The organism is Polluticoccus soli, from assembly GCF_029269745.1.
GTDB classification, from domain to species: domain Bacteria; phylum Bacteroidota; class Bacteroidia; order Chitinophagales; family Chitinophagaceae; genus Polluticoccus; species Polluticoccus soli.
On sequence record NZ_JARJHT010000001.1, the window covers coordinates 342,028 to 399,698 of the forward strand.

General features: G+C 46.0%; 46 protein-coding genes (2 of these 46 only partly in view). 15 read left to right on the forward strand and 31 right to left on the reverse strand.

Features of this window, described 5'->3' with window-relative positions:
• The 4 genes from P2W83_RS01750 to recQ all read left to right on the forward strand — a co-directional run.
• Window positions 1-1,760: the final stretch of an Ig-like domain-containing protein gene (locus tag P2W83_RS01750; protein WP_276131958.1), read on the forward strand. 2,632 nt of this gene lie to the left of the window's left edge; only the last 1,760 of its 4,392 coding nucleotides appear in the window; its start codon lies off the left edge, out of view; the stop codon is at window positions 1,758-1,760.
• Window positions 1,761-1,817: 57 nt separating this feature from the next.
• Complete coding sequence (locus tag P2W83_RS01755; protein ID WP_276131959.1) at window positions 1,818-2,240, forward strand: hypothetical protein; 423 nt, start codon at window positions 1,818-1,820, stop codon at window positions 2,238-2,240.
• A 67-nt stretch (window positions 2,241-2,307) separates the two neighbouring features.
• On the forward strand, window positions 2,308-2,745 hold the full coding sequence (locus tag P2W83_RS01760; RefSeq protein ID WP_276131960.1) for an META domain-containing protein: 438 nt from the start codon (window positions 2,308-2,310) through the stop codon (window positions 2,743-2,745).
• A gap of 20 nt (window positions 2,746-2,765) precedes the next feature.
• Window positions 2,766-4,952 carry a DNA helicase RecQ gene (recQ, locus tag P2W83_RS01765; RefSeq protein ID WP_276131961.1) on the forward strand — a complete coding sequence of 729 codons (2,187 nt, stop codon included), beginning with the start codon at window positions 2,766-2,768 and terminating at the stop codon, window positions 4,950-4,952.
• A gap of 6 nt (window positions 4,953-4,958) precedes the next feature.
• Here recQ and P2W83_RS01770 read toward each other — a convergent pair whose 3' ends face one another.
• Together P2W83_RS01770 and amaB are read right to left on the reverse strand one after the other, a co-directional pair.
• Window positions 4,959-5,879, reverse strand: coding sequence for a T9SS type A sorting domain-containing protein (locus P2W83_RS01770; protein ID WP_276131962.1), 921 nt, complete (start codon window positions 5,877-5,879; stop codon window positions 4,959-4,961).
• 190 nt (window positions 5,880-6,069) lie between these two features.
• Window positions 6,070-7,602 carry an L-piperidine-6-carboxylate dehydrogenase gene (gene amaB, locus P2W83_RS01775; RefSeq protein ID WP_276131963.1) on the reverse strand — a complete coding sequence of 511 codons (1,533 nt, stop codon included), beginning with the start codon at window positions 7,600-7,602 and terminating at the stop codon, window positions 6,070-6,072.
• Between the two features lie 170 nt (window positions 7,603-7,772).
• Here amaB and P2W83_RS01780 point away from each other — a divergent pair, with 170 nt between their 5' ends.
• Entirely contained in the window at window positions 7,773-8,951 is a 1,179-nt protein-coding gene (locus P2W83_RS01780) for a T9SS type A sorting domain-containing protein (RefSeq protein ID WP_276131964.1), read from the forward strand.
• A gap of 54 nt (window positions 8,952-9,005) precedes the next feature.
• Here P2W83_RS01780 and rfbC read toward each other — a convergent pair whose 3' ends face one another.
• From rfbC to P2W83_RS01830, 10 genes are all read right to left on the reverse strand, one after another.
• A complete protein-coding gene (gene rfbC, locus P2W83_RS01785; protein ID WP_276131965.1) occupies window positions 9,006-9,551 on the reverse strand; it encodes a dTDP-4-dehydrorhamnose 3,5-epimerase in 546 nt (181 codons plus the stop codon).
• Window positions 9,552-9,555: 4 nt separating this feature from the next.
• Window positions 9,556-10,635 carry a CDP-glucose 4,6-dehydratase gene (rfbG, locus tag P2W83_RS01790; RefSeq protein ID WP_276133701.1) on the reverse strand — a complete coding sequence of 360 codons (1,080 nt, stop codon included), beginning with the start codon at window positions 10,633-10,635 and terminating at the stop codon, window positions 9,556-9,558.
• Entirely contained in the window at window positions 10,629-11,402 is a 774-nt protein-coding gene (gene rfbF, locus P2W83_RS01795; RefSeq protein ID WP_276131966.1) for a glucose-1-phosphate cytidylyltransferase, read from the reverse strand. The genes rfbG and rfbF overlap by 7 nt, the downstream gene beginning before the upstream one ends.
• A gap of 116 nt (window positions 11,403-11,518) precedes the next feature.
• On the reverse strand, window positions 11,519-12,409 hold the full coding sequence (gene lolB1, locus P2W83_RS01800; protein ID WP_276131967.1) for a lipoprotein insertase outer membrane protein LolB1: 891 nt from the start codon (window positions 12,407-12,409) through the stop codon (window positions 11,519-11,521).
• A complete protein-coding gene (locus P2W83_RS01805; RefSeq protein WP_276131968.1) occupies window positions 12,402-14,138 on the reverse strand; it encodes a tetratricopeptide repeat protein in 1,737 nt (578 codons plus the stop codon). Before P2W83_RS01805 ends, lolB1 begins: the two co-directional genes overlap by 8 nt.
• Complete coding sequence (locus P2W83_RS01810) at window positions 14,135-15,142, reverse strand: sugar nucleotidyltransferase (RefSeq protein ID WP_276131969.1); 1,008 nt, start codon at window positions 15,140-15,142, stop codon at window positions 14,135-14,137. The genes P2W83_RS01805 and P2W83_RS01810 overlap by 4 nt, the downstream gene beginning before the upstream one ends.
• A gap of 35 nt (window positions 15,143-15,177) precedes the next feature.
• A complete protein-coding gene (dut, locus tag P2W83_RS01815) occupies window positions 15,178-15,615 on the reverse strand; it encodes a dUTP diphosphatase (RefSeq protein ID WP_276131970.1) in 438 nt (145 codons plus the stop codon).
• 514 nt (window positions 15,616-16,129) lie between these two features.
• Window positions 16,130-18,289, reverse strand: a complete 2,160-nt coding sequence (locus tag P2W83_RS01820) for a T9SS type B sorting domain-containing protein (protein WP_276131971.1) — start codon at window positions 18,287-18,289, stop codon at window positions 16,130-16,132.
• Window positions 18,290-18,379: 90 nt separating this feature from the next.
• Window positions 18,380-20,056 carry an ABC transporter ATP-binding protein gene (locus tag P2W83_RS01825; RefSeq protein WP_276131972.1) on the reverse strand — a complete coding sequence of 559 codons (1,677 nt, stop codon included), beginning with the start codon at window positions 20,054-20,056 and terminating at the stop codon, window positions 18,380-18,382.
• Window positions 20,056-20,826, reverse strand: coding sequence for an AMP nucleosidase (locus P2W83_RS01830; RefSeq protein WP_276131973.1), 771 nt, complete (start codon window positions 20,824-20,826; stop codon window positions 20,056-20,058). Before P2W83_RS01830 ends, P2W83_RS01825 begins: the two co-directional genes overlap by 1 nt.
• Window positions 20,827-20,907: 81 nt before the next feature.
• On the opposite strand from P2W83_RS01830, the gene P2W83_RS01835 reads away from it, so the two are divergent.
• Window positions 20,908-21,351, forward strand: a complete 444-nt coding sequence (locus P2W83_RS01835; protein WP_276131974.1) for a type I restriction enzyme HsdR N-terminal domain-containing protein — start codon at window positions 20,908-20,910, stop codon at window positions 21,349-21,351.
• On the opposite strand, the gene P2W83_RS01840 is transcribed toward P2W83_RS01835, so the two are convergent.
• Complete coding sequence (locus P2W83_RS01840; protein ID WP_276131975.1) at window positions 21,331-22,938, reverse strand: S41 family peptidase; 1,608 nt, start codon at window positions 22,936-22,938, stop codon at window positions 21,331-21,333. The two genes, P2W83_RS01835 and P2W83_RS01840, sit on opposite strands and share 21 nt — an antisense overlap.
• 191 nt (window positions 22,939-23,129) lie before the next feature.
• Between P2W83_RS01840 and P2W83_RS01845 the strand changes: the two genes are divergently transcribed.
• Entirely contained in the window at window positions 23,130-23,978 is an 849-nt protein-coding gene (locus P2W83_RS01845) for an N-acetylglucosamine kinase (RefSeq protein WP_276131976.1), read from the forward strand.
• 80 nt (window positions 23,979-24,058) lie between these two features.
• Here the strand turns inward: P2W83_RS01845 and P2W83_RS01850 are convergent, their stop codons facing one another.
• Window positions 24,059-25,753: an OmpA family protein gene (locus P2W83_RS01850; RefSeq protein ID WP_276131977.1), complete on the reverse strand. Its 1,695-nt coding sequence runs from the start codon at window positions 25,751-25,753 to the stop codon at window positions 24,059-24,061.
• A gap of 201 nt (window positions 25,754-25,954) precedes the next feature.
• Between P2W83_RS01850 and P2W83_RS01855 the strand changes: the two genes are divergently transcribed.
• Both P2W83_RS01855 and uvrA read left to right on the forward strand, forming a co-directional pair.
• Window positions 25,955-26,917 (forward strand): polyprenyl synthetase family protein, encoded by a 963-nt coding sequence (locus tag P2W83_RS01855; RefSeq protein ID WP_276131978.1) that lies wholly within the window; start codon window positions 25,955-25,957, stop codon window positions 26,915-26,917.
• A 57-nt stretch (window positions 26,918-26,974) separates the two neighbouring features.
• A complete protein-coding gene (uvrA, locus tag P2W83_RS01860) occupies window positions 26,975-29,830 on the forward strand; it encodes an excinuclease ABC subunit UvrA (RefSeq protein WP_276131979.1) in 2,856 nt (951 codons plus the stop codon).
• On the opposite strand, the gene P2W83_RS01865 is transcribed toward uvrA, so the two are convergent.
• From P2W83_RS01865 to P2W83_RS01875, 3 genes are all read right to left on the reverse strand, one after another.
• Window positions 29,827-32,052 (reverse strand): reprolysin-like metallopeptidase, encoded by a 2,226-nt coding sequence (locus P2W83_RS01865; protein WP_276131980.1) that lies wholly within the window; start codon window positions 32,050-32,052, stop codon window positions 29,827-29,829. The genes uvrA and P2W83_RS01865 overlap by 4 nt on opposite strands.
• Window positions 32,053-32,072: 20 nt before the next feature.
• Entirely contained in the window at window positions 32,073-32,591 is a 519-nt protein-coding gene (locus tag P2W83_RS01870) for a hypothetical protein (RefSeq protein WP_276131981.1), read from the reverse strand.
• A gap of 93 nt (window positions 32,592-32,684) precedes the next feature.
• Complete coding sequence (locus P2W83_RS01875) at window positions 32,685-34,808, reverse strand: heavy metal translocating P-type ATPase (protein WP_276131982.1); 2,124 nt, start codon at window positions 34,806-34,808, stop codon at window positions 32,685-32,687.
• 36 nt (window positions 34,809-34,844) lie between these two features.
• On the opposite strand from P2W83_RS01875, the gene tsaE reads away from it, so the two are divergent.
• The 4 genes from tsaE (at window position 34,845) to P2W83_RS01895 (ending at window position 38,246) form a co-directional block, all read left to right on the forward strand.
• Window positions 34,845-35,291, forward strand: a complete 447-nt coding sequence (gene tsaE / locus P2W83_RS01880; RefSeq protein WP_276131983.1) for a tRNA (adenosine(37)-N6)-threonylcarbamoyltransferase complex ATPase subunit type 1 TsaE — start codon at window positions 34,845-34,847, stop codon at window positions 35,289-35,291.
• Window positions 35,292-35,373: 82 nt separating this feature from the next.
• On the forward strand, window positions 35,374-36,075 hold the full coding sequence (locus P2W83_RS01885) for a LysE family translocator (RefSeq protein ID WP_276131984.1): 702 nt from the start codon (window positions 35,374-35,376) through the stop codon (window positions 36,073-36,075).
• 15 nt (window positions 36,076-36,090) lie between these two features.
• Window positions 36,091-37,932, forward strand: coding sequence for an amidophosphoribosyltransferase (locus P2W83_RS01890; RefSeq protein WP_276131985.1), 1,842 nt, complete (start codon window positions 36,091-36,093; stop codon window positions 37,930-37,932).
• A gap of 116 nt (window positions 37,933-38,048) precedes the next feature.
• On the forward strand, window positions 38,049-38,246 hold the full coding sequence (locus P2W83_RS01895) for a T9SS type A sorting domain-containing protein (protein ID WP_276131986.1): 198 nt from the start codon (window positions 38,049-38,051) through the stop codon (window positions 38,244-38,246).
• Window positions 38,247-38,302: 56 nt separating this feature from the next.
• On the opposite strand, the gene P2W83_RS01900 is transcribed toward P2W83_RS01895, so the two are convergent.
• The 4 genes from P2W83_RS01900 to P2W83_RS01915 all read right to left on the reverse strand — a co-directional run bounded on the left by P2W83_RS01900 (window position 38,303) and on the right by P2W83_RS01915 (window position 44,569).
• Window positions 38,303-41,563, reverse strand: coding sequence for a M1 family metallopeptidase (locus P2W83_RS01900; protein ID WP_276131987.1), 3,261 nt, complete (start codon window positions 41,561-41,563; stop codon window positions 38,303-38,305).
• Window positions 41,564-42,144: 581 nt separating this feature from the next.
• Window positions 42,145-42,774 carry a SanA/YdcF family protein gene (locus P2W83_RS01905; RefSeq protein ID WP_276131988.1) on the reverse strand — a complete coding sequence of 210 codons (630 nt, stop codon included), beginning with the start codon at window positions 42,772-42,774 and terminating at the stop codon, window positions 42,145-42,147.
• Window positions 42,775-42,851: 77 nt separating this feature from the next.
• Complete coding sequence (locus tag P2W83_RS01910) at window positions 42,852-44,006, reverse strand: tetratricopeptide repeat protein (RefSeq protein WP_276131989.1); 1,155 nt, start codon at window positions 44,004-44,006, stop codon at window positions 42,852-42,854.
• Window positions 44,003-44,569, reverse strand: a complete 567-nt coding sequence (locus P2W83_RS01915) for an RNA polymerase sigma factor (RefSeq protein ID WP_276131990.1) — start codon at window positions 44,567-44,569, stop codon at window positions 44,003-44,005. The genes P2W83_RS01910 and P2W83_RS01915 overlap by 4 nt, the downstream gene beginning before the upstream one ends.
• 175 nt (window positions 44,570-44,744) lie before the next feature.
• On the opposite strand from P2W83_RS01915, the gene P2W83_RS01920 reads away from it, so the two are divergent.
• Window positions 44,745-46,949 carry a sodium-translocating pyrophosphatase gene (locus P2W83_RS01920; RefSeq protein ID WP_276131991.1) on the forward strand — a complete coding sequence of 735 codons (2,205 nt, stop codon included), beginning with the start codon at window positions 44,745-44,747 and terminating at the stop codon, window positions 46,947-46,949.
• 67 nt (window positions 46,950-47,016) lie between these two features.
• Here the strand turns inward: P2W83_RS01920 and P2W83_RS01925 are convergent, their stop codons facing one another.
• From P2W83_RS01925 to P2W83_RS01935, 3 genes are read right to left on the reverse strand one after another with little or no spacing between them, the layout of a single operon-like run.
• Entirely contained in the window at window positions 47,017-47,769 is a 753-nt protein-coding gene (locus P2W83_RS01925; protein ID WP_276131992.1) for a glycosyltransferase family 2 protein, read from the reverse strand.
• 19 nt (window positions 47,770-47,788) lie between these two features.
• On the reverse strand, window positions 47,789-48,271 hold the full coding sequence (locus tag P2W83_RS01930) for a PaaI family thioesterase (protein ID WP_276131993.1): 483 nt from the start codon (window positions 48,269-48,271) through the stop codon (window positions 47,789-47,791).
• Window position 48,272: 1 nt separating this feature from the next.
• The gene (locus P2W83_RS01935) at window positions 48,273-48,923 is read right to left on the reverse strand and encodes a YdeI/OmpD-associated family protein (RefSeq protein WP_276131994.1); all 651 of its coding nucleotides are present in this window, start codon (window positions 48,921-48,923) and stop codon (window positions 48,273-48,275) included.
• A 167-nt stretch (window positions 48,924-49,090) separates the two neighbouring features.
• Here P2W83_RS01935 and P2W83_RS01940 point away from each other — a divergent pair, with 167 nt between their 5' ends.
• A complete protein-coding gene (locus tag P2W83_RS01940) occupies window positions 49,091-50,053 on the forward strand; it encodes a hydrogen peroxide-inducible genes activator (protein WP_276131995.1) in 963 nt (320 codons plus the stop codon).
• Here P2W83_RS01940 and P2W83_RS01945 read toward each other — a convergent pair.
• From P2W83_RS01945 to P2W83_RS01975, 7 genes are all read right to left on the reverse strand, one after another.
• Window positions 50,037-50,606 carry a polyamine aminopropyltransferase gene (locus tag P2W83_RS01945; protein WP_276131996.1) on the reverse strand — a complete coding sequence of 190 codons (570 nt, stop codon included), beginning with the start codon at window positions 50,604-50,606 and terminating at the stop codon, window positions 50,037-50,039. The two genes, P2W83_RS01940 and P2W83_RS01945, sit on opposite strands and share 17 nt — an antisense overlap.
• A gap of 86 nt (window positions 50,607-50,692) precedes the next feature.
• Entirely contained in the window at window positions 50,693-51,496 is an 804-nt protein-coding gene (locus tag P2W83_RS01950; protein WP_276131997.1) for a M48 family metallopeptidase, read from the reverse strand.
• Between the two features lie 59 nt (window positions 51,497-51,555).
• Window positions 51,556-52,197, reverse strand: a complete 642-nt coding sequence (gene plsY, locus P2W83_RS01955; protein WP_276131998.1) for a glycerol-3-phosphate 1-O-acyltransferase PlsY — start codon at window positions 52,195-52,197, stop codon at window positions 51,556-51,558.
• A gap of 117 nt (window positions 52,198-52,314) precedes the next feature.
• Complete coding sequence (gene prmA, locus P2W83_RS01960; protein WP_276131999.1) at window positions 52,315-53,130, reverse strand: 50S ribosomal protein L11 methyltransferase; 816 nt, start codon at window positions 53,128-53,130, stop codon at window positions 52,315-52,317.
• A gap of 69 nt (window positions 53,131-53,199) precedes the next feature.
• The gene (locus P2W83_RS01965; RefSeq protein WP_276132000.1) at window positions 53,200-55,383 is read right to left on the reverse strand and encodes an OmpA family protein; all 2,184 of its coding nucleotides are present in this window, start codon (window positions 55,381-55,383) and stop codon (window positions 53,200-53,202) included.
• A gap of 104 nt (window positions 55,384-55,487) precedes the next feature.
• Window positions 55,488-56,534 carry a PorP/SprF family type IX secretion system membrane protein gene (locus P2W83_RS01970; RefSeq protein WP_276132001.1) on the reverse strand — a complete coding sequence of 349 codons (1,047 nt, stop codon included), beginning with the start codon at window positions 56,532-56,534 and terminating at the stop codon, window positions 55,488-55,490.
• A gap of 22 nt (window positions 56,535-56,556) precedes the next feature.
• A protein-coding gene (locus P2W83_RS01975) for a choice-of-anchor L domain-containing protein (RefSeq protein WP_276132002.1) crosses the window boundary here: on the reverse strand, window positions 56,557-57,671 show its final stretch. Its footprint extends 1,765 nt past the window's final position; the window shows 1,115 of its 2,880 coding nt (coding positions 1,766-2,880); its start codon lies off the right edge, out of view; the stop codon is at window positions 56,557-56,559.

Sequence of the window (57,671 nt, forward strand, 5' to 3'; positions counted from 1 at the left end):
AGCGTGTGCCCATCAATGCAATTGTGCATCCAAAACCCCTGCTGCCCGTGCCAACCAGCGTAGTATATTGCCAATTCGATATAGCCAATCCCCTTGTAGCTGTAGGAACCAATTTGCTATGGTATACGACGCCAACAGGCGGTACAGGGTCCGCAACAACGCCAATCCCATCCACTAATACGGCAGGTACCTTCAACTGGTATGTAAGCCAGACCGCTAACGGATGCGAAAGCGACCGCGCTCAAGTTGTGGTTACCGTTAAACCACAACCGGCACCACCACTTGTTGCCAGCAATATAGACTATTGCCAGTTTGATATACCTGCTGCGATACTGGCTACAGGTCAAAACGTTGTTTGGTATGCCACTGCCACAGGCGGTACAGCCAATACCACAGTACCAACGCCAACGACAGGCGCCCCTGGCGTTACCACTTACTACTTCACGCAAACAGTAAATGGTTGTGAAAGCAACCGAAAGGCTGCAGTAGTCATAGTAAAAGCTAAACCAGTTCCACCGGTGGTGGTTTCACCAATAGAGTTATGCTACAAAACAACACCTCCACCACTAACTGCCACCGGTGCTAACCTTGAATGGTTCAGCGCAGCCACTGGTGGAACACAGTTCCCTACGGCCCCGGTTCCGTCCACTGCCGCGATCGGAACTTCCAGTTACTACGTATCGCAAATGGTAGATGGTTGCCGTAGCGATCGTTCGGAGATCATAGTAAAAGTTGATTCGGTTGTTGGCGCTACGCTTGCATTAAGTAAAGAGCCTTTATGCCAGTACGATTCACTGGAGGCAACATATAGCGGCGTTATTGCTCCAGTCGATGGCAATTTCACCTGGTCGTTTGATGGAGGTAAGGTGCTTTCAGGTAAACACGCAGGCCCGTATAAAATTTCGTGGAATGAAGCCGGCAAAAAGACTGTAATGGTTATTGCAACAATACCGGGCTGCCGCGGGGTTGGAATTAAGGAGCTGACTGTACTGCCGGCACCGCCTGCTACTTTTAACTTGCCTGCCGAATTTTGTGTAGGACAGGAATTCCAGCTGGAGGCTACAGACAGCAAGCTAGCGACGTACACCTGGCAATTGGCGCCAGCTGAAACTATAAGTGGTAAAGACGGAAGGCTGGTAGTGAAATGGAATGTACCGGGCAGGTACGTAGTAGGCCTCAATACCGTATCACAAGATGGCTGCGCTTCTTTGCCCGTGAATGACACCATTGTGATCAGGGAACAGCCGATAGCCGAGATCGTACAGGTTAGCAGCAACAACATTTGTGTTGGAGATACGGTCTCTCTCACCGGCCGACATATTGAAAGCTATACTTACAAATGGACACCGGCAGAATTATTTGACAACAGCGAAACCATTCGTTCGACAGCCACGCTGCATAAGAGCGCCATGCTTGTATTGACGGTTACCGACACAATTGGCTGCCGTGCCAATGACAGTGCTTACATCAACGCCCAGCTATGCTGCGACTTGTATATGCCTAATGCCTTCTCTCCTAACGGCGACGGCAAAAACGATGTATTCAGGGTACTAACGCCAGGACATAACGAGCTGGTAACATTTTTGATCAAAAACAGGTTTGGTGAGACCGTGTTTTTTACCAGCGACGTAAACAAAGGATGGGATGGTATCTATATGGGCGAACCTCAGGATGTAGGTACCTATTTTTATTACCTGCAATACAAATGTGCAGATGCAAGCATACACGATAAAAAAGGAGACGTTGTACTGGTAAGGTAAATAAAGCACAGCCCGGCTGGCATCATTCTTATAGGAATGTATATGTATCATAGCGTTATGAGATTTATAAAACGCCTTATATATATACTGGCATTATTTACACCACGATTGGTCACCGCACAGGAAGATTGTCGTTGTATCGAGATAAGTCTTAAATCAGTTCAGAAGGAGACAGGCTCAGTAACCTTTCACGTTAAGAATACTTGCATGCGTCGCATCTGGTTTTCTACTAAAGGTTTCTGGGTCAGTATGTCAGACCGAACCCACACCAGTACAGAAACCAAACTTCAAAAGCTTACGAATACGGACAAGCATTTTGTCCTGTTTAGATGGAATGATGAAAAGGATATGACATTTCATAATGACAACCTGAAAAACAATTACGACAAGACCCATTTTTCCTACTCCAACACCACTGATCCACAGCCCAAAAGCCTGTTTGGCACCAGGACATATCTGTGCGAGCTTGATATTAAGTAACTGATTGCTTATCGGGGGTTTAATGCGTATCTTGGTGGAAATTTTTCACACACCAAAACTAACTATCATGCGCGCCCTTGCATTCCTGTTATTTTTAAGCCTTGCTTTGCCGTTTTCATCACATGCTGATATAAAAGGCAAAAAGAAACCGGCACCAGAAAAGAAAAAGGCTACGATAATGAATACTTACTGGCGTCTTTCGGAGATGGATGGTAAACCTGTGGCCGATGGTTCACAAAACAACACTCCATACATCTACCTGCAGGATAAAAAAAGCCAACTGCTGGGACATACTGGTTGTAACAACATTGGCGGTGAATTTGCCATCGGTAAATACAACTACATAGGCTTTGAGCCCGTGTATACAGAAATGGCATGTGAGGGGGTGACAACTGAAGGATACATCCTTACCGCACTTAAAGGCGCTAACAGGTATGCAATAAACGGTAAAAACCTGCTGCTCTATAACGACAACCTGCTGCTGGCAGTATTTGAAGCTAAGTAAGTTTTGGACATCACCATGTCATGGGGAAGGTAGACAGCGCACGGTTAAAGCAGGCACTCAAACATTTTTTCGGTTACGACAATTTCAGGCTCAACCAACAGCCTATTATTGAGACTGTGTTGAGCGGAGAGGATGTGATGGCCATTATGCCTACGGGCGGTGGTAAGTCTATTTGCTACCAGCTACCTGCAATGTTGCTGGATGGGCTTACTGTTGTGATCTCTCCGCTTATTGCCTTGATGAAAGACCAGGTTGATACGCTAGTAGCCAATGGCATCAGGGCAGCCTACCTCAACTCCACGCAAACCACCGACGAACAAAACCGCATTATTGCACAAGCAAAACGGGGTGAAATCAAACTGCTCTATTTTGCACCGGAAAGACTATTCAACAACCAACAGCAACTAAGCAGCTTTCTATCGTCGCTTAACTGCTCGCTGTTTGCCATTGATGAAGCGCACTGTATCTCGGCATGGGGACATGATTTCCGGCCGGAATACCTACAGCTGGCTGCTCTTAAAAGGCATTTTCCTGCTACACCTGTTATTGCACTTACTGCAAGTGCTGATACAATTACGCAGCAGGATATCGTTGAAAAACTAGGGCTGCATCGTCCGGAAGTTTTCATATCGAGCTTCAACAGGGCGAATATCAACTATTACATACAGCCGAAGCGTCGTGCGCTGGAACAGATAGCAAGGTATCTCGACAAACATAAAGACGACAGCGGCATCATCTATGCACTCTCTAGAAAGAGCACAGAAGATATTTCAGCCAGCTTAAAAAGCATGGGCTATGCTGCGGCACACTACCACGCAGGAATGAGCAGCGAAGAACGTAGCCGCGTGCAGGAAGCCTTTCAACGCGATGAGAAAAAGATCATCGTAGCAACCATAGCCTTCGGTATGGGTATCGATAAATCGAACGTGCGGTTTGTATTTCATTACGACGTTCCTAAGAACATGGAAGGTTATTACCAGGAGACCGGCCGCGCGGGACGCGATGGATTGCATAGCGACGCTATCCTACTCTACTCTTCAGGCGATGTGATGAAGCTGCTTCGTTTCATAGAGATCGACGAGAACCCACAGCAGACGGCGGTGATGAAAAAGAAACTCTTCCAAATGAAAGAGTTTGCCGAGAGCGAAAGCTGCAGGCGTCAATACATATTAAATTACTTCGGCGAAAAAGCGCCGGCCTATTGCGGCAGCTGTGACTACTGCCTGAGCAATCTTGAGCAACGCGATGCTACGATCGAAGCACAAAAGTTCCTTTCAGCCGTTGTACGGACAGGTGAACGCTTTGGCGCCGATTACCTGATAGATTTTCTTCGCGGCTCTCAAAGCGCAAAGATCGTTGAGGAGCACAAAAGCATTAAAACCTACGGCATAGGCAAAGACCTGAAGAAAGAAGAATGGCAGACGGTAGCACGGCAGCTAATACAACAACGACTGTTGGATCAAACTGACGGCATCTATCCTACCCTTAGACTAAACGAGGCCAGCAGGCGGATATTGAAAGGAGAACAGCAAGTGACGCTTGTATTGAAGAAGCCACAGGAAGAAACAACCGTTACTGCTGCACCTGAATACTCACCACAGCTATTGAAAGAACTGAAAGCGATACGCCAGGATATTGCCGAGCAGGAGAACGTACCAGCCTACATCATTGTATCGGATAGTACACTGGTAGAGATGGCAACCTTCCTTCCGCAAACCTTTGAAGAGTTGCGCCGCATATCCGGCTTTGGTGATTATAAAGTAAGTAAATACGGTGGAAGCCTGCTGAAACCGGTATTGGCTTTTGCAAAGGGAAACAATCTGGAAAGCAAGATCCACTTAAAAAATCCCAAACGCGAGCGTCGCGAGAAAAGAGAAAGGCCAGAAAAACCTATAGCGAACAATACACAACGTGCATCGCTGCAAATGTTTAAAGAAGGTTATGACATGGCCGATATCGCCACTCAACGGAGGTTGTCTCTATCTACCATAGAAGGGCACCTGGCAGTATTTGTTGAATCGGGAGAACTGCAGGCTACAGATATTGTTAAACGAGAGAAGCTGGATAAGATCGTTGCACTCATCCGCCAGACAGGCGAAACACGTGCAACCAAGCCGCTCAAAGACCTGCTCCCCGACGATTATACTTATGGTGAGATCAAAATAGCGATGTCATATTATTTAGCTATAGCCGGCAATGGCGAATAGCTTTTGTTATTGCTTCACCAGTTTTCTGTTTGTTTTAGTTCCGTCTTCAAACTGGATATTTATAAAGTAAATGCCCGGTTCAAGAAAAACATGGAGGCTGTGGTTACCACGGGAAAGTTTCTTCCCGCTATACTTTATTCTGCCGCTGATATCTGTTATGCTTAACAATGCTATGTCAGCCGGACTTTTTACCTGCAACTCGTCACCAGCCATTGGATTGGGATACAAAACCAGTTCATCCCTGGTACTATTTATTTGTTGAATAGCTGTGGGGAAGCAGACATAAGCATAATTATTGGGATTGGGATTAAAGACGACCATATCATCGTAGTGATAGGATATGTTTCTGACAGGATACATTATACCTGGCATATATAACCCTAGGTTGCTTCCGGGGCCTCTAAGCCAGTATTCTGGATAGGATGTATCCTTGCCGAAATAAAACCTTTTTACGAATACCCCATTGGTTGCCTGTACGGAATCAATTTCAATAACTTTTTTATTAGCACCACTTTTCCATTCCAGGCTGTCTCCTATCTGCAAATTGAAATCATACAACAATGTATCGGTATGCCATGGCAGCATGTCCCATATACTTTTGTGAAAGTGAGCAAAACCAGGACCATCCAATGTATCGAGTTTATGAAAATAAACTTTGGAGGTATCCACTCTCAAACCACCAATGAGTTTTGGATTCACAACGTAACCGTTATCACACCATAGCGAATGGTAGTTTAAACCATTGATCAGCGTATCGTTTCCAGTATACAGAACTGCCTGAAAGTAAATAATGTTGCCAAAGCCGGTGCCATGCCACGAATATTCGCACCAGGTCGCACCTTTCCGGTAGAAGCTATCTAAAGACAACTGAGCCTTTGCCGGAAACAAAAGAGTTGATAAAATAAGGATAAGGAATAGCTTTTTCATAGGGTGGTTGTTACACTAGAAACATAAAGCACAAATCTGATACCAAATTGGAGCATTCCTAAATCTCATTGTCACAAATAAGTCAATACAATATCATATGACATGTTACGGAGATAGATGCCGTTTGGTATTATAAACTAATAAAAAAAGCGGGCAATGCCCGCTTCTAATAGTATAGTATTTAACGTCATTATACATGGAATTTAATACCCTGTGCCAGCGGCAACTGGTCGCTCCAGTTGATGGTATTGGTTTGACGGCGCATGTAAGCTTTCCAGCTATCAGAACCGCTTTCACGACCACCACCTGTTTCTTTCTCACCTCCAAATGCGCCACCTATTTCCGCACCACTGGTACCGATGTTTACGTTAGCGATACCGCAGTCGCTCCCTTTGTGAGAGAGGAATTGCTCTGCCTCACGCATATTCAGCGTCATGATAGATGACGACAAGCCCTGAGGCACATCATTCTGCATAGCGATCGCTTCATCAAGTGTTTTATACTTCATGATGTACAATATGGGCGCGAAGGTCTCGTGCTGCACAATAGGCAGGTTATTCGTCACCTCGTAAATGCAAGGTTTTACATAACAGCCACCTTTATAATCTTTACCTTCCAGTACACCACCTACCACAACGGCTTTACCACCCTGCTTTTTGATCTCACCCAGTGCATGGAGATAGTTTCCAACAGCATCTTGATCGATCAGCGGGCCAACGTGATTGCGCTCATCCAGCGGATTACCTATGCTCAGTTGCTTGTAAGCAGCCACGAGCTTTTTCTTGAAGGTATCGTACACTTTCTCGTGAATGATGAGACGGCGCGTAGTAGTGCAACGTTGTCCTGCAGTACCTACGGCACCAAACAAGCAGGCGCGCAGAGCGATGTTCAGATCTGCCTGCTCTGTAATGATGATTGAGTTGTTACCTCCTAATTCGAGCAAAGAACGACCAAGCCTTGCACCTACGGCGGCACCAACAGCTTTACCCATACGGGTAGAACCTGTAGCTGATACCAGAGGAACGCGTGCATCGGTGCTCATCAGCTCACCTACTTCACGACCACCGATCACCAGCCCGCAAACGCCTTCAGGTACTTTATTAGCCTTGAAAACTTCGGCAATGATATTTTGACAAGCTATTGCTGTGAGCGGCGTTTTTTCTGATGGCTTCCAAACGCAGGTATTACCACACACCCAGGCAAGGAAGCTATTCCAGCTCCATACTGCCACAGGGAAGTTGAATGCGCTGATGATACCAACCACACCCAGCGGATGCCACTGCTCATACATGCGGTGCATAGGGCGTTCGCTGTGCATGGTAAGACCATAAAGTTGGCGCGACAGGCCAACAGCAAAGTCTGCAATGTCTATCATCTCCTGTACTTCACCCCAGCCTTCCTGCAGGCTCTTGCCCATTTCATAAGACACCAGTCTGCCCAGCGGATCTTTGAACTTGCGCAGAGCTTCTCCCACCTGACGCACTATCTCACCACGGCGCGGAGCAGGCCACATGCGCCATTCTTCGAAAGCTGCCTGCGCTTGGGCTACTACCTGGTCGTATTCTTTAGCTGATGCGCTCTTTACAGATGCCATCAGGCTGCCATCTACCGGAGTGTATGAATCGATTTTTGTATCGCCTGTCTTAAGCCATTTGGTGCCTGTAGATGCACCCTGGCTCAGCTGGCCAATACCGAGAGTTTCAAGAACCTTGTTGAGTTTCATAAGGAATTAGAATTGCGGCAAAGCTAATACAATTTGAGTGCCAGCTAAAAACCACTCGTAGGGATGATCCTGACCAGGTTATTTCACGAAAAGCCATACGCAACTTATTGCTATTCAACATATTTATCGTTATCTTGTTAATCGGTTGTTAACACAAAACCTGGTGCCGTATGGGAAAACATTTACTTATAGTGCTGGCAATGATCACTCAATTTGCAACGAACGCTCAATCCTACAAAGGGTTATATGTCGATAACCTGGCGAAGATCATTAAGAACAAAAAGTCAACAGATAGTTTACTGAACTACGCGCAGAAGAACAATTACACCACATTGTCTCTTTACGATCTCTACCCTATCCATCAACAAAACAACCTAACATCTGTTGCTGGCTCAAAAGTGCTGGCCAATTTTATCAAGCTGGCAAAGACCAAGTACGGCATACAACAAGTGGCTGCCGTTGGCGAAAACTTCTGGTTCTTCAACACTATCATTCACGCCTATAACCAGTTGCACAATTTCAGTACCGAAAGGATAGACGTGTATAACCTGGAGTTTGAATTTTGGAATACCAGCCCTGCAATGGCTAGCTATATATGCAACAATTATTTGACACCTAATAATCTTCCTTGCACAGTGCAGGGAGCCTATACTTTTTACATAAGTGAGCTACAGAAGATACATGCACTGGCACAAACTGATGGCTGTGTTACGGAAACCTATATTGGCTGGCCTGACTCCATGCAGGCTGTGGGAATTATACCCCATGTTGACAGAGTGTTTGTACATGCGTATGTAAACAATCCTGCAAACACCTTCAGTTATACACAAGGCCGACTGGAAGATTTTGGAAGCACGGACAAAACTGTACAGATCATACCGCTGTTCTCGTCAGAACAAAGCTTTCTTGGCCCATGGCTGGCCAACAATGCAGAGACCGCGGTATTCAGCCAATACATCAGCGCTTATAACAGCACATCAGGAAGCTGGAAAGCACACATAAACATTGGCGGATACCAATGGTTCAAATACACTACAATGCCTTACAAATGGCCAGCCCAGTTTGCACACAAAGGAGATGCAGCTACTGGCATTGAGACAATTGACGAAAACGAATTCCGCATAGGGGTGGGTAATGGTACACTGAACATCTTTACAACAGCGACACAACCTGCAGCAATAGCCATCTATGACCTGTCGGGGAGGCTGATGCAGAACAGTGCACTACAACTATCGGACGGCATGGCACAGCTGACACTTGCCAACAACACCCCGGGCATGTATGTAGTTATGATTGCCGATGCAAACACAGGCAGCTTATTGCACAGAGGCAGGATAGTAATACAATAAGTTTACTTATATAAGAAGAAAGGCAAGCCGTATAGCTTGCCTTTTTATTTTGAGTTAGATATTGAATGGTGTTTGAAACTCCTGCAGTGTCACAAAGGACTGGTCTCTGCGCGAGATAACAGGGTTAGCGACGCCCCAGTCAAAACCAATGCTATCGTGACGTATCCCTGTATCATGTTCCTGACTGTATTCCGAAGAAACAAGATAGTAGGTGATCGCATCATCAGTCAGTGCTTTGAAGCCATGCGCAAAGCCCTCGGGTATATAATAGGCTTTGTTATTAGCGGCCGATAATTCTTCGGCGTGGTAACGACCGTATGTAGGTGAGCCTTTACGCAGATCGACAATCACGTCAAGGATAGCACCCTGGGGACAGAAAACGATCTTCGAGTGATGATGCGGAGGCAATTGGAAATGCATGCCGCGAATCACGTCTTTTTTCGACAACGAAAAATAGCTTTCGCGCAGTTTGAACTCTAAACCTTTATGCAATAGCGCACTTTTATGAAAGGTCTTAATGAATGTACCGCGATCGTCGCCAAAAGCAGGCATGTCGATCACGTAAGCTCCATGTAATTCAAGTGGGTGAAAATGCCACATAAGTTTATCCCTCCGTGAAATATTGTTTTATTTGCTGAAGACATTTTGTGTTTGCATCCTCTCTGCTGGCATACCAATTGGCGGTCCATTCGATAGCCGTTTGGGCATCCAGCTTAGGTTGCCAGCCCAGCGAATCATGCGCTTTGCTGCTATCCAGAAGAAGCAACTTAGCCTCGTGCGGGGCCTTTACATTCATTGCCATTTTGTATGTACCCTTACCGAAACGAGTCAGGAATATCTTAACGAGTTCTTCCACCCTTAGCATATCACTCTCATTGGGACCGAAATTGAACGCAGTGCTCAATTCCACAGGTTGCTCCGTCATGCGGGCCGCCAATAGCAAATAAGCGCCTAATGGCTCGAGAACATGCTGCCAGGGACGAATAGAGTTGGGATTGCGCACACCAACCGATTCATCAAACTCCAGCGCACGAACTATGTCTGGTATAATGCGATCGTCTGAATAGTCGCCACCACCTATTACATTGCCTGCGCGTACTGATGCGATGGCTTTACGATGTTCATTGTAGTTGTCGGGATGGAAGAACGAACGGCGGTAAGAATCGATCACGATCTCTGCCGCAGCTTTGCTGGCAGCATAAGGATCATAACCACCAAGCTTATCATCCTCTTTAAATGCTAGTCCACGCTCCGGATTCTCATACACCTTATCGGTAGTGATCATCAGCGCAACACAAGGTTTAGGTAGTGAACGGATAGCTTCCAGTACATGTACCGTGCCCTGTGTATTTACCATAAAGGTATCTACAGGTTGATCATAGCTACGGCGTACCAGCGACTGGGCTGCCAAATGGAAAACAAAATCAGGTTCAAAACGTACCAGCTCGCCTTGCAACAGGTGCAGATCACGCAGGTCGCCAATAATGGAGTTATAACAAAGCTCATCTCCATCAATTTGGTTGTAGAGATCGTTTGTCTTTTCAGGCGCCAGCGAGTAGCCTTTTACATCTGCTCCCAGCCAATGCAGTATCTGTATCAGCCAGGCACCTTTAAATCCTGTATGACCTGTTACAAAAACACGCTTGTTAGCAAATATTGACCGTAGGTATTGTTCGTTTACCATTTCTTCCAAAGTGGTTGGGTTTCCCAAAGATGTTCCAGTTCTTCTTTATCGCGCAGGGTATCCATACACTTCCAGAAGTCGTGGTGTTTGTATGCGTTGATCTGGCGATCGCGCGCCAAATCGTCCATTGGCTTACGCTCCCACATCATATCTTCCATGTTACCATCGAGGTATTTAGCGATCTCAGGCTCTAATACAAAGAAACCACCGTTGATCCAGGTACCTGAATCAGCTGGTTTTTCTTCAAAACTTTCGATTGTACCATCATCCTCCATCTTAATGACACCAAAACGGCTCGTTGCCTGGATGGCGGTCATCGTACATATCTTGCCGCTGGCTTTATGGTATCTAACCAGTTCGTCCAGATTCACGTTACAAACGCCATCACCATAGGTAAGCATGAATGGTTCGTTACCAACATAAGGCAATACACGTTTCAGCCTGCCGGCAGTCATGGTATCCAAACCGGTATCGATCAGCGATACCTTGAACGGCTCGGCAAAATTGTTATGCACCTGCAACGAGTTATTCGACAGGTCGACAGTAATATCTGTATTATGCAGAAAATAGTTAGCGAAGTATTCTTTGATGATCCATCCCTTATAACCCAGGCAAATAATAAACTCAGTGTGGCCGTAAGCGGCATAGATCTTCATGATATGCCAAAGAATAGGTTTACCGCCTATCTCTATCATAGGCTTAGGTTTCAGCGACGTTTCTTCGGAAATACGGGTTCCGCGACCGCCGGCAAATATCACAACCTTCATCCAAGAGTATGTTTTATGTCAACAAAATAAAGCAAAGAAATTAATCCCGCGCTCAAATGTAAAGCACTGGCAGGCAAACTACACAACAAAAGCCATTATTATGACTCCCTTAACTTCTATTTGAGCGTGTAGTTTTTGGGGATGGTAAACGGGAAATCGGTAGGGAGGTCAAATTCCGCTGTATTGAAATTCATGTCCAGGTAATATGGTTCACCATTGTTGCTCAGGTTAATTGCCCTGCTGGTGGCAAATCTGTGGCCTGATACCATGTCGTAGTTACCATACTGGATCATGCCTTCAGTCTGATTATCCCTGGTACGCATCTGTAGCGAGCGCATGGTGCTATCCGTCTTATTATAACTCAGTAATTGCCTGATACCACCATCTTCAGTCTCGATACTCAGAGTACCTCCAAAATCGCTTGCGTCCAGCGGCTGGCCGGCCTGGGTGAGCGCGTCGCCCAATATCAGGTTTTGCATGATGCGGAAGTTGACCGGCGCGGGCAACAGCTTATTAGCCTGGCTAATGTGCATCTTGTAGGCTTCGCGCTGCAAGTAATTGATCAGGAAAATGCTGTCGGGCGTAATGTACACACGGGCTACGTTCACTATACCACCCAGCGCCGTCACGTTTACCCAGATGATCTTATCCTTTTGTATACGAATGTTGGCTGTAAACTCCTGCTTTTGGCCGGTACCGGCATAGTGCATCTTTGCCTTGCCACTAAAAGTGCTAAACGAAGTTGATTTTTGCCAAAGTGGACTAAGTGTATTAATAAGCGTTTGTTTTTCTGTGGATACACCAGACTCTGGGGTAGGACTCTTAATCACAACCTCCGGCTTTACTGCAGGCTTTGCACCCGGCGTATCAACGGTAACCAGGCCATAGCGCTTCATTTTTGAGGAATCGATGATCTTTACCTGCCTGCGCACCGGCTGCTTTCCCACCTTACACGATGCGAACAACGCTAGTATTGGCAATAACATCCACAACGTGGACTTACTCATATATCTTCCGGTCTTGTATTTTTTTATTGAGCTGTTCATTTTCGCTTCCCTTTTCCTTTGCTTTTTTCCATAGGTCGAGGGCTTTTTCCTGGTTGCCAATCTTAAATTCAACATCTCCCAAGTGATCAAAAAGGGTACCGTCGGCATTTTGCGGATCCGCGTCTATAGCTTTTTGCAAATATTCCTTTGCGGGGCCAAATTTACCTTGTTTATACAGTATCCATCCATAAGTATCCATGAATGTTGCCTGCTCCGGCGACAGTTCGAGGGATTTTTTCGACATCTTCTCGGCAGCATCTAAGCGCTGACCTCTTACTGACAAATAGTATGCATAGTTATTAAGCACGGTCGGATTTTCGGGCACCAATTTCAACGCAGTTTCAAACGCGCTATCTGATTCTGAATACTGCCGGGCGCTGTTATAAGCATCGCCCAGGTACATGTAAATCTCCGCCAGTTGCTGCTTGTCTTCTTCAGGCTGCATATCAGCAGCCCTGTTGAAAGACGTTACTGCTTTTGTGTAGTCTTTCTTATTAGTGTAACCAATGCCGTTCAGCATATGCAGCACTGCCTGGTTAGGAAACAACTTCAATGCTTTTTCGCTATACACGATAAGCGAGTCAGCGTATTTACGTTCTGAGTAGTTAAAGAGGAAATTTCGCCAAACGGGAAAACGTGAAGGATCGATAGCCAGCGATCGTTTATACTGCTCCTGCGCTTTTTCGCGCTCATTATTCATAGACAACAGATCTCCATAAACACCTAATACTTCGGGTTTGTCTTTGTAGTTATCGGCTATGTGTTTAGCTATATCAAGCGCTTCTTTGCGTTGTGCAGCATCGTTGCCGATCTCCTGCATGTAGTTGACCAATAAAACGAGCTGTGTTTCTGCATCGAACGCCTTATTTAAAAGCGCCTTGCGCACGTAAATCTTGTAGTTTGCCGTATCATTTTTCTTCTTGTAATGATCGGCAATGCCCAACTGTACCGCGGGATCGTCGGGGAACAACTGCTCCCCTTTCTTCAGAACCTCAGTGGCCTTTTCCGGTTGTTTATTGTTGTCATAAATATCGGCCAGCAATGAGTAAAACTTACCTTCTGAAGGATTCATGTCAATAAGCTCCTGCACCACTTTAGCAGCGCCTTCCACATCGTTCATTTTCAGATACAGCTGATATTTCTGCATCATCATCTCTTCATCGCGGTCGGTTTTTTCTATCAGCTTGTCAATGGCAGCCAGTGACTTTTTATAATCGCCGGCACGCTGATGCAACAACGATGATTTCAGGAGATAATCCTCATTAAATTTCTCTTCAGCAGCAAGTTTGTCGTATATCTCAGCCGACTGGGTATACTCGTTTTTGAATGCAAGTATCTCAGCATACTGAGCCCTGTACCATTTATTGTCTTGCTCCAGTGCAAGTGCTCGCCTTATGTTATCAACTGCTTTATCCGGACGGGCGGGCAGGTTTAAACGTGCCAGGTCGTAATATGCCCCGGCTGCATCAGGCTTTATTTTGATCACCTGTTCCAGCAGTCGTTCAGCTTCTGCGTTATCGCCTTTGATGCGTGCTTTTACCGCATCAAAATAGAGCGCGTCTGCTTCAACGCCTTTCAACCCGGCAACCGAGGGTGTTTCACCCGGTTCCTGGGCAGAAAGATTACCCGCGACCAGTAGATTAATTATTGCAAAAAGACAAACCTGTCTCCAGTGGCGAAATCCGATCATATTTGAGTTGAAAAGTCGCCCAGACTTAGTTCACGGGGCTTTTCACTGTAATTTACGCTTTTCCCCAACATAGAATTTTGCAGCTGCATATTTTTAACAATACTCTCCTGCCCTACTATGCTGTCGGTTATTCTTGAGTCTTCAACAACTGCTCCTTTTTCGAGAGAAACATAAGGTCCCACTACCGAATTTTTAATCACCACGTTTTCACCAATGTAGCACGGTGCTATGATCACAGAATTTTCCAGCCTGGCAGAGGCTGCTATCAATTGCTCGCTGTCTTTCTTAATGTCGAGTATACGACGGTTGGTATAAACTGTAGCGTCTTTGTTGCCACAGTCAAGCCATTCTTCAACCTGATCAGTATAGAACTTCATGCCTTTTTTCAGCATGTGGTCCATTGCGTCTGTAATCTGGTATTCACCTTTCAGCTTGATGTCCTCATCAATAAGACGTTGCAGCTCTTTTTTCAGGTTCTCACCATCTTTAAAATAGTATACGCCGATGATGGCCAGGTCTGAGACGAACTCCTTTGGTTTCTCTACAAATGCTTCGATCTCTCCGACATCGTTGAGCTTTACAACACCAAAAGCTGAAGGATCGTGTACCTTCTGTGTCCAAATGATGGCATCTTTATTGGTGTCGATGCTAAACGTGGCTTTGAACAGAGTATCTGCAAAGGCAATAAACACGTTGCCTTTCAGGCTGTCAGCTGCGCAGAGGATAGCATGTGCAGTTCCCTGTGGCTCGTGCTGATAGCATATTTTCCCTGTGGCGCCGAGACTTTGGGCTACAGACAACAAGTGCTTTTCAACATCAGGACCAAAGCTGGGACCAATGATGAAGGCGATCTCGTCTACTTTTTCATTGCTGGTAGCCAGGATGTCCTCCACCAATCGCTGCACGATAGCTTTACCGGCTATTGGGAGCAATGGTTTTGCTGTAGTAAGTGTATGTGGCCTCATTCGTTTGCCCATACCCGCCATTGGAATAATTATGTTCATCTTTTAAGAAGTATTCTAAATGCTGTTTAATTAGGTTATACAGTACCGGAGCTACCAAAGCCACCTGCTCCCCTAACGGTTTCTTCAAGTCCGTCAACAAGGTCCCATGAGGCATGCTCATAACGCGCAATAACCATTTGGGCTATGCGTTCGCCATCAGTTATAACCTGGGGCTCGCGCGATAAATTGATCATCGGTACCATGATCTCGCCGCGGTAGTCACTGTCGATAGTACCAGGCGTGTTTACAAGCGACAGGCCTCGCTTGATGGCGAGACCACTTCGCGGTCGGATCTGCGCCTCATAACCATGTGGCAACGCCATGTAAAGTCCTGTGGGAATAAGCCTGCGCTCCATAGGTTGAAGCGTTACCTGTTGAGGTAACCAAGCCCTGATATCCATACCCGCGCTGCCGGTTGTTTGATATTCCGGTAGCTCATGCGGCGATTTATTAACTATCTGCACCTTTATCACGGGCGCAAAGGTAATTTAAAAGCAGTATTGCTCAAACCGGAATATGTTATTGCAGTAATATGAATTGACTGCTGTTGTAGTAGCGTCCAGCGTAGGATAATAAGACATCGCTGCCTTCAAAAAAAATAAAGTCGGAATTGCTGAGCCGTTTCAGATGACGTCTAACCTCAGTCTTCGACACACCGGTTTCCCGGACAATTAGATTCACGTTTATCGGCATTTGCTGGTCACGACTGCTGATCAAGCGGATAGTCCCTAGAATTTCCCAAGGTGTTGCATTACATTTTGCCGACCATCTCATTTTTAGAAACGCCTGCAGCTTACTAATTACCGATATGAACCAATGTACCATGACAAAAACCAAAGAATAATAAATTGAAATCGCCTTATATGTTATTAATGGATGAGCTTACTATTTCTCATTCAATAAGTTACATAGAAAAGACTATGCCAGCCCGTAACAAAAGAGAAGGGCAGCCATGGCCGCCCTTCTCTTTTGTTATCAAGATGTTTTCTACCTGATAAGGTGGAAACTTCCTTTTTTCTTTCTTATTTCCTGGTCTTCGCACATATATTCAATAAAATACATGTAAGTTCCAGCATCTTGCATAACGCCGTTATATCTTCCGTCCCAGCTAGCCCCGTTCGATTCGGCTTTATAAACTACCTGTCCACGGCGATTAGCCACCATAAACGACAATACCCTTTGTTTGCCTGGTGTAATCAACCTGAACAGATCGTTATGACCATCTGAGTTCGGAGTGAATGCATCCGGCATCATCACATCACAGCATTCTTTTGGATTGGCATATACACTATCCATCGACGAACACTTGTTCAGCCACCTATCAGTAACCCGAAGTGTAACATAGCCCGGCTCGGGTATCTCTGCCTCTACTTCATTGGTACTGTTGTTCAGGAAGTATAATACAGGGCGCCAGTCATAGATATAGTCCGGATGCGCTTTAGCAGCCAGCTGCGAAACACCTCCTATACAGAAATCGTTCTTCAGTGAGATGGTGGCATCGGGATATGCCCGCACGAACACCGATCGCGTAAACTCTTTAACCGGACAAAGTCTATCACTCTGTATGCCGAGTTTTATTTGTTTTTCGCCGCCGCTGCTCCATGCAAGCTTAAGTGGACTTACATAGGTTGTATCAGTCACATCCTTTTCATCAACTTTCCAATAGTAGAATGCATTTTCTTTAGTGATATTCAGAGATACCGTATCACCAACACAGGCGTAAACCGACGAGGCCTGGAAGAAAGGTAAAGGGGCATTGCGCACAAAAACATAATCAGAATCTTCGGTCTTACAACCATATGCTTCTGCAACCACTTTTATCTTCTTCAACCCAGGATAATCCCAAATGGCTGTTATGCTGTCTGTGAGTTTGCCCTTCGTAATGCTGCCACCGGCATCAAGATCCCAATAGCAAAGCATGTTATTACCACCTGTTGTGTGCGTCTGGATGACTTCGGCTGTATTCTGACAAATTGTATCAGGCGCAGCGATGTGCGTTTCCATGAACGGAATAACCTTAATATTCACGGTATCATAGTCATAACAGCCCACGGTATCCGTTATCTTCAGATAGTAGTTAACACTACCTGAAAATGTCGCCGTAGGTGTAGCACAAGTGGTACAGCTAAGTCCTGCGGCAGGAGACCATTCATAAGTAAAAGGTCCGTTATTACCTGTAACCTTCGGATTTATCAGCATGCTACCAGTGCCATTGCAAAGCACGGTGTCGGGTGCATTACTTTTAATAATAGACGACCTAACTTCTGCATACAAGGTATCAGCACAACCATAACCCGGATAAGGAGTCAACACTACCGGATAAATACTGCTTGTAGCAGCATTCGAAACCGTGATAGTCTGAGTGGTGCCAACAATTGAAGCAAAACCTGGCGCATACCAGGTATAGGCCTGGAAACCTGGAGGTGCTTTGAGTGTTGCGCTACCAACCTGGTTACATTTATAGGTAAAACTTTCAAACAGTTTGCAATCGAGGTCAATATAGCCATAACCAAAGTGCGCACCCAGGGAACAATCCCCTGTAGCGAAATCCACAGCCACCGTTCCGCCGGAGTAGCTTGATAGATCAAGACTGGCAGTGGTCCACTCTTTATAGTAGACGTTTACATTGGATGCAGACTGTTTAAAACCCGGAATGGTAGAAGAAGCTACAAAATCAAAACTGGCACATGAAATAGGCGTACCCGTAGTTGAATCGTATGCCTTCACCTCAAAGCGAGGTTGTTCGCTAACCGCATGGTTGGGATCCTCAAATACCACCGCGTAATTGAATATGAGAATATACTTGGTTGTACTCGTCGGCACATGCACAAAATAGCGTGCGCGTTCGGCTTGAGACCCTGTTGAGTTGTTTCCCAGCTTCAAAGAATATGCCCCCCCGGGTGCAACGATCGGGAACCCACCGTACGGATCGGTAGCCGCTCCGTTAGTCAGCACATGCCTGTTGGCTACAGGGCCAGAAAGCGTAGGCGTACTAATCGGGCAACACGAGCCGGTATAAAACTGCCAGCTGTTCAGGTTACCATCCTCAAAATTGATATTGGGCGGGCAATTGACAGAAGTCTGCGCAAAGCCGAAGTATCCTACGTGTAATAATAACACGAGTAGGAAAGAACGTATAGAGATCATAGGAACGTGTTAAGATTAGGTAAATATAGCCATACATATGGAAATTTCCCAACAGAAATGTCCAATCCCAAAAATTTCCGTTTATACTTCTTAGTGAACTATGGATGCGACCAGCTTTTGCGTGTATTCATGCTGGGGATTGGTCAACACCTGGTCGACATTGCCACTTTCTACAACCTGACCAGCGCGCATAACTATCACGCGGTCGCTGATATAATGAACCACTGACAGATCGTGGGATATAAACAGGTAAGACAGATCAAACTCTGCCTGGAGCTCTTTAAGCAGGTTTAGTATCTGCGCCTGTACGCTAACGTCCAGCGCAGAAACGCTTTCATCACAGATCAATAGTTTTGGTCTTAGCGCCAGTGCCCGGGCAATACCTAATCGCTGGCGCTGGCCACCTGAAAACTGGTGCGGATAACGTTTATACGAGTCGGCAGGTAGCTGTACGAGGTCAAGTAGACGTTTTGCTTCGCCAACACGCTCTCGGGAAGGCACAATATTGTGCACACTTAACGGTTCTATCAGCATATCACCAACGGACATGCGAGGATTAAGCGAGGCAAATGGATCCTGGAATATCATCTGGATATCCTTTCTCACTTCGCGCCATTGAGCTGTAGAAAGAGATGCTAGATCTTTGCCATCAAAGATCATTTCGCCCTCACGCACGGGCAATAATCCCATGAGACTGCGGCTTACCGTGCTTTTACCGGAACCGCTTTCGCCAACTAGCCCTAGCACTTCTCCTTTCCGCAAAGTAAAAGACACGCCGTCTACTGCCTTGTAATAATGCAAAGGTTTTCCCAGCCAGTTCTTTTCGTCGGCAAACCATACTTTGAGATCATTGACTACCAGGATGTCCTTGTTATCATTGATAGGAGGCGAAGGAAATGTCCGTGCTGCTTTTTCCTCACTGTATCTACCTTCCATAAAGTCTGCTATCACCGGCAACGGACTTCCTTTATGTTCAGCAGACGGCTTACAAGCTACCAGCGCCTGGGTGTATGGATGCTCTGGCGCGTGAAATACTGCAGCGGCCTTTCCATACTCTACCGCTTCTCCTCTGTACATTACCAATGCATCGTCTGCTATTTGGGCAGCGAGCGCCAGGTCGTGCGTAATGAAGATCATTGCGATCTTACTCTGCTGTTGCAGTTCCTGCATCAACTCTACCACTTCTTTCTGAACCGTGACGTCCAATGCAGTTGTCGGTTCATCGGCTATTAGCAATGCGGGCCTGTTGCACATCGCCATAGCTATCATCACACGTTGTTTCTGTCCGCCCGATAGCTGGTGTGGGTATCTATGATAGATCCGTTCAGGATACGGCAACTTTACCCTGCTCAGCCAGTCGATAGCCAGCAGCTTCGCTTCCCTCGTGGAAATCGCCTGGTGTTCGAGTATACTTTCGGTAAGCTGCTTACCTATCTTCATCACAGGGTTCAGCGAGCTCATAGGCTCCTGGAAAACCATACTAATCTGCCTGCCGCGGATCCGCTGCCATTCAACGGATGAGGCACCAATCAACTCCTGTGACCGTTCGGTTTTTAATTCGATACTACCTGTAACTCTTGCATTAGACGGCTGCAAGCCCATCAATGACAACGCCGTAAGTGACTTACCGGAACCGCTTTCGCCCACTATTGCCAGCGTTTTACCGGCCCCTAGCGAAAACGACAAGTTGTTTACAGCAATGAACTGCTGTTCGCCTCCGAATGCGATGCTTAGATCTTGCACCGATAAAACCGGGTGTTCGTGCATCAGAATTTCAGGTGTTTAACTGTCAGTCCATCGTTGATCAATTGTTTCAAAGAATCTATGCCAATGCGAACATGCATCTCAACATATTTGTTGGTCACAGCGGTATCGCCCTCTGCTGTTTTTACACCTTCAGGTACCATCGGCTGATCTGAAACCAGTAGCAGAGCTCCGGTAGGTATCTTATTATAAAATCCGACAGAAAATATCGTAGCGGTTTCCATATCGATTGCCATGGCTCGTATACGGCGCAGGTAATCTTTAAATCCATCGTCATGCTCCCAAACCCGTCTGTTCGTCGTGTAAACCGTGCCTGTCCAGTAGTCTCGTGCGTAATCCCTGATGGTAGTTGAAATAGCTTTTTGCAGTGCGAAAGACGGTAATGCTGGCACCTCGGGTGGAAAATAGTCGCCGCTGGTACCGTCGCCCCTGATGGCTGCGATGGGCAATATCAGGTCTCCTACTTTATTCTTCTTTTTTAAACCCCCACATTTTCCAAGGAACAACACAGCCTTTGGATTAATAGCCGACAATAGATCCATAGTAGTGGCAGCGCTGGCACTACCCATTCCAAAATTGATCAGCGTGATCCCATTTGCCGTCGCACACTGCATAGGTTTGTCCAGCCCAATAATGGGAACTTGGTGCATGTCTGCAAACAACTTTACATAATTGCTAAAATTGCAAAGCAGGATGTAGCCGCCAAACAAATCCAGATCCTGTCCTGTATACCTTGGCAGCCAGTTTTGTACAATTTCCTGTTTGGTTTTCATATCTCTATTAAAATTAGTTCAAAAAACATACCGCAACAGCTGTTGTCTGTTATTAACCCGGAGTTTTTACTTTTACCCCTGATGATCAGCCTCAATTTTTCAGAAATTAATCTAAAATTCAAACAGGAGAAGGGAAAGACATTTGTATTTGACCCTGTTAGAAAAAGATGGCTGGTACTGACACCCGAAGAACATGTCAGGCAATACATGCTCGGATATCTGAAAGAAATAATGAACTATCCTTTAAGCCTCATTGCTGTAGAAAAACGTATACTGGTAGGCACCATGATGAAGCGTTATGACATTGTAGTACACGACAGGAACCACCAACCCTGGATGCTGATAGAGTGTAAGGCCCCTGAAGTGCCTATATCAGAAAAGGCACTTAACCAGTTGTTGCAGTACCATAGCACTATTCCATGTTCTTATTGGGTATTGACCAATGGGCACCAAACATTTTGCGCTGATGCCTGTGACGTATACGCCATTAAATGGCTGGACCAGTTACCTGTTTATAAGGGCTGAGTACTTGCGGTTGTAGAACGTCTCAAGAGCACGCTGTACCACATTATCGCTCTTTGTTTGCACGGAGTAGTAACCATTGTTTTGAAACAGAATACGTGCAAGCTGTGCCTTTAAATGTTGCCGGAAGTACTGAGCGCTGGCAGCGTTTGTTAAGATAGCCTGGGTGGATCTGCGCATTTGCTGATTTAAGCCAGCTACGTATCGTTCTACCAACACGGCTGCATCAAACCCTGCTTGGTACTGAGCGATCGTTTTATAATTCATTAGCTCGCTACGGTGGTGCATAAAATAATCCCACACGAAATTCCTGACATTATCGCTGAAAGTAACATTGAATACGCCCGATGAAAGTCGCGCGGTATCATAAGGCACATATATATCAGGTTTGATACCTCCACCGCCATATACAGGGCGTTTTGACGAAGTGTAGTAAATTGAAGTATCGCCCTCGTTAGTGGTATCCGTTCCCGTGAGTTCGCCCGTTTCGAAACGGTGGGCGAAATCCGCTGCATATGCCTCTTTCCCTTTTGCAAACGAACGCTGAATGCTTCGACCCGAAGGAGTATAATATTTAGCAACGGTCAGCCTCAGGCCAGAACCATCGTCCATATCGTACTGCTCCTGCACTAAGCCTTTTCCGTATGTACGGCGGCCTACAATTACTCCTCTGTCCCAATCCTGCACGGCACCAGCCAGGATCTCGCTGGCAGAGGCTGAACTCTCATCAACCAGTATCGCCAGCTTACCTTTTTCAAATATGCCTTGCCTGTTGGCCTTATAATCTCTTCGGGGAGAGCTTTTGCCTAAGGTATAAACCAACAGTTTTTCATCATCGATAAAATCGTCGGCAATATTGGTTGCGGCATCAAGATATCCTCCTGGGTTTTGACGTACGTCCAAGATCAGCTGCTTCATACCGTGAGCCTTCAGGCCTTTCATGGCTTTTTCAAACTCTTCATAGGTTGTTGCTGCAAACCTGTTGATCTTGATAAAGCCAGTTATGCTGTCGAGCATGATACTGGCGTCTACACTGTAAAGCGGAACAATGTCGCGCTTGATTGCTACTTGCTTGAACTCACCGGAGGAAGGCTCTTTTAGTGTCACTAACACCCTGCTGTATTGTTTACCTTTCAGCATTCCGATAATGCGTTCGGAAGTAATTCCGGTACCAGCTACAACACTATCTCCTACTTTAATAAGCTGATCACCAAGACCAACACCAGCACGCTCAGCAGGGCCCTGAGGAATTACCGAGGTTACCTGTATCGTGTCGCGAATAATTGAGAATTCGACACCTATGCCGAAGAAGCCACCTTCCAGATCTTCGTTAACTTCATCGTACTCAGAGGCTGTTATATAAACTGTATGCGGATCAAGATGACTCAAAATGCCCCTAATCGCGTCTTCGTAGAGCAGGTTGGTATTTACCGTATCGACATATTTTTCGCTGATCAGGTCGATGAGTTGCTCAAGTCGATCGTTGCGTTCAATAACTGTTTGTATATCGCGCTTCTTCCGTAATGTATCGCGCAGGTTAAAACCCAATACCATGCCGGCAATAAGGATCACAGCGAACAGCAATGGCATCCAGACTTTTAACCTACTCGACCGTTTTATGTCCATTTTTCAAAAAAGTAGCGCAAAGTTAGCAGCATTTTACTGATTAAATTATAATCCATAAATATTAAGCCATAAGGAAATAGAGGCTTGCGAACATTAACGATTAGGATTAGGAAATTGTTTTCAGGAACTGCAAATTTGTATATCAATACTTGCCCATGCCATCATTACTCCTTGCCGAAAGCGGTTCAACAAAAACCGACTGGTGTTTTATACAACGCGGGAAAAAACCTGTGCACTTCAAAACTTCAGGCATCAACCCATATTTGCAGACACACGAAGAGATCACGTCAGTATTGGAGCAAGAACTTGGCTGGAATTCTAAAACTCAACTGGACGGTATAGCTTTCTATGGCGCAGGCGCAGGCCAGGAAACTAAGAAGGAAGAACTCACCTTTATACTCAGGCAATATTTCGGCATTAAGAAAATAGACGTTCAGTGCGATATGATGGCTGCCGCGCGGGCTATGTGTGGCGAAAAAAAAGGAATAGTATCTATCCTGGGCACCGGCAGCAACTCTTGCTATTATGACGGAAAGAAGATAAAAAGCCGACAGGTATCGCTTGGGTACATAGCCGGCGACGAAGGCAGTGGCAATGCACTCGGTAAAAAAGTACTTCAGTACTATGCTTACAATACGTTCGATGCTGAACTGAGAGCAGCTTTCGAGCATTTGTTTGGTGATGATATAGCCGTAATAGTCAACAAGTTGTACAAGGAACCGTTTCCAAACCGCTACCTGGCTACCTTTGTAACGTTGCTAAAACAAAACCGTGGGCATTTTATGGTGGAGAATATTATAGAAGATTGTCTCGGTGATTTCTTTTACCAGCACATCCAGAAATACCGCGAGAGCTGGAAGTTACCTTTGTATTTCACCGGTTCTGTATCCTTCGAGTTCAAAGATGTGATCTCAGCACTTTGTGATCAATACGAATTTGAACTTGGCAGCATCGAAAAGGCCCCACTCGAAGGTCTTATCGCATACCACAAGCAGCAACTCTAGAAAGTACCTTTTTTTAAAAAAAATAACGACAATAAAAAAGCCCCGCAAAATGCGGGGCCTTTTTTCATTATCGGAAGATATTAATCTCTCCTCAGGTTAGGGAATGGAGGTGCTACGTTAGCAGGACCTTCTTCACCTTGCATTGCAGAACGATACATTACAGAGTTTGCATCGCCAGCCTGACCGTATTGGAAGATAAAGCGGTTACGATCGATACCGTGTTTTTCGCTCATGTACTCGATGATGCGGTTAACGCGATCCCAAGAACGCTGTTGCTGAACTTTGCTTGCGTTACCAGAACCTGTAATAACTACTTTACAAGTTGGGTTAGCTTGCATTTGAGCAGCCAGGGTAGCCAGCATAGCTTGAGAGCTAGTACGGATGTTAGAAGAGTTGTTGTCGAATGTAATGCTACCAGCACCGATGTTAGCGCAAGCAGATACAGTACCACAACCTTCTGGACAAGGACATTTACCAACGCCATCAGCATCAACTGGTTGGCAATATGTTGGAGTGATCAGTTCTTTATCGCGATCATCAGGAACGCCATCACCGTCAGTATCCATTGGGCAACCGTGAGTATCAACGGCAACACCAGCAGGAGTACCAGGGCATTTGTCGAACTGATCAGTAACACCATCACCATCTGAATCAGGCAGAACCGGATCAGGCAGGATCATATGACGTGGGTAGCTCAACTCATTGTAAGCATGATCCAGAGGATTCATCCAGTACAGAGGCTCAACGTGTGTACGGCTGTTACCGATATTAAAGTTCAGACCCAGAGACAGGTAGTTCAGACCATCCCAACCTGGAGTCAGAGCCTGGCCGCTCCAGCGGTGACCATCCAGCAGGTCGTCACCTGTACCGAATGAATAACGGTCTTCGATAGCCAGGTTGATGCGTTTGCTCAGGCGGAACTGAGCACCAGCACCGATGCTTGGAGCAAAACCAACCAGCTTGTCGTCGAACATAGTTGTACGATCAGCATCAGCGTTAGGGAATGCAGACGTTTCATACGAACCGTCCAGGATATCGTCGAAGATATCGCGGCGCTCACCCCTATCAACTACATTACCAGCTTGATCCTGGAATGCGGTTCCGTAAGGAGTCAGGCTAGCATCCAAGGCATCAACGCGTGTTTTATAAGCCCTGAAACCAAGACCTATATAACCATAAAGTGATGCTTTGATACGTGCTTTATGGAAGTTGATATTGTTGATCGAACCCATGATGTCAAAGTTCAGGCTGTGCATCTCTGTGCGGTAGTTACGCGCCACAAACTGATTGTTTGCAGTGTAGCTATAACCGTTTGAAGCGCCGTTCCATGCTGGCTCGAGACCTACATACTGAGGGCTGGCCAGATCATGATCCAGACCTTTACCAATGCCGTAGATATACTGCAGACGTGTAGACACTACATAACCCCATGCTTTACGTACGTGTGCATGGAAGCCGTAGCCACCGCCATTGGTTAACCACAATGATGGAACATCGCCATTGATGTTGAAAGCACCGCCACCTACACCTACTTCCCACATGTTACGTGGTTTAGGAGGGAAGGCATCCTGGTGGTTCATGTAACGACGATACTGATCCAAACGGCCGTTTGAATAGTAGCTTGAATCCAGAACATCATAACCCTGACCACGATAAGTCATATCGCGGCTAGACCATTGGGCTGACGTTGAAGATCCACTCTCTTGAGCATACGCCGGTTGCCCCAGGAAGGCAGAGCAAAGACCAGCTAGCAATAGGTACTTTTTGTTGACCATAACAGATTTGTTTATTTAAACAATTTTGGTTAAATTATTAAATATATGCCAAAGGTATAGTACACCTTTGAAAAGAACAAAAATATTAAAAAATTGTTTTTGGCTTTTAAATTACGGCTTATTCAAGTTTTATGCCAAAAAAGTACTTTTATTAATTGTAAGCTTCTGCGACATTTGCAAGCTATACGATATGCCATCTAAATGGAGCTTGTAAAAAAGGTTATTGGTTCTGAACTGACCATTTTTGAAAGAAAGTTTGCGGAGAGTGTAAAGGGGTCCAATCCTTTACTCGACCGCATTATGCGCTTTATAATCAGAAGGAAAGGTAAGCAAATGAGACCTATGTTTGTTTTTCTCTCCGCTAAGATCGCTGCCGGTATAAATGAAAGTACATTTAGAGCTGCCTCGCTCATAGAACTTTTGCACACTGCTACCTTAGTACATGATGATGTGGTTGATAATGCGATGATTCGTAGAAATTTTTTCTCAATAAACGCATTATGGAAGAACAAAATAGCTGTGTTGGTGGGCGACTACTTGTTATCGAAAGGGTTATTGTTGTCGCTGCAAAATGATGATTACCAGATTTTACAAATAACATCCAGGGCTGTAAAAGAGATGAGCGAGGGCGAACTGCTGCAGATGGAAAAAGCACGTAAGCTTGATATAAAAGAGGATGTCTATTTTGATATAATTCGTGCAAAAACCGCGTCCCTGCTGTCTGCGGCCTGTTCAGCAGGTGCTTACTCAGCCACGGACAACAAAGAAACAGCCGAATACTTCAGGCAATTTGGTGAAAATATCGGCATTGCTTTCCAGATCATGGACGACCTGTTCGACTACGGCGCCGAAGCCATAGGAAAACCTACCGGTATCGATATCAAGGAGAAGAAAATGACGTTACCCTTAATATACGCTTTGCAAAACGCTGATAATCATACCAAAAGAAGGATAATTTATATAATTAAGAACCAAAATACTGATCGGGAAAAGGTTCAGGAAGTTATCAGTTACGTTCAGCAGTCGGGAGGTATAGATTACGCAACGAAGAAGATGAAAGAATACCAGGAAAAAGCACTGCAGATGCTCGACAAATACCCTGACTCCGATGCCAAAGCGGCCATGAAAGAGCTGGTCAACTATGTAATAGCCCGGAAATATTAGAAAAAAACCGGGAACGCGCGACGTTAGTACATTTCTTAATTTTGGCTCCTTAACGCTATGGCTAGATCAGGTAAGGAAGCCCTCGACGAGTTTATTGAAGTCCAGGGAGCAAGGGTGCACAATCTTAAGAATATTGACGTAAACATACCTAAAAATAAACTGGTGGTCATTACCGGTATCAGTGGCAGCGGAAAATCTTCGCTGGCGTTTGATACGATATTTGCCGAAGGCCAACGCAGGTATATGGAAAGTTTTGCTGCCTATGCAAGGCAGTTCCTTGGCGATCTCGACCGACCTGATGTTGATAAGATCACCGGCCTGTCCCCGGTAATATCCATAGAACAGAAAACAACTAACCGTAACCCCAGGTCAACGGTCGGAACCGTTACTGAGGTGTATGACTTTATGCGGCTGTTATACGCACGCGCTGCTGAAGCTTATTCTTATAACACGGGCAAAAAAATGACCCGCTTCAGCGAAGAAGAGATCGTGTCGCACATACAAGAACACTTTGCGGGACGTAAGATCGTTTTACTAGCACCACTGATCCGCGGCCGCAAAGGTCACTATCGCGAGTTGTTTGAGCAATTAAGAAAACAAGGCTACCTCAAGGTGCGCATAGATGGCGAGATCGTGGACCTGAAGGAGCGCATGCAGCTAGACAGGTATAAGATACACGATATAGAGCTGGTTATCGACAGGCTAGTTGTTCAGACAGAGGCGCAGGCTCGCCTGAGTCAAAGCATTCAAAAGTCGCTGCAGATGGGTAAAGAGCTCATGTTTTTACTCGACGCAGACAAGAATAAGCTAAGCCAATACAGCAAGCAATTAATGTGCGCCGACACTGGTTTGTCATACGAAGAACCTTCACCAAATACCTTCTCTTTCAACTCACCTTATGGCGCGTGTCCTAAATGCAAAGGACTTGGTAGCATATACCAGGTGAACATGGACGAGATCATCCCGGACAGAAATGTCAGCATCAACGATGGTGGTATTGCTCCGCTCGGTGGTGAACGTGATGCATGGACCTATCAACAGGCCATGATCCTTGCAAAGAAAAACAAGATCCCGCTTAACATCCCCATAAAAGATATTCCCGAAAAGCAGTTGAATATTCTGCTCTATGGAAATGAAGAAGGGGTTATAACTTATGTGGACGATGAGGCCGAAACCTATCATGAACATGTAGCCCAGCACAGTTATGAAGGCATTGTGAACATGGTGCTTCGCTGGTTCAATGAAACAACATCGGAAGCCATACGAGACTGGGCCGAAGGGTATATGCAACTGAATACTTGCCCGGTTTGTGACGGCGCAAGGTTGAAAAAGGAGAGCTTATGGTTTAAGATCGACAAGGCAAACATCGCCGAATTGTCATCTAAATCATTGCAGGAGTTGTTTGATTGGTTCATTGGTGTAGAAGGCCGCCTTAGCCAAAAACAAAACCTTATAGCAAAGGATATTTTAAAGGAGATAAGAGAACGCTTGCACTTCCTGCTTAACGTAGGCCTGCATTACCTGACACTCGACCGCGCTACCCGCACGTTAAGCGGCGGAGAATCTCAGCGCATCAGGCTGGCCACACAGATAGGCTCACAGCTTACCGGTATCACTTATATATTGGATGAACCCAGCATTGGCTTGCATCAGCGCGACAACCAACGCCTTATTAATGCATTAAAAGATCTTCGGGATGGGGGCAACTCAGTGCTGGTAGTTGAGCACGATAAGGATATCATGATGGCAGCAGATCACCTGATAGATATCGGACCTAATGCCGGTTACCATGGAGGGCGAATAGTAAGCCAGGGCCATCCCAATGACGTGGTGAAAGAAAACACGACAACAGCGGGTTATCTTAATCGAACACTGAACATAGAGGTACCTGAAGAAAGAAGAAAAGGCAATGGCAAAAAACTGGTTTTGAAAGGCGCTACCGGCAATAATTTGAAAAACGTTTCCATTACGCTACCACTGGGCACATTCATTTGTGTGAGTGGCGTATCCGGCAGCGGCAAGAGTACGCTTATTAACGAGACCCTCTACCCTATTCTTGGTAAACACTGCTATCACAACTTTAAACAGACGCCGATGCCTTATAAATCGGTGACTGGCTTAGAGCATATCGATAAAGTTATTGAAATAGACCAGAGCCCGATCGGGCGTACGCCGCGCAGTAATCCTGCAACATACTGCGGGTTCTTTAACGAGATCCGTCAATTATTTGCACAGGTACCGGAGGCCAAGATACGCGGGTACAATGCAGGCCGATTCTCATTTAATGTAAAAGGCGGACGCTGCGAAGAATGCCAGGGAGGCGGTATGCGTGTGATCGAGATGAACTTCCTGCCCGATGTTTATGTACCATGCGAAAAATGTAATGGACGCCGGTATAATCGCGAAACACTGGAGATTCGCTATAAGGGAAAGTCAATCGCCGATGTATTGGCAATGACTGTTGACGATGCTGTGGAGTTTTTCATGAACGTATCGTTCTTGCACCGTAAGATCAAAACACTGCAAGACGTAGGCTTGGGTTATATTACTTTAGGCCAGAGCGCTGTTACACTAAGCGGCGGTGAAGCACAACGGGTAAAACTTGCCACGGAGCTCTCCAAACGCGATACAGGACAAACTATCTATATACTCGATGAACCAACTACAGGGCTGCACTTCCAGGACATCAGACACCTGTTGTCAGTATTAAACAGGCTGGTCGATCGCGGCAATACAGTACTCGTTATAGAACACAACCTAGACGTGGTAAAAGTAGCCGACTACGTGATAGATATGGGTCCGGAAGGAGGAAACGGAGGTGGCACGCTGGTAGCAAGCGGCACGCCCGAAGATGTGGCCGCAAAAAAGGAAAGCATCACGGGTATTTTCCTGAAGCAGGAGCTTGAAGTCTAGTCAACAACTATCTTCCGCACCATTTCTTCTTTGGTGGCTGTATTGACCAGGCGAACGTGGTACACACCTTTTGCCCAGGTGGTGACGTCTACTTCCATCTGCTTCATCATTTCTGCAGCAAACACAGTTTGCCCAAGCGTGTTGACTATGACAACCTTGTGCAACTGATCGTTATGAATGTATACGTTCACGGCATCGTGCGCAGGCACAGGATAAATTTCAACCTCACCGGATTGTTCTAGTGGTTCAATGGATGCAGGCCATGTATTTATCGAAAATGACTCGTTGCTAAGATCGAAGAAAACATTGTTACTCCCTTTTACCTTTACCCGTGCCGACGTTGTTGGAGCAAAAGGCACCGTGATTGTCTCGCTGCCATCGTTGGGCGTACCTGATGCCAGCGTGAACGGATAAGTGCGTCCACCATCAACCGACAATAGAATATCAACAGCGTTGCAGTTAATGGGAGAGGCTGTGGTGTTCGCCACATCCCAGCTCACCGGTACATTAGTCCCTATCTGCCAATAGTTACTGGAAAAATTGGGACTTGTCACAGCAAATGGGATTCCCGTATTCACTACATTTAGTGTAATCTGATCGGTAAGAAAATTAAATGTGCCGTAGCCATTCAAGACATCACGTACTGTTAATCTAAAATTTAATGTACGCGCCACAGATGGAAGCTTCTCGCCAACATAAGATATCTTATTCTTCAGGAGTGTATCAAGCGTAGGAAATACCCTTATGCGCGACGCGGTGGGCTTAAATGAACGAAAAATCGGTCCAAACTCACTGGTAGCTGCAAAGCTCGAACCAAAGTCACCAAGATCCCATTCTTCCCAGCAATATGTAAGAATATCATGGTCTGCGTCTACGGCTTCAGGTGCAGTGAGTTCGAATGGCGTCAAAAAAGGAATGCTAAACGTTTGAGAAAACGAAGGAACTACAGGTGGTGTATTATTTGACGGCGCAACCGTGGCACACGTGGCGCCGCTCACCAGGTAATTGGTTATTTGATCAAGACTTTTCAGGTGAAAATAATCATCACTTCGTTTCGCTACATCATTCGCACTGCCACAAATGCCTGCATAAGCCATAACTGTAGAACCTCCACCCGGTTCATATGCTGCGCTTTGCACGGCATTATTGGTACATGAGCCTGCGTTAAAATTTGCGTTGAACGTGTGGTTACCTCCAAATTGGTGGCCCATTTCATGTGCTACATAATCTATATCAAATGGATCGCCTTCAGGTTTTGGCTGACCTGTAACTCCTCGGGCTTTTTGGCCAACCTTACATACACAGCCCAGGCTTGCTATACCTCCGCCACCTGTGCTAAACACGTGGCCTATGTCATAGTTAGCCGACCCAATTATCGCATCTGCCTTGGTCTGATTCTGGCCCAACATCGTAGTTCCGTTAGCGTTATCATAACCGTCATCTTCTGCGAGATAGATCAGATCGTCGGTATTGCTCACCAGTACCATTGTAACGCCGACTTCTTTTTCATACACTCCGTTAACCCGGTTCATTGTGGTGACCATAGCGCTTAATACGGCCGCTTTGGTAAGATTCGCGCTGGCTACAGCCGCAGAATATTGAGCTGTGGCACCTAAAGCTAAGCGATAGGTACGTCGTATAGTACCATTCACTTTCAACGGCGTTTTGGGATCGTTCAACTGAATAGCGCCGGCAGTTAATTCCTGCTCCGTAACACTAGCCATGTCACAGGCTGGCACTTCAGATTCAGCGCGCAAAAAATCACGTTTATAATAAGACACGTAAGTGTTTCGGTCATTTCCTGAAGGATCAACTAGGTAGGTATTGGAACCATCGTATACCATGGCGTGAAAGCCTGATACTGTAATGTCCATCCGCACAGTAACTGTCGGATCATCTATCGCCACCCCCCTGTACGTTTTTATACGGGGATATTTAGCAGCAAGGCCATCTTCCATTACAGGAGCATCCCAGACCTTGAAATTCCGGCTGCGTCCATCAGGAGTAGGCAGGCCAACAACTATACTTTTTTCAATTGTCGCCGATAACAACTGCTGCTCCATACCCGTAAGTTGAAGCCGGTATGCAGTAAAAGACTTAACGTTTGCGCTAACGCCCGACGGAGCTACCGTTGCATTTTGCCAGAGGTTATCATTATTCTTAGCGGTCACTTCTGAGCAACAGCAGAAAAGCAATAAAGCTGGTAGTAAATTTTTAACCATAATCATAGTCTGTTATACGGTCAGGGTCTTTCAAATTCTTGCTTTATCTCTTTGGTATCAGACCTTTTGTACACCATGTGAAAGATCTTACCATTGTGATTCAACGGTGTAATATAATACATTTCGCCATCTGATATTACCTGCCCCTGCAGAACGTTGCCGTCATAATCAAGACGAATATCATTGCCTCCGGCACCCTTCCCTTTCAGGGAAACCAAATTCGGATACTTCTTTTTCAGGCTATCTGGCAAAATATCCGAGCGGGTAATATCATATTGTATACAGTTAGGCTGACTACCTAATGGCACAAAGAACAAAGTAGATTTGTTATGGTCGGCCAACGAAAAATATCGTTTTAATTCGCCGGCATCTAATGCGTATACCTGGTAATAAGACGGCAACGACATAGCAGAATACCCATCAAGAACCTTGTTGTCTACCAACCACCATCGAATACCGTTATTCTGATCTCTGCCGTCGCATACACGTTTGGCACCTTCATAGGGAGAGTGTCGCGAACTGCCACATGCGCAAAGCACACAGCAACACATCGTTATAAGAAAGCTCCTGTATTTCAAGTTCATATACGTGACAATCAGAAAGAAGACACAAAACCTATGCCCGACTCATAACTAGTCAAGCCGGCGAACGCCGAGACGCAACGAATTCAAAACAAGCACTACATCGCTCAGCGCCATAATACCCGCTCCCCATGTGGGCTTCAGATATCCTAACGCTGCTACGGGGATGGCTATGACATTGTACAAGAACGCCCAGAACAGATTTTGCTTGATGGTCTGTTCTGTATAAATGCCCAACTTGATAGCCCTGGGCAGACTGGAAAGCTGGTTGTTTGACAATATGATATTGGCAGACTGTATGGCTATCTGCGACGATTCACTCAGCGATATACCAACAGTCGCTTTCGCAAGCGCCGGAGCGTCGTTGATACCATCACCTACCATCGCGGTCGGCGCCTTGTCCATCAAACGACCAAGTATGTCATTTTTTTGCTCAGGAGATTGCTCACAGTAAACTTCTTCAATGCCTAACTGACTTGCAATGTGTTCGCACTTTTCCCGCTTATCGCCGCTCAGCAATATGGTTTTGTATCCCAGCCTCTTCAGATCGGCGACTGTTTCTGCTGCCTCAGGCCTTAATTCATCGGCTATGCGAATAGCGCCCGCATATTGGTCATTTCGGTACAAATAAAGATCATATCCTTTATCTGCTGAAGCTGTTGCATGCAACCACCGCTCAGAGCCAAGCTTCCAAACCGTGCCGTCATGTGCTGTAGCTACCATGCCGGCACCTTTTACCTCCTCCACTCGCTCAAAGCCAACTTTATGAGCATTCTGCCACGAAGCTGTTATCGATTTTGCGATAGGGTGAGACGAATGGTGCTCAATTGAAGAGACGATACTCTTGAATTGGTCTTCTTCTATTCCGTTTGCGTTGAACGATTCAATATGCAATTTGCCAGTCGTCAGCGTCCCTGTCTTATCAAATACTATCTGCTCTATTTTTTTCAGGCGCTCTAATGTATCTCCGCCTTTTACCAGCATACCGTTACGAGCTGCGCGGCCCAGGCCGACTGCTACGGCTGCCGGTGTTGCCAGCCCCATTGCACAAGGACACGCAATTACCATAACCGCAATACTGCGCATCATCGATTCAGGAAATGTATGCCCGGCAAAAAGCCAGTTTATCAGCAATGTGAGTAATGCAATCCCGAGTACGGCTGGCACAAAAACAGCACTGATCTTATCTGCCAGTTTTTGCAACGGCGGTTTGGTGCTTTGCGCTTCCCTTACCAGACGAATTATGTTTGACAATACAGAGGCGCTACCGACTGTAGTAGCTTTAAAGCGCAAATTGCCATCCACTACTACAGTACCGCCTACAACATCATCGCCAACAGATTTATGTGCCGGCAGACTCTCACCCGTGATCATGTGTTCGTCAATACGTGACTCGCCAGAAACTATTTTACCGTCAACAGGTATACTGTCGCCATTGTTCACTACTACTAAGTCGCCTGCTTTTACGTACTTGCTTTCAACCTGCAGCATGGTTTCCTTGCCCAGGCTATCTACAATGACGAGCCGAGCTGTTTGTGGCTGGAGCTTTACCAATGCATCGATTGCCTGTGTTGTGGATTTAACTGTTTTATGCTCCAGCCAGTTGCCAAACATAACGAGGGTTATGATCGACGCCGTAGTTTCGAAAAACAAGTAGTCGTGTGCCTGACCAGGAATGAACAACATTCCGATCAACGAATAAATATATGCTGCCGACGCACCAAGAATAATGAGGACATCCATGTTGGGCATACCGTGCCTCAACGACCTGACCGCGCTGGTACCAAATACATAAAGCCCAATGGCATAGACAGGAGTAGCGAGTGCCAGTTGCACCCACGGGTTGTGCAGCACATGCCAGTCCGAAAACATGTGGGCCAGTAGCGGAATAGTGAACAGGGCGCAAACTACCAGGTATAAAGTGGTATTGTCATGGTCGTGACTGTGTCCGTGAGCTCCTTCATCCTCCTCGCGTACTACGTGGTATCCAAGGTCCTCTATTGTATTATATATACCGGTCACATCCAGAGTTTCAGGCACGGTGAAATTCACTTCACCTGAAGCTGCATTGGCGGAAATATTAGTCGCGCCTTTCTTTTCCAGCATTTTGGAAATGGTGAGCGCACAATTGCCACAGGTCATTCCTTCTACTATCGTCGAATAAGTCTTTGACATAGTGTGTTCATTACATGTATCTTCGCATTTTAAATCATGCCAACTGCGTCATTACAAATTTCCTATTCTTTAGCCAATATTGAAAATGCTGTTCATCAGTTCTGGCAATATGCTAATCAGTACAGGATATTGGCATTTAGCGGCGAGATGGGAGCTGGTAAAACAACCTTTATACATCACCTTTGCGATCATTTGAAAGTGCGTGATGCTGTGAGCAGTCCAACTTTTGCGCTCATTAATGAGTATCATTTTGATGATAATGGTACCGATCGTGTCATTTATCATATGGACTGGTACCGCTTGAAAGACGATGATGAAGCGATCAATGCGGGATTAGAAGACTGCCTGTTGCAAAAAGATAGCTATTCATTTGTGGAATGGCCGGAGAAAGCAATAAACCTGTTGCCCAAACCTTATCTATGGCTATCTATCGAGGTTATTACCCCCGAAGAACGGACAATGACTATTGAGCTACGCGCTTAGTTTTCAACATTTCGCGCAACTTCAAACATCTATTAACGTTTCATATTATCAAACCTATCGGTTTTAGTTTTTATCTTGCCGCATGCATGTATTCGATGCAGCACTAAAAGGAATATTACTTGGGCTGTTCATGGCTATCTCGGTAGGCCCTACCCTGTTTGCTGTTATTAAATACAGCCTCAACCACAGCTATAAAGCCGGTTTGGCATTTATAGCGGGGGTTTCCCTTAGCGACATTATGTATGTAACTATTGCTAATGTTGCTGCTAGCTGGCTGGAAATGCTGAATGAGTATAAAAGCCAGATAGCATACGTAGGAGCGGGGATCCTGATAGTCGTTGGACTGGCGGGCTTGTTGACAAAACAAAAGCCGCCCAACCCTAATGAAACCAAGGTGACGATCAGCAATGCTCACCTGCTGCGCATCTGGACCAGCGGTTTTCTGATCAATACCATTAATCCGGGGGTTATTATCACATGGCTGGCGGCAGTAACGGCTACAGCAAATACGACCAGCTTTTACCGCATTGTACTCTTTGGGAGCTGCCTGGGATTGATCTTGCTGGTAGACGTATGCAAGGTATTCCTTGCCGATGCTATCCGGAGAAAACTCACCATTAAACGTATTGGCCTCCTCCAAAAGGTATCTGCTATTTGTATCCTGGTGATCGGGGTTGCCTTGCTGGTGAGCACGGCTTTTAACATTCATTTTAAGAAACCGGGGGAAGAATCCGCCCATCACCATTTTCAATCCAAGGGCAGCCTGTTCTTTGCAAAAGCTTAGTATCTTTGCACCCTCATGTCAGACGCGATACGCCACGAATGTGGTCTTGCATACATACGCCTGCTGAAACCGCTGGCTTACTACCACCGCAAATACGGAACAGCCTTTTACGGCCTGAACAAATTATACCTGCTGATGGAAAAGCAGCACAACCGCGGCCAGGACGGCGCAGGTATAGTTACACTCAAGCTGAATGTTGAGCCAGGGCATCAGTTCATGCACAGGCTGCGCATCAGCGGTCCGCAAGCCATCTCCCAGATATTTCAGAATGTACAACAGGAAGTAAGCGACCTGGAAAAGATGTACCCTGAGATACGCCAGTACCCCGGCCTGCTGAAAGGTTACCTGAGATTCATGGGTGAGGCTATGGTCGGACACCTGAGGTATGGTACTCAGGGAAGGAACAACGTGGAATTCTGCCACCCCTTCCTGAAGCCAAACATCAACCCCACCCGCAACCTGGCTATGGCGGGCAACTTCAACCTGGTAAATACTGATGAGCTGTTCTCTATGCTGGACTCTCATCCTACCACTACTATACGCGAAAGCGACCTGGGCGCAATGATCGAGACTGTGCATTATTACCTGAGCATGGCCGACGACACCAACCCCGCATCTCTGAACCTGGAAGGTGTACTAAAACAAGCAACCAGCCATTTCGATGGCGGATATGTATGTAGCGGCCTTGTAGGTAACGGCGACAGCTTCGTGATGAGGGATGCCAACGGTATCCGTCCAGCTTACTACTTTAAGAACGATGAGATCGTTGTAGCTGCTTCAGAACGCCCTGCGATCATGACGGCTTTTAACGTGAAACAGGAAGATGTGCATGAGGTGAAACCGGGCCACGCACTCATAGTGAAGGCAAATGGCAGCTTCAGCCATACCCAGATACTCCCGGAAAAAGAGATCAAATCGTGCAGCTTCGAGCGCATCTACTTCAGTCGCGGTAGCGATCCTGAAATATATAAGGAACGTAAACAGCTTGGCCGCAACCTTGCAGGCAAAGTGTTGCAGATGCTCGATAACGACCTGAAAAACACCATAGTTTCTTTCATACCCAATACGGCCGAGACGGCGTTTTATGGTTTGATAAAGGGCCTGGAACAGTACCTGAACGAGATCAAAATACAGCGTATTACTGCCCGCAACCTGAGCGAGGAAGAAATGCGTGAACTGATAAGCCGCCGTGTTCGTATCGAGAAGATCGCCATCAAGGATGTTAAAATGCGCACCTTCATTACCGAGGACGCATCGCGCAACGAGATGGTGCAACACGTATATGACATTACCTATGGTACTGTTCAAAAAGACGTTGACACACTGGTAGTAATAGATGACTCCATTGTGCGTGGCACTACCCTGCGCGAAAGCATTATCAAAATGCTAGACAGGCTGGGACCAAAACGCATCATCATTGTTTCCTCAGCTCCACAGATACGCTACCCCGACTGCTACGGTATCGACATGAGCCGTATGGGCGATTTCATCGCTTTCCAGGCAGCCGTAGAACTGCTGAAGGAAAGGGGCATGACCAACATTCTGGAAGAGGCTTTCAACAAGTGTAAGACTGCCCAGGATGCAAACAACCTCCAGCAGGAAAACTTTGTAAAGGCAGTCTATGAGCCATTTACGGCCGACGAGGTGAGCAAGAAAATTGCCCAGATGTTGCGTCCGGACGACGTGAATGCGGAGGTGGACATTGTATATCAATCGATAGAAGGATTGTACGATGCCTGCCCCAAAAACCACGGCGACTGGTACTTTACCGGCAACTACCCTACACCGGGCGGTAACCGTGTAGCCAACAAAGCCTTCATGAATTATATGGAGCGCAAAGAAGGCCGCGGATACTAGGTGCGCGTTGTATTGTTATTTTTCCTAACATTGCAGCCCTAAACTTAAATTTTCATTTAACCCTTGTGGCATAGGATTGTTATCTATGCACGTGGTGGGCTTGTAAATCGTGAGGTATGATAAACATAATCAACAAAGAGATGGAGGAATGTGAAGTGATGCTGGTAGACATCAATGGTTATGTTCACTACGAGACGGTGCTTGCCCCCAATGCGGGCCTTGACATTGACCTGCGAGAGTTGTTGACGGGTATCTATACACTGATATTCCAGACAACACATACCAGCTTTACACAGCAGATAGTAAAATACTAAGGTTAATAAAACGATACACAAAAGAAAGACCCGCCATTTGGCGGGTCTTTACTATTCTAGAAGCACCTGTTCACTCCTACTACCCAGCGGAAGGCCGCGTAGTCAGGATTGGCGAATGGTGGCCTGTTAATAACGATCGGCATATCGAAGCGCAGTGTGAGCGGCTTGGCCTTTTCAAATACGCCCCAATTCTTGATAGTGAATGCAAGACCTAAACCTGCATCGGCGCGAATAGCGCTCCAGGTGGTGGTCGGTGTTACGTTCCAATATTGATTAAGGTCGGAGGCGCTGCTCATCTCAATGGCACCAGCGTCTGCGAACAGGTACACATCGGTATGCAGCCAGTTGCGGGTAAACTTAGGACGCAGCTTAATATAGTTGTCGAAGTCAACCTCAATATTGGCAGAAGCACCGCTACGGCCTTTATAACCGATCAGCAGTTTACCTTCTTTATCATCGGCTACAAAGTAACCTGCAAAACCGCGGAGGTTAAGACCACCACCCTGCTGGAAATGGTTCATATCAGTACCGGTGATGGTCCTCCAGTCGTTGGGAACAAAGCCCACACTACGGGTGTATTTGTTCTCCATCAGCTCTTCGGGGTTAGCTCCTGCCAGGAACAATGCGCTTTCATATGGCACGTTGGTACCAGTCCCATAGCGACCGAATAAACGTGTGCGTACTTCCAGCTTGCCAAGATTGTTGTAATTACGAGCATCGAGCTGGGCGTAAGCATAGTTGAAATCATCCTCGCTATTACCTGTCAGGAGTGGTGCACGCAGTGCAAAACTGAAATTACCTACGCCACGTTTATAGCTATAACTATGCGTTGCCACTGCATTGGCCGAGGAATTTGGATGAGCCCTGGCGCTGCTCCATTCGTTCGGATAGATCAGGTAATCCCGATCGTATGCCAATGGGCGCCACATAGTTTGAGCATATAGCTGTAGTGTATTGTTGTCGTGCTGGCAATTGAAGCCACCGCGATGATACCACAAACCGTCAAGCAACCTGCTGTTCACCTGCAGTTTCAGGTGAGGCATAGCTTTAGATAGCGGTGTTACAAAATTGAATGTATAGTTGATAGGCACATACCTGTTGTACCAATCTTCGCTCTGGAATACCAGGTAGTCATCGCCTTGCAAAAAGTGTGTATTGAGCCATACGGTTGCATCTAGCTTGTACAGGCTGTAGAGATAGTCGCCCTCGAAGTGAACACCTGCTTTGACACCGTCAACCAGGTTCCACCAGAGATCAGGACGAACATAAAGACGATAATGAGTCCTATCCCATGGAGCTGCGAGACCTCCATCAAGTTTGGTAGCAATAGCTTTAGAGCTTACTGGCAGCAAACCACGTGTTTTATAGTTATTGGTCCAGTCTACATCAGCAAGTCTCAGCGAGGTATCGAGCTGAACATGTTTGATACCTGACGGCACCTGGACATTTGCTGTATACTCTTCGTTCAGCTTGCCCCAGCCATACCATTTCGGCAACACAGTCGCGTCTGTCTTTTTGGTAAACCAGGTATTTGGAATGTGGAAGCTATGCAGGCTACCGTCTTTTGCCGTAACAGTAAAGTCTATCGGCATCTGCATCTGTCCCTTACGCTCAAACTTGATGGCAAAGCTGTCATTGTCATCGATACGTTTAATACCGTCGATATCATAATCGATAGTTTTGGTTGTCTCGATCCATTGATCAAAGAACCAGTTGAGATCAACATTGGTGTATTGAATGATAGAGCTGCGGAAGTCTTCGAAATACGGATGAGCAAAACGCCATTGATCGAAATAATGTTGCAGAGCAGCCTGGAATAAAGAATCACCCAGAGTATACTGCAGGTTGTACAGCATAGAAGCAGTTTTGTAATACACACCACGATAACCACCTTCATGTCCCAGTGCATTGTGGAAGTCGTTAGAATGAGTATTTAGAGGCAACTCCTCTTTATTCAACGCATCATAAGTATAAGCAACGAATACACGCTTATCTGCTACTATCTCCGGCTCGTAGAATTTGCGGCGGTATTTAGATTTAGGCTTGGCTGCCACCAGCGTATCCCCATCTATGCGGCGAAGACCCCATGCAGTGAGGAACTGGGTAAAACCTTCATCCAGCGCAGCGCGATAAGTTTCGTTGCTGCCTACCATGCCGTAAAACCAGTTGTGTGCGAGCTCGTGCACCAGCAGGCCTCGGTAACCAGGGTCCGAGCCACCATCCAGTGTCAGCATTGGGTATTCCATGCCATCTGCAGCGTCAGCAGCCACCATCTTAGGGTACTGGTACATGCCAATGTCTTCAGAGAAGGTCTTGATGATCTTTGCTACATACTCAGCTGAGTTCTGCCAGCCGGCAGCATGCGGCTCCTGTGCAATACCCACACACTCGATACCTTTCCAATAAGTGGTTGCAATGCGGTAAGAAGGATCGGCAGTGAATGCAAAGTCGTGCACATTACTGGCTTTATAGTGCCATGTTTTGCGCTCGCCCTTTACATAAGGAGTAATAGTAGAAGGTGCTTCATTCCATTTCTTGTTCTTGAAGTTTTTGATGTCCAACTTTTCACGCAGGGCGTCAGGCAGTACTTCATTGCGGTTTTGCAGTGCACCTGTAGCTTCTACTACATAGTTAGAAGGGAAGTTGAGCGACACATCGAAGGTGCCGAAGTCGCCATAAAATTCTTTATTAAGGTGCTGATAGGTATCCCAGCCAAACTTGCGATCGTACACGCATATTTTAGGGAACCACTGTACACCGTTATAATGCTTGAAGCCCCAGGCATCGTACATCTTCATACGGCGTCGCGTAGCACCGTTGTCCCAGTAGGTTTTAAAGTTCATGGTAAAGCTGGTCTTGCCGCCAGGATACAGCGGCCTGGGCAGATATACTTTTAAGATCGTGTTATCCAGTTCGAACTTTACCTCTTTACTATCCACTTTCAGATTTTGAACTACGGTACCAAACCCTTGGGCCTCATACCTGCCCATCTGCACCTTAATCCCACTCGCCTCCTCCAGGTCATGGAGGTAAGAGCCCTTTACAAAAGCGTTCTGGAACAGGTGGAAATAAACATAAGTGAGTGTATCAGGAGAGTTGTTCACATACTCCAGGGTTTCCGAAGCATCGATGGTATGCGCTGTTTCATCTATCTCCGCATCGATCTTGTAGTGTACATCCTGCTGCCAGTAGGCGTTATCCGGACGACGGTTCTTCCAGTATAGCTCGTTGTTCTTGCCACTGTACTCACTATTAGACTGGGCCTGTGTCAGGCATGGAACAGCCGCAAGAAGCAGGGCATATATAAGTTTATTCATCAGTGTGTTGTGTGATTGCCGCGTGAAAATACAAAACAGACGCATAGGAAAGGGATACAGATACGGGTGAGAAAACAGGTGATATTATGTGAACAATATTATTATGTGTAGTTGCTTGTATTTTTACAAAGCGGCAATTATATTTGGTGTACACAAGGGGATAAGAGTGAGTGAAGCGTGTGAGTATTGACCTCACTTAATCAATTTCGTACTGGGTCCCTATATGCCTTGGCACCATGTACGCTTCGCACAAACCTTGTACTAAACCGCTTGCCCGTCAACAAGCGGTTTATCTTTTTACATAACTCCTTACTTCTTGATTGTTACAAAACCCTCCAGAATGTCACATTATGTTATTTGATGTCTGACAGTACTAGATTAGCTTTCAGATCGAATTTGTTAGTTTTTATTACCTGTTTTTCATCTTATCATTTCTCCCTACCCTTCCTTTATTTGTCGTCAATTGTTGTCGTTTTTGACGTTTCAACCAGGAATCTCACATTAATCCTGAACCGGCTATAACGCGTCATCTCTCATTTTCGTTCAATAACAAAAATACGAAAAAAAAGATAAATTAAAACCTACTTGTATATAGGGCACTCCTGCAAATGACGCGGTTGTTGATCGGCCTTCAGCCGCCAGAACATTTTTACCCGTCCCATAAATTCATGAAGGATGATACCGGGCACGAATTCATCGCCATCTCCGCTTGCCGCATAGGCAATTGCATGAAGGCCTGTATGCCGGGCCATGTACAAAGCCCGTTCAGAATGGTGACGTTGCGATACTATGGTGACGCTATCGCTGGCGAATAACATACGGCAGCGTACGATGCTTTCGTAAGTATTGTAACCGCAGGTGTCCATAAAAATGCGGTCGGCCGGCACACCTTTAGCCAACAGGTCTTTTCTAACCAGGAAGACGGTCGGCTCACCCACGTTAGCTCCGCTGATGAGAATTTCTTTCACCTTGCCGGTCCCGTACAGTTCAGCCGCTGCATCTACCCGTTGCTGGTAATACGGCAGCAACCGACCGTCGGCCGGATCTGTTTTACTAGTGGTAAGGAGCAAGGCTGTCTTGTTGCGGGGAAGTTCCTTAACATCGCTATACAGCCGGTCGCTGGCAGCATAAGACAAACCTATCTCGAGCGCCAGGAACACAAGCACAAGAGCTGTCGCAGTATAGAGCACCAGGTATTTGAGAAACTTCACTCCTTAAATATATTAAAACAACAGCCCCGGTAAAACTACCGGGGCTGTTTCACACACAAACAATCCATGAAAAAAACCTATTCTCCCTTATCGGCTCCAAGATCTTCGAGCATGCGTTTTGCAGCACGTTTATGCGTACCGCCTCCGCTTACTATCGATTGTAAGAGCTGAATGGCACTTTGCTTATTACCCATAGCCAGGTAACAGCGGGCTGCCTGTAGAGTTGCGTAATTTCTTTTTCCTCTTCCGCCTTCATTCATCTGTTGCTTGTACAGATCAAGGGCGGCTGAATATTTTCCCTGTCCATAGAGATCGTCGGCAGAGAAGTTAGCTACCGCTTCCTTCTCCCTGTGTTTATCTGCTACGCCACTATCCCCATCGTCACTGAATGCCCCCGCGCTAGCAGCTACAGGAGTATTAGATGTCCGGGGTGGCATCTTTTCTATCGTCTCATGTGCAGGCGGCGCCTCGGCCTGATGCTTATCTATAAGCGGAGCTTTGTACTGTGCTACCACCACTTCTTCGCGCTTAGGCGCTGCAGGTTTTGCTTTAGCCTCCGGCAGCTTTTGCGGTTCTACCGGTTTTGTATCTTTTTGCTGAACGACTGCTGGCTGCGGCAGAGGTTGTTGCACCGCCGGCTGTACAGGCTGAGGCTGACTACTAACAGCAGCTGCGACCTGTAATGGCGCAGGATCATCTTTCATTTCTACCAGATCGGCACTGGCCAATACGCGGTCATCTGAAGAAGCAGCGCTTTGCTCAGTTTGCAATGCTACAGTTTCGGTCACACTTGCAGCCTGGCCGGTTTTGAGTTGCTGACGTTGCTTTGCAAACCAGATCACTACTATACCTATTAATAATGCAGCAGCGAGCCCCGATGGTCTCCAGATGTTTTCGCCATGGAACCTTTTGCGCCGGCGCGGCTGCACCTGGGGCGCTATGGGCTGCGGCTGGGCCGGAGCTATAGAATTAAGATGAACCTTAGGCTGATGCAGGCTAAAGTGGTCTTTCAAAAAATCATTGGTCAGGTGGGTGACAACTTCGGTAGCATTGCCCTCACGTTGTTCAAATAAGCCCTCTACCGCCTCGTTGCAAAACGGACAGCTATTGAGATGCAGCTCTACGGCATAGCTCTCCTCATTGCTCATGGCGCCTCGCACGTAGCGCTTCATCTGCCTGGGTATCAGGCAGGCGCTTTCGCTAAAAATATATTTCAATTCCTCGTTGCTCATGACTTCACCTCCCTGATAGCTTCCATTTTAATTTTCAAATTTCTCCTACCATTCTGAATAGCACTTTTTACCTGCATGATGCTATAACCTGTTTTCGCCGATATTTCGGCATAGGTCATCTTCTGCAGGTAAAACATATCGACACAGGTCTTCTGTTCAGTATTCAGCTCAGCAATTGCGGCATCAAGCTTGTCGTAAAGCCTTTCCTCTTCAATTTTATGATGCAATTCGCTGTACGATTCCACATTTTCCGTGCTGGCGATCTCATTATTAACAACAGGTATAGGTTTGCGCAGCTGCATCAGGCAATGATTTTTTGATACCTGGTAGAGCCACGACTTAAAATGCTGTATCTCGAATCGCCTCAGGTCTTCCAGCAGTTTGATAAATACCTGCTGCGTTGCATCCTTGGCCGCCTCTGTGTTCCGCAGGTATTTTGCACATACGCCAAATACCAGGTGTCCATAGCGATCAAACAGGCAATTGACTGCCGCCGGCTCATTGCGGTGAGCATAGCGGAAGACCAATTCTTCATCTGATAATTTCTTATAATCTGCGGTCATCTTCTTTCCCTCCCTTTTAGCCCTTACGCCACTTACACTGTTCACATAATGTCTTCAAATCTTTCATTATAAATAGTTCAAAAACCGTTCCAAACCATATAAACGGAATACCTATGTTTTTCGCATGTTATCCGTTATATTTGCCCGCACTCAAAAAAATTATATACAACGATTTATGGAAATAATGTACCTCGTACCGGCATTCGGTGTTCTTGCATTATTGTACACATTCACAAAGGGCGCCTGGGTAAGCAAGCAGGACGCCGGCGGTGACCGGATGAAGGAAATTGCCAAGTACATAGCAGAAGGTGCTATGGCCTTTTTGAAAGCTGAGTATAAGATCTTAACATATTTCGTGGTTATTGCGGGTTTGCTGCTGGCTTTGATGGGGTATGCTAACCCCAAAAGCAGTCCGCTGATCGCAGGTGCCTTCGTTATCGGTGCCGTATTTAGCGCGATGGCCGGTTTCATCGGCATGAGCATAGCTACAAAAGCCAACGTGCGTACAGCTCAGGCAGCACGTACCAGCCTCAGCAAAGCATTGGCGGTATCATTTGGCGGCGGCTCAGTAATGGGACTCGGCGTTGCCGGTCTTGCCGTGTTGGGACTGGGGTCATTGTTCATCATCCTGAAAATGATCTTCGCACCAGACTCTGCTGTAGACAGCCTGGAAATGGAGCGTACCATTGAAGTACTGACGGGCTTCTCGCTCGGTGCTGAAAGTATCGCCCTTTTTGCCCGTGTGGGTGGCGGTATCTATACTAAAGCTGCCGACGTAGGCGCTGACCTTGTTGGTAAAGTAGAGGCTGGTATCCCTGAAGATGATCCCCGCAACCCTGCCACCATCGCTGATAACGTGGGTGATAACGTGGGTGACGTTGCCGGTATGGGCGCCGATCTTTTCGGTTCTTATGTGGCTACTGTTCTTGCAACTATGGTACTGGGCCGCGAGGTTTTGACCAACCCCGGCGTTGCTGACACTTTCAACGGTTTCGGTCCTATCCTGCTGCCTATGATGATAGCAGGCACAGGTATCATCCTGTCTATTATCGGCACCTGGTTCGTACGCATATCTGACAGTGCCGGTATCAGCACCGACGCCGTGCAAAAAGCGCTTAACCTGGGTAACTGGGGTTCTATGGTGCTGACAGCTGTCGTTGCATATTTCCTCGTGATGTACATACTGCCTGAGTCAATGACACTCCGCGGTCACACATTTAGTAATATGGAAGTGTTTGGCGCCATTATGATAGGCCTGGTAGTAGGTACACTCATGAGCATCATCACCGAGTATTATACAGCAATGGGCAAACGCCCTGTAATGAATATCATTCGCCAGTCAGCTACAGGTCACGCTACCAATGTAATTGGCGGTCTTGCAATGGGTATGGAAAGCACTTTCCTTCCGATCCTGGTGTTGGCAGGTGGTATCTGGGGTTCGTTCTGGATGGCAGGTCTTTATGGTGTTGCGATAGCAGCAGCAGGCATGATGGCTACCACAGCTATGCAGCTGGCGATCGACGCTTTCGGTCCAATAGCTGACAATGCGGGTGGTATTGCAGAGATGAGCGAACTGCCTAAAGAAGTACGTGAAAAAACAGACGTTCTGGATGCTGTTGGTAACACTACCGCAGCTACCGGTAAAGGTTTTGCCATTGCATCGGCAGCGCTTACTGCCCTTGCACTGTTTGCCGCTTATGTTGGTGTTGCGGGTATCGATGGTATCGATATTTACAAAGCCAACGTTCTGGCAATGCTGTTTGTAGGGGGTATGATACCTTTCATCTTTTCTTCGCTGGCCATCCGCGCTGTGGGTGAGGCTGCTATGGCGATGGTAGAAGAGGTTCGCCGCCAGTTTCGTACCATTCCGGGCATCATGGAAGGTACCGGCAAACCTGAATACGACAAATGCGTTGCTATCTCTACAGAAGCTTCTATCAAAAAAATGATACTGCCGGGTGCTATCGCACTGATGGCTCCGTTGCTGGTAGGTTTCTTGGTAGGTCCTGAAGCGCTCGGTGGTATGCTGGCAGGCGCAACAGTGAGCGGTGTACTGATGGGTATGTTCCAGAACAATGCCGGTGGCGCATGGGACAATGCTAAGAAATCGTTTGAGAAAGGCGTTGAGATCAACGGTGAGATCTACTACAAAAAATCAGAGCCACACAAAGCTTCTGTAACAGGTGATACAGTTGGAGATCCGTTCAAAGATACGTCTGGCCCTTCTATGAACATCCTGATCAAACTGATGTCGATCGTGGCGCTGGTTATTGCACCAACCATTGCAGATATACACGGTACAAGCAAAACCGAAGAGCATGCTAAAACTCCTGTAAAAAAGGAAGTAAAAACAGTTACTCCGGTTGTTACAATGAAATAAGTCGCACTACAACTAATAAAAATCCCCCACTAATAGCGGGGGATTTTTTATTTGGTATCGTTTGATATTAATTCTTTGGCTTGCTGTAGAGTTTACTCTTTACCAGGCCCAGTTTGTGCAGGAAGTGGATTATCGATACACGCAAAACGCCCCTGCCATATTTCATACTCCGGCTGAAGTTGATACTCGAGGCTTCTTCGAAATATTTAGTGGGGCATGTCACCTCTGCTATCTCATAGCCGTTCATGAATACCTGGGAGATCATCTCGTTATCGAAAACAAAATCGTCGCTGTTGTGGGTGAAGTCGATAGAACGGATCACCTCTGCAGAGAACGCGCGGTAACCAGTGTGGTATTCACTCAGCTTTTGCCCGATCATGATGTTTTCAAACAGCGTGAGCATACGATTGAAGATGTACTTGTACATCGGCATACCACCTTTTAACGCGCCCATACCAAGGATACGGGAGCCGAATGCTACGGGATAAACATCGTAGGCTATTACAGCGGTCATCGCGTGTATCAGCTTAGGTGTGTACTGGTAGTCGGGGTGCACCATGATCACGATGTCAGCACCTATCTCTAAAGCCTTTTTATAGCAGCTTTTTTGATTACCGCCGTACCCTGTATTCTTCTCGTGACGAACGATATGTTTGATGCCGAGCTGATGCCCAACTTCAACCGTGTTGTCCGGACTATTGTCGTCAACCAATACTACATCGTCTACTATATCGAAAGGGATTTCGTTGTACGTACGCTCCAGCGTCAAAGCCGCCCTGTAAGCAGGCAGAACAACAACTATTTTCTTACCATTTAACATGAGTGCGCAAAGCTAGCAATTAATTCGCCACTTTAGAATCACCGTCCCGAGGCTTCATGCCGGTGACGATCAAATTGCTTGAGGCCTTTCCGAGCAGTGTACCATTGGTATGCTCCACCCTGCACTCCACGTGAATGATCTTTTTGCCCTCACGTATCACTTCCGCCGTGGCTCGCAGGCGGTCGCCCTGCTTTATGGCATATAAGAAATCTACATTCAGATTAAGCGAGGTGTAATGGTTGTCGGTATCCAAGCTAACTACACTCCACCCTATCACTTCGTCCATTACCAGTGCCATCATTCCACCGTGAATATTGCCATATGGGTTGGTCATATCATATTTTACCTCGAGGCTGATAGTTGCCTTGCCTTTTTCAATATGCTCCAGCGTAAACTCCAGCCAGTTGCCTGCCGGAGAGCGAGAGTCTGTTATCTTTTTGCCTAGGAAATTGTCTTTGATATAATGCAATACCTGTCCCGCAGGTGCTTCTTTATAACCCATATTATTTCTTTTTCCTTTCTTTTTTATCTCTCAGGTCTATTACCATTTCGATCATTTTATCAATACGGCGCTGGCGGGTTTCCGGCTTTTTTGCTTCTTCGATCGCTTCTACATATTCACGTTTGTGCGAGAACGACATGGAATTGAAAAAAGCTTCGAGTTCGGGAAATTCTGCCATTGCTTTGACTGCATCTTTGGGCAGTTTGACGGTGCGGTTCACGTAATCGATACCGGCAGTTTTGCGCTCTTCCATCGGGATATCGCGCTTATACTTTGCGTTAGGATCTTTCTTTTTGATGCGGATGCCAGACCAATCATCACTAAGGGCTGCCGAGCTGGTGATCAAGTAATCTGTTTCCGAAATAAAAGACCAGCTATCCATTTTCAGCAGGTCTGAATTAAGGCCGCTCGACTTTTTAGGATAACCCAACCAAAACATCGCATTTTCTGTCAGGCGCGGGATGATATTGTCAAATGCTTCCTTTAAAGTTTTTTGATCTACCGCATACACAACTACCTGGTCTATTTCTCCCGATTTTGGCAAGCGCGTCTTAATGTCACATTCAGAAAACAGCACCTGCTCTTCTTTCGGAGCATACAATAATACCAACGGCTTTTCGGTAGTTAGTTTGAGTTTGGAAACAACGGACATACTCAAAATTTTCGCTGCAAAGGTAGGTCAACTTGAGATGCTTGCTTATATGAATAGAATTTGTAACTTTATAAGAGATACTTATTTCGCCATAATCGTTACCTATTATAGTTAACGCCTATATCAATAATAAGCGTACGTTTGCTCTTATAAATAGCCTCTATAGTATGACCATTACACAACTGGAATATGTCGTAGCCGTAGCAACCTACAAAAGCTTTGTAGCGGCAGCAGAAAAATGTTTTGTTACCCAGCCTACGTTAAGCATGCAGATACAGAAGCTGGAAGAAGAACTTGGAGTTAAACTTTTTGACAGGAACAAACACCCGATAGCGATAACAGCTATGGGCGAGGCCATTGTAGCACAAGCCAGAATAGTACTGGCAGAGGGCGAAAAGATAAATGAACTGATACAGAGCCAGCAGAATAATCTCGCCGGTACTTTCAGGCTGGCGGTGATACCTACGGTAGCGCCTTACATACTTCCCAACCTGCTGGAAGCCTATTCAAAAGCCTACCCGGATGTAAAGCTGGAGGTGGTGGAAATGGAAACCAAACAAATACTGACCGCACTACGCAACAACGAGATCGATACTGCGCTGGTAAGTACACCACTGGAGGAAAACGGCATTAAAGAATACCCACTGTTCCAGGAGCCGTTTGTGGCCTACTTCTCTAAAAACGAAAAGGCGCTCAAAAAACGCATGGTAAATGCCGAGGACATCGCCCTTGACAAGATCTGGCTGCTCAATGAAGGCCACTGTATGCGCAACCAGGTCCTTGACCTTTGCAGCGGACAGATACAACGCCTGCAGGCCGACCGTCCTTACCGCTACGAATCAAGTAACGTAGAAACACTGCGCAAAATGGTTGACAAGAACGGTGGACTTACCGTACTGCCAGAACTGGCAACCTTTGAATTTGGAGAAGACCAACAGGAAAGGCTTCGCTATTTTGAAGAACCAGAACCGGTACGCGAGATCAGCCTGATCACCAATGATCATTTCGTAAAGCTCACGCTGCTGCAAAGCATGATAGACGAGATAACCAAGCTAGTGCCAGAGAAAATGAGGGTGCAAAAGAAGAACAGGAAAGTATTGCGCATCCAGTCGGCTAAACTGGTGCAATAACGATCTTGTTTATGCCACGATCAATAACGTGGCTCGAGGGAAAAACCTCATTGATGTTGGCGGATGCCAACTTCCACTCTTCGTTCGAATTGACAATATAATTCAATACAAAATGTCCGCCGGGGTTAATGCTCCGGCGACATTTATTTAGAAATGGTATTGCAGTTACAAAAGGCGGCACTACCCTGTTTATAAATACATCAACTACCAGCAGATCATAACTGTTCGACTGTTGCTGCATATATAATTCAGCGTCTTCGCAAACCGGCTTAATGTTCTCCTTCAATTTATCCGGCAATAACTCCATAGCCCAATTAAGAACGGTGACATCATTTTCAACCAAAGTGAAAGCTGGATGAAAACCTTTCTTGTCAAGTATTTGAACCGCGCTGGCTAAACCTGTACCCAACACCAGCACTTCATGAACTGCAGGCAGTTTCGGTTTTAGTTCCTTAAACGCGGTGACAAGAGGTACATAGCGAGCGCCATCAGAATAAAGGGCATCGTAAGTACCAAGCTGGTATTGCCCACGATATAAAAAAAGTTCCAGCACAGAATTTTTTGTGCTGGAACTTTTCCGGATAAGTACCGGGTATATATAGCTTAATATTTGCTTGTAGAATGGTACTGCTTCCAAAGTTACCTGGCCTTGTAATATTGCATAGCCGTGGGTATGAACTTTTGAAGATCAGCTATCCTGCGCGAATCGCTCGGGTGCGTGCTCAAAAGTTCCGGTGGTTTGTTTCCCTTGCTTTGAGCTGCCATACGCTGCCAGAATGCTATCGCTTCATTAGGATTATACCCTGCCATAGCCATAAAGATAAGGCCCATTTGATCTGCCTCGGACTCCTGGTCACGAGAGAACTTAAGTAACCCTACCTGGCTACCTACACCAACAGCAGTCATGAAAACCTGCGATGCCAACCCCGGATTGCTACCGAGCAGTCCGCCAAGCGCCTGTCCGCCAAATTGCGCAGCCATCTGCTGGCTGGCGCGTTCGTTACTATGACGGGCAATAGCGTGACCAATTTCGTGACCCATAACTACCGCAAGGCCTGCTTCATTTTGTACAATCGGCATGATACCGCTGTATACTACCACTTTACCTCCGGGCATACACCACGCGTTAGCCTGGTTATTGTTCACCAGGTTAAACTCCCATTGGTAACCATTTATTAGTTCTGATTGTCCTTTGCTGGAAAGGTACGCTTGCACAGCGCTGGCCAGCCTGTTGCCGACACGGGAAACCATTTCGGCATCGCGTGTGCCGCGAACCGGTTGGTTCGTACCCAGGAAGGTAACGTATTCCTTACTGGCCATCGTTCTCATAGTAGATTCATCTACAAGGTTCAGCGTACTACGGCCGGTTATCGGATTCCTGTAACAGGAGTATAATGTACTGGTGGTAAGCAAGATCCCTAATGCATAAATTATCTTCTTCATCTCTATAGTTCTTTGGGTTACAGAAGACAAGTTTTATACCATCGTGGTTTAAAAAGCGGTTAATCCTGGCGGCGACGCATGCGACGCTTCTTGAAAAGCGGCACTTTACTTTCACTGCCATTCAACAGGCGGTTGATATTTTTGTAGTGTGTCAGCACTACCAGGCAAGCCGTAGCGATCGCAAATACACGATAGCTCATTTCTGGTTCCCTGAAAATAAATAAGATGAGCAGCGGGAATGCGATGCTGGCACTTATAGAGCTAAGCGAAACATATCGCGTTGCCATTAGCATAAACAGGAAAACAGCAACGAGGCTAACAGCAACAAGCGGCTGTATGCCGAGTATCATACCGAAAAGAGTAGCAATGCCTTTACCACCTCTGAAGTCAGCCCATATGGGGAAGATGTGCCCCAGCACAGCTGCAAGGCCTAGGCCTACCTGCAGGTTTACAAAAGGCTCGCTGCCCCATGAATAAGCCGAAAGGATAGAAAGCTTTACTGCCACAAAACCTTTAAGCATATCGATCAGCATTACTGCCGACCCTGCTTTAGAACCTAAGATGCGAAATGTATTAGTAGCTCCAGCGTTACCGCTGCCGTGTTCTCTTATATCAATGCCGTATACTCTCTTGCTTACCCATACAGCGGTAGGAATAGAACCAATCAAATAAGCTATAACTATAAGTATTGCAATACCCATTCTTGACGGTTGAAGCTGGCAAATTTAGGTTTTACACCTTGTAAAACCTAATGGGGACTAAAATTGAATAAAATATCTATAAAACACAATACTATACAACAACGAATATCCATGCTATTAATCTTTAATAAATTCCAGCACCAGCCAGTTCCTGAGCTCTTGCCGATCTGTCTTTTTCAGCCTGACCGATACTGCTGAGCTGGTAATTATATCCTCGTCTTCCGACAAGATACCACTCAGTAATATCGTTCCTCCTGCAGATAACAGCGTAGATAATTGCTCCATGTACTGCAATAAGATATGGCGGTTTATATTAGCGAGAATAATATCATATTCTTTTTGCGGAACGTCCTCGAGCGACCCCTGCCAGAACTTTACGTTTTTGCATCCATTGCCTTCTCCATTCTCCTGGGCATTGATAAATGCCCATTCTTCATTGTCGACAGCATTCACTTCTGCAGCACCAAGTTTTTCAGCAAGAATAGCGAGGATGCCGGTACCAGTACCGAAATCCAGTACTTGTTTATTACCGAAGTCCAGGCTTCTCATTTTCCGCATCATCAGGAACGTAGTAGCATGGTGGCCGGTGCCAAATGACATCTTAGGAGTGATCACAATTTCATGAGCAGTTGTGACGGCCATATCATGAAAAGCAGCACGTATAGTACAGAAATCGTCTACTACAACCGGCTGAAAGTTCTTTTCCCATTCCTCATTCCAGTTTTTCTTTTCCACTCCTTCAGCTTTAAAAGAAACATTGTAAGGAGCCACTATACTATTCAGTGTCTCCTTGTTGTACAGCTCACTGCTGATAAACGCGTTAAGGCCTTCAGTTGTTTCCTCAAAACCTTCATACCCTTCTTCGCTGAGCAAGGCGATCAATATTTCTTTTATAGTATCATCGGCAACCGTCAAATCAACTTGTGTGTACATGGCGGCAAATTAGCACAAAAAACAAATGGGCCATACAAAGTATGGCCCATCTACTTTAATTAGAAAAACTTATTGTGGATTTACCCTATTACCAGGGGTACCATTGTCTTCGGTATCAGTCTCGTCTGAATCATTCTGCATGCTTTCATCGATCATCAGATTCTTCTGCTGATCATCCATAGAACCTGGCTTAGCACTGTTGTACAGTACACGGCGTGTAGGAACGTCGGTAACAATACGCACTTCAGTACGGCGGTTTAGCTGGCGACCGATTGGATTGTCTTTACCACCTTTTGTATTTGGTGCTGCTGGCATAGACTCACCAAAACCGCGGCTCGACATACGGCCTTTGTCAACACCTGCTTGTTCCAGGTATGCAATTACAGCATCAGCGCGACGGATCGAAAGCTCTTTATTGTAAGCATCAGCACCTTTTGCATCAGCGAAAGAATAAACTTCAACATTCAATGATGGGTTATCTTTCAGGAACTGTGACAGCGAATCAAGAGAAGCCGCTGATTCAGGACGAAGATCAGCCTTATCGTAATCGTAGAATACGTTGCTAACCTGGAAACGGTATTCCTTAGTTATTTCGTCCATGTACAGTGTTACCATTACAGTATCATCCGGATCTGTACGCTTAACATCCATTGTGTTGATAGAAGCGCGGGTAGAAGCATAACCTTGTTTGTCGCCAGTGATCACATAAGATTTACCCCTTGCCATGTTGAAACCGAAGTTACCATCAGTTGAGTTGTATGTCCTCATGTCACCTTCCTGATCAACTATTTTAGCTACTACATCAGCCATCAGCTCGTTGGTTTTCCTGTCAATTACTTTACCAAGAACCATCAGCTTTGGTTCGTATTGAATACGCCAGATATCATCGCAGCAAGTTGGGTTTTTCAGAGCCAGTGAACCTACACGGTTAGACACTACATAAGCATCTGGCTTACCAACCGGATCTTTAATAAAATACAGTTCATCTGCAGAAGTGTTAATAGGATAACCCAGGTTGGTTACGTTAGTGTAACGTGAAGGACCACCATCAGCTGAGTAGATATCGAAACCACCCATTGTTACCCAACCGTTTGAAGCAAAGTAAAGTTTGCTAACCCGGCTGTCGTAATAAGGAGTTTGTTCATCGCGATCGGTGTTAACTTGTTTACCGGCGTTTTGCGGACGACGATAAGTATTGTTGCGAGGATCGATAACTGAATACCAAATATCGTATCCACCACGGCTTTGCAGTTTCCTGTTTGAAGAGAAAAACAGCACATCCTTCTTACCTACTTTGGCAACGAATGGTTGTGTATTTGAACCTTCTTCATTGATACCACTACCTAACAGTTCAGGTTCAGACCATTTTGCACCTTCGAAGTTTGATACATATATCTTACAAATGATCTTCATTGAATCTTCTTCAGCACATTTCGTAAAATAGAACTTATCACCACCCGGGCTGTAAACACCATTACCTACGTGCACCTTAGGTGAGTTGAAATCGCCATCCATAAATTTGATAGGCCATTGGAAAGAATCCACCTGCTCAACGCGCTCCTGCTTACGAGATGTCACGAAACGAGAAACATAGCTTTCACGTTTTTGTTTATCTACTTCTACAGGGTTATTTTGACGCATAGTTGAGAACAGCAGCGCTGTATCACCCAAAGGATAAGGAGCAGATTCTGTATACGAGCTGTTCACGTTAGGACCAGCGTTAACTACGGTAACCGGCTGGGGATTTTTGATCGAGTTCATTGCCATTTTTGCACCTTCGATCTCGCGGTTAGCGCGCAGTTTCAGTTTTTTGTAAGTCTTCGGATTATCCGCGATGAATTTGTTGAATGCATCGATCGAGGCCTCGTATTCACCACGCATCTTCAGCATAACACCCTCTTTATACTTAGCTTCAGGATACAGCTTAGGCGACATAGCATAGGCTTCGTTGTAATAGTGCGCTGCCGGTGCATAATCCCTGGTCATCCAGTAACATTCAGCCATCTGGTATGTGATATACGAGTTACGCTCCTGCTCTTGCTTGAGCTGGCTATAATATTCAATAGCGTTGAAATAACTTCCTTCACGGAAAAGATTATCTGCCCAACGAAGCTTCTTATAATACGGAAGCTTTGCTACAGGGTCATTAGCCTTATTTCTGTACTTCTCTTTTTGCTGCTGCTGTGCATTCGCATCAAATTGAATAGTTACGAGAATCGTTGCCAGTATTAGAAAAAGCCAGTTTTTTCTCATGTGCGTGAGCATTATTATATGGGTATAAAAATATAAATTGGTTTAAAAAAAAGAAAGGGCTTTAAAAAATTTTTGCCCTTTCTTTTTTATATTTTTTTTGCTTATTAGAAACGCGAGCAGGGGTAGATCAATTTGCGCGCAAAGTCAAGCGGATCGGGAGCTACATAAACAATTGATATTTCAAAACCACCCAAGCCGTTAGATGCCGGCCTCAGATCTGAGTTATTGTAGTCGTAGCTAAGACCGAAACGAACGCCTTTGTATTCAAGACCAGCGTTTACCATGATTGCATCTTGCGCGCGATACCATCCACCAAGGAATACTGCTGTTGTGAACGAACGTATTTCAGGATTGCCTATTATGAGGTGGAACTCATTACCTGCAACGATCTCGTTGGCAGTAGACTGTGATTGATACAGTACAGCAGGACGCAGGCTCAGTTTTTCACTTACGTAAGCGATCGCACCAATCTGGCCGGTGTAGCGCATACCCAGTCCAACATCAGCCTTTGGATTTTTATCAAAACTCTCAAAAGGTGTGTTGATGTTGTTAGCTCCCAGACCAATAGCATAACCAATATTCTCATTTATGCTATGTGCCCAGCTAACGCCCGCATTGATAGTAAAATAGCTTGTACGGTTATTCAAACCTGGATATACCGCGCTGGTTCCCTGGTCAAATTGTCCGTTGTTGAACTCGTCACTGAAATAGAACTTGCTCAGGTCAAAGCTTTTTTGAGTATATCCACCCTGGAAACCTACTGATATTACTTTATCGATCTTTGCACCCAAAAACTTGTGGTAGGCAACAGAAGCCAATGCCGACAGGTTTTGAAGGTTACCATCGCCTGCACGGTCATTGTATAATTGCAGACCAGCAGCCAGATAGTCATCGTGAGACAGATCATTCACTATTGGCGCATCGATAGAAGCTGCATAGGTAACGAACGGTACGGTTACCGAACGCCATTGGTCGCGGTAAATAGCCGCAGCCCTCAACTTACCACTGAAGTTACCTGTGAACGCTGGGTTCACGATAAGCGGAGACGCGGTAAATTGGGTGAAGTGAATGTCTTGCGCCTGTACGGTTTGAAAAGTTGCTGCCAGGGCAACTGCAAGGCTAACACGTCCAAATAAATTTTTCCTGATCATGATATACTATCCTTAAGGGTGTTTATCGAATTAAAGTAATATTTCCTTGTTTACTAAATGTTTTTCCAGTGTCTGTAACGGCCTGGATGCTATATATATATACACCAAGCGGTTGCGGATCACCGTTATAACTTCCGTCCCATCCTTTATCTACGTCAGTTGTTTCAAACAACTTTTCTCCCCAACGGTTGAAAATACGGAAATAATTCAAAGTTGCAATGCCTTGCTTAATAATTTTTAGCTCTTTACCACGGCTGGGAGCAAATGCATTGGGCATATCCATCGTTGTTTCCTGGCGGAATACATTGATGGTGTCAACCACTGTGCAACCGCTTTCCGTAGTAGCTGTAACAAGGTATCGCGTGTTCACTTCCGGGCTAGCTATCGGGTTGGCGATGTTATAATCGCTGAGACCTACGCGCGGGAACCAATCAAAATATACAGCATTTCCGTGGGGATCCATTTGATAAGTTTCACCTGGGTGCAATGTTACGTCTGCGCCAAGTTCTGCGATGGCCTCGGGATGCACTATTACTGGCATAACAAGCGTATCGCGGCAGGTATGCTCGTCCGTGACGTACAGGGTGTACACAGTTTTTGCTGTTGGATAAACCGTGACTTTTGATGCGTCCAGCGAAGAAATAAACATATTTGGACTCCAATCATACTGGACACCACCTGCGGCTTCAAAGTGTATTGAATCATTTGGACATATGCCCCAAGGACCCTCAGGTTTTATCGACCCGAAATTGCCCGGATGAACAACCACTTTTACGATGTCGGAATCGGCACAGCCAACCGGAGTTTTAGCTACAAACATCATATCGGTCGTAAAATCGCTGGCAAAAATGGCATCTTTCTCTTTTTGGCCACGCATAAGAGCATTCGCCGGCTTCCACGACAGATCATATTTGTCGTACCAGCCAGGCTGCAATGTAGCATGCAGGTGTACTGTATCCCACTGACACATTTCACGATCTACACCTGCATTGACCGTGGGCACAGGCTGAACATCAATAATAAAATGATGTTTCATATCGGGACAACCAGGATAGCTGGCTGTGATCCAATAATCGGCAGTGGTGTCAGGTTTGATCTCTGAGATAAGTGCGAACGGAGTTTTTACACCTTGTGTAG

Coding starts and splice junctions, on each gene's coding strand:
- P2W83_RS01755 (WP_276131959.1), top strand. CDS start 1,818: ATGAGATTTATAAAACGCCTTATATATATACTGGCATTATTTACACCA.
- P2W83_RS01760 (WP_276131960.1), top strand. CDS start 2,308: ATGCGCGCCCTTGCATTCCTGTTATTTTTAAGCCTTGCTTTGCCGTTT.
- recQ (WP_276131961.1), top strand. CDS start 2,766: ATGGGGAAGGTAGACAGCGCACGGTTAAAGCAGGCACTCAAACATTTT.
- P2W83_RS01770 (WP_276131962.1), bottom strand. CDS start 5,879: ATGAAAAAGCTATTCCTTATCCTTATTTTATCAACTCTTTTGTTTCCG.
- amaB (WP_276131963.1), bottom strand. CDS start 7,602: ATGAAACTCAACAAGGTTCTTGAAACTCTCGGTATTGGCCAGCTGAGC.
- P2W83_RS01780 (WP_276131964.1), top strand. CDS start 7,773: ATGGGAAAACATTTACTTATAGTGCTGGCAATGATCACTCAATTTGCA.
- rfbC (WP_276131965.1), bottom strand. CDS start 9,551: ATGTGGCATTTTCACCCACTTGAATTACATGGAGCTTACGTGATCGAC.
- rfbG (WP_276133701.1), bottom strand. CDS start 10,635: ATGGTAAACGAACAATACCTACGGTCAATATTTGCTAACAAGCGTGTT.
- rfbF (WP_276131966.1), bottom strand. CDS start 11,402: ATGAAGGTTGTGATATTTGCCGGCGGTCGCGGAACCCGTATTTCCGAA.
- lolB1 (WP_276131967.1), bottom strand. CDS start 12,409: ATGAGTAAGTCCACGTTGTGGATGTTATTGCCAATACTAGCGTTGTTC.
- P2W83_RS01805 (WP_276131968.1), bottom strand. CDS start 14,138: ATGATCGGATTTCGCCACTGGAGACAGGTTTGTCTTTTTGCAATAATT.
- P2W83_RS01810 (WP_276131969.1), bottom strand. CDS start 15,142: ATGAACATAATTATTCCAATGGCGGGTATGGGCAAACGAATGAGGCCA.
- P2W83_RS01820 (WP_276131971.1), bottom strand. CDS start 18,289: ATGATCTCTATACGTTCTTTCCTACTCGTGTTATTATTACACGTAGGA.
- P2W83_RS01825 (WP_276131972.1), bottom strand. CDS start 20,056: ATGCACGAACACCCGGTTTTATCGGTGCAAGATCTAAGCATCGCATTC.
- P2W83_RS01830 (WP_276131973.1), bottom strand. CDS start 20,826: ATGAAAACCAAACAGGAAATTGTACAAAACTGGCTGCCAAGGTATACA.
- P2W83_RS01835 (WP_276131974.1), top strand. CDS start 20,908: ATGATCAGCCTCAATTTTTCAGAAATTAATCTAAAATTCAAACAGGAG.
- P2W83_RS01840 (WP_276131975.1), bottom strand. CDS start 22,938: ATGCCATTGCTGTTCGCTGTGATCCTTATTGCCGGCATGGTATTGGGT.
- P2W83_RS01845 (WP_276131976.1), top strand. CDS start 23,130: ATGCCATCATTACTCCTTGCCGAAAGCGGTTCAACAAAAACCGACTGG.
- P2W83_RS01850 (WP_276131977.1), bottom strand. CDS start 25,753: ATGGTCAACAAAAAGTACCTATTGCTAGCTGGTCTTTGCTCTGCCTTC.
- P2W83_RS01855 (WP_276131978.1), top strand. CDS start 25,955: ATGGAGCTTGTAAAAAAGGTTATTGGTTCTGAACTGACCATTTTTGAA.
- uvrA (WP_276131979.1), top strand. CDS start 26,975: ATGGCTAGATCAGGTAAGGAAGCCCTCGACGAGTTTATTGAAGTCCAG.
- P2W83_RS01865 (WP_276131980.1), bottom strand. CDS start 32,052: ATGGTTAAAAATTTACTACCAGCTTTATTGCTTTTCTGCTGTTGCTCA.
- P2W83_RS01875 (WP_276131982.1), bottom strand. CDS start 34,808: ATGTCAAAGACTTATTCGACGATAGTAGAAGGAATGACCTGTGGCAAT.
- tsaE (WP_276131983.1), top strand. CDS start 34,845: ATGCCAACTGCGTCATTACAAATTTCCTATTCTTTAGCCAATATTGAA.
- P2W83_RS01885 (WP_276131984.1), top strand. CDS start 35,374: ATGCATGTATTCGATGCAGCACTAAAAGGAATATTACTTGGGCTGTTC.
- P2W83_RS01890 (WP_276131985.1), top strand. CDS start 36,091: ATGTCAGACGCGATACGCCACGAATGTGGTCTTGCATACATACGCCTG.
- P2W83_RS01895 (WP_276131986.1), top strand. CDS start 38,049: ATGATAAACATAATCAACAAAGAGATGGAGGAATGTGAAGTGATGCTG.
- P2W83_RS01900 (WP_276131987.1), bottom strand. CDS start 41,563: ATGAATAAACTTATATATGCCCTGCTTCTTGCGGCTGTTCCATGCCTG.
- P2W83_RS01910 (WP_276131989.1), bottom strand. CDS start 44,006: ATGAGCAACGAGGAATTGAAATATATTTTTAGCGAAAGCGCCTGCCTG.
- P2W83_RS01915 (WP_276131990.1), bottom strand. CDS start 44,569: ATGACCGCAGATTATAAGAAATTATCAGATGAAGAATTGGTCTTCCGC.
- P2W83_RS01920 (WP_276131991.1), top strand. CDS start 44,745: ATGGAAATAATGTACCTCGTACCGGCATTCGGTGTTCTTGCATTATTG.
- P2W83_RS01925 (WP_276131992.1), bottom strand. CDS start 47,769: ATGTTAAATGGTAAGAAAATAGTTGTTGTTCTGCCTGCTTACAGGGCG.
- P2W83_RS01930 (WP_276131993.1), bottom strand. CDS start 48,271: ATGGGTTATAAAGAAGCACCTGCGGGACAGGTATTGCATTATATCAAA.
- P2W83_RS01935 (WP_276131994.1), bottom strand. CDS start 48,923: ATGTCCGTTGTTTCCAAACTCAAACTAACTACCGAAAAGCCGTTGGTA.
- P2W83_RS01940 (WP_276131995.1), top strand. CDS start 49,091: ATGACCATTACACAACTGGAATATGTCGTAGCCGTAGCAACCTACAAA.
- P2W83_RS01950 (WP_276131997.1), bottom strand. CDS start 51,496: ATGAAGAAGATAATTTATGCATTAGGGATCTTGCTTACCACCAGTACA.
- plsY (WP_276131998.1), bottom strand. CDS start 52,197: ATGGGTATTGCAATACTTATAGTTATAGCTTATTTGATTGGTTCTATT.
- prmA (WP_276131999.1), bottom strand. CDS start 53,130: ATGTACACACAAGTTGATTTGACGGTTGCCGATGATACTATAAAAGAA.
- P2W83_RS01965 (WP_276132000.1), bottom strand. CDS start 55,383: ATGAGAAAAAACTGGCTTTTTCTAATACTGGCAACGATTCTCGTAACT.
- P2W83_RS01970 (WP_276132001.1), bottom strand. CDS start 56,534: ATGATCAGGAAAAATTTATTTGGACGTGTTAGCCTTGCAGTTGCCCTG.